Raw genomic sequence first — 49,534 nt, forward strand, 5'->3', positions numbered from 1 at the left:
ACGATTAAACGGCTTGAGTCCTTTAGAATTCAGGGCTCAAGCCGCTTAATACATTTTTTATTATTTCCACTGTCTACTTGACAGGGAGCAGTTCACTTAGCGAAGTTGTCTTTTTTGCTATCGTTTAAATGAACTATACAAAGCAGCAGATCAATTTCCCATTTGTTGGACAGCTTCTGTTATTAAAATTCCCTACTCCAATGTTCAGTTTCATTATCATACAAAAAAGTTACATCTGCATGTTCAACCTTCAATTCATGTTGTAAATAATCAATAAAAGTTTGAAACATTTCTTCGTTTATTTCCTCTTTTTTGTTAGTTAGCCGAATATTAAGCACAGGTTTAGCTCTTGTCGAATATGAAGGCGTAAATGACATACTATTCGGTTCCCCAAATGTTTTAGTTATATAACGATTAACTTTTGGTTCTACTTGTTCTATGAATTTTGCTTCTTCTTGAATTGCTATATCATCTTCCATTTGTTCCGTATGTCTATTTTCATAAACCATGAACGTCTTTTGTGTGTCTATATTTAAAATCACTGCAGCATATTCAAAATCAGGGTATTCCTTATCATTATCATAAAGGACATGGGAGATTTCGTATTTCATAGTTGGATATGTCTCTTGTATGTATTGTTCTGCTTGTGAAATTACCTTTTCCTCTTCTTTTCTATCTGGTATCATCGATGCCCTAAAACTAAATAATGAAAAGACAGTCAAAAATATTAGTAATATCACTATTCCCCCAATTGAAAAAATGAATATGCTCCAAACTTTTAGCCATTTATTCATCTTATCACCCCCTTTGTAAGTATATCGATTTTTATCTGACACTCCAGAAGAGCGTCAACCGGAGCGGAATCAACCCCACGTTATGATGGAGAGCCTTTAATTAAATGATTGGGTTGACCTACTAATAAAATACCTGTAGAGGATTTTTTTGGCAAATCTGCTAATATTATTATTTATTGTTTTTGGTAAAAAGGAAAAAATGGGGAGTGTGTTCGGGCAATAGTATTATAAAAAATGCTACAATAAAAGAAAAAAGAAGAGGCGATGCACGTGGATAACGTCATTGATTTTATTGCAAAGAAAAAAGAACGTGAAGAAAGACAGCGCGCGCAGGATTTAGAAAGGTATGTTGCGACACAATGTAATTTCCATCAACCAGAAAATATTGATGCACTTGTTGAAGGGAAAGTGATTGAGGTCAAAGACCATACGTTGTTTTTAGGTTTTCTCTCAATATTAAAAGATGAAAAAATTGATCCACTTGATATTTTTCAGGATGTATTTACATTAGAACCTTCCCGCTTTGAAATGTCCTACAATATGAGATGGTGGTCAGTTGTACAGCTTGCATTTACATTTTTAACAATTTTAAAGGAAAACGAGCCACATACATATGCAGATTTTCTTGGTTTATAAAATGAATCTAGAGTGTGTGCACGTCTACAAGGCTACATAAACGTGCACATACAGAACTAGATTCCTTCTTATTTCCCCTAAAACTTTTACGATCCCCCTTTCAATTAATAATTGTTCATAGATTTATAATTCCTTAATAATTTTTACTGAATATTTTAACGTCCTCCATACTTGCTTAATGTTTGTTTTCTATCATAAATGTTGTAAGGCAAATGAAAACAAACATAAACAAATGGAGGTTCCAACTCATGGCAATTCAAAAGTTGTGGAAGAAAGGTCTAATCGGAGCGTTAGCAATTTCAATGTTGGCGGCTTGTTCGGACGGTTCATCTAGTTCTAATGAAGTGAAAAGTGATTTAACGCTTGAAGAGGTTACGAAAAAAGCAAAAGAAGAAGGCACTGTAAATTCTGTTGGTATGCCAGATACGTGGGCTAACTGGGTGGAGACTTGGGATGAGCTTGGTACTGAATATAGCCTTAAACATAAGGATTCAGATATGTCGAGTGCTGAGGAGCTAGCAAAGTTTGAGGCAGAAAAGGATGATGCCACTGCTGATATTGGTGACGTCGGAATTGCCTTTGGGCCGATTGCCAAGGACAAAGGGTTAACATTACCTTACAAAACATCTTATTGGGATGAAATACCTGACTGGGCAAAGGATGATGAAGGACATTGGATCGTGGGTTACACTGGAACCATTTCATTTTTAACTGATAAAAACAATGTCAAAAATGCCCCGAAATCTTGGGCGGACATTAAAAACGGAGATTACACTGTCAGCATTGGTGATGCTTTAACAGCGAATCAAGCACAGTTTGCTATTTTAGCAGCTGCTATGGCATTTGGTGGCGATGAATCGAATATTCAACCAGGAATAGACTTTTTTGCAGACTTAGCAAAGCAGGGGCGTTTAAAAGGTGATCCATCTGTAGCGAATTTAGAAAAAGGAGAAATTGACGTAGCGATTTTATGGGATTTTAATTCACTCGGCTATCGACACCAAATTGATGAGAAACGTTTTGATGTTGTCATTCCATCAGAAGGCTCTGTAACATCAGGCTATGCAACGATCATTAACAAGTACGCCAAAAATCCTCATGCAGCAATGCTAGCTCGAGAATACATTTTATCAGATGCAGGGCAAGAAAATTTAGCGAAGGGTTATGCTCGTCCGATTCGTGACAAGGTTCAATTGTCTCAAGATGTTCAGAAACTATTATTACCTGCGGACATGTACAAAAATGCACAGCCAGTAAAAGACCAAAAGAAATGGGAAGAAACAACAAAGCAAATTCCACAACTATATCAGGAGCAGGTATTAATTCATGGGCAATAATAAAGTTGTTTTAATTGTCGTAGATGCACTTCGCTTTGATACAGCCTGTACCCATATGGGATTTATGCACCATTTAGTTGAACGTAAGATTGCAGCACGCTACAAGGTTTGCTCAGAGGTCCCGTCTCTATCAAGGCCTTTATATGAAACGATTTTAACGGGGACACCACCCATTGTACATGGGGTGACGAGCAATATGACAGTACGTTTATCTACGCAAAATAGTCTATTTCATGTAGCGAAAGAAAACGGTTTGTCTACAGCAGCAGCAGCCTATTATTGGGTTAGTGAACTATACAATCGTGCACCATTTGTGCATATGGAGGACAGGTTACAATTAGATACACAATTGCCGATTGAGAATGGCTTGTTCTATTTTGAAGATCACTATCCAGACAGTCATTTATTTGCTGAAGCTGCATGGCTAATGGATCAAAAGCAACCAGATTTCTTATATATTCATCCGATGAATGTAGATGATGATGGACATAAATTTACAGCTGATTCGGCACAATACCGAAATCGTGTTTTAGCAGTGGATGCATTATTATCTCTATTTATTCCAAAATGTCTTGCGCAGGGTTATGAAGTTATCGTGACAGCAGATCATGGGATGACGAGTGATGGTAATCATGGCGGAACAACAGCTGAAGATCGGCATGTACCAATGTTTGTTATTTCGAATCACGTTAAAGCAGGCATTAAGGATGAGATTGTCTCACAGCTACAAATTGCTCCTCTGTGCTGTCATTTATTGAATATCGAACCTTCTGATGAAATGGTTCCGTTGTTATTAGAGGGGATGCATTCTTTAAAAAAAGCTTAATTATCATTATTTAATCAGGCGTGTTTGAGATTATCACCAAAGGTTGATCCTGACATTTTTAAAACATATGTAATGTATTAGTTGATTGGAGTGGAGGCTGGGCGACTCCTTGGGGATCAGCGATAGAGGAACGAAGGCTAAAACCATCACATCCTGTGATAACGCCTTAGTGACCAACATCCTGTTGCCCCGACGCCCCCAGGAAGCTTTGCTCTGTGCGAAAGCGAAGCGACAGCAACAAAGCGCCCCAGCCGGAACGGAAATCAACCCCACATTATGGTGATGAGCCTTCTATCATCATTAATCTATATGGCCGCTATTAAATAAAGAAAGAAGTGATTGTTTTGATTTCGAAGCGGCAAACAGTTGCCTGGCTTTCTCCTTTTCTAGTACTTGTCTTGTTATTTTTCTTAGTACCGTTACTGTATATGCTAATCACAAGCTTTCAAAATAGTGATGGTTTTACATTTGCACAATATCAATCGGTACTAACAAATGATTACATTTTACAAGGCTTTAAAAATAGTATTACACTGTCCGTTATTTCGGCAGTCATTGCCTTAATCGTTACCTTATTTGCAGTTTATGCGATGATGAGATTTTCTGAGCCAGTGCGCGAGAAAATTTTAATACTAACAAATTTAACATCAAATTTTTCAGGTATTCCGTTAGCGTTTGCGTTTATCGTATTACTTGGCAATAGTGGGCTCTTTACATTGCTATTCGATAAATGGGGGATCGACGCATTATCGTCATTTTCTCTTTATAGCTGGGGTGGCTTGTTACTTATTTATATTTACTTCCAGCTGCCATTAGCATTAATGCTTTTATACCCAATTTATGATGGAATTCAGCAACAATGGAAGGAAGCAGCAGCACTACTTGGCGCTTCTACTTGGCAGTTTTGGATGAAGATTGGGATTCCTGTTATGCTTCCAGGGATTGTTGGAACATTTAGCGTATTGTTTGCCAATGCAATGGGAGCATATGCCTCTGCTTATGCACTAACTAGTAGTAATTACAATTTAGTGGCCATTCGTATTGGCTCTCTTATTAAGGGCGATATTTTTGCCCAACCAGAGCTGGCAAGTGCTATTGCAGTAATACTAGCAGTTACGATGGTGACAGCGATGCTATTAAGTGAATGGAGCATTTCAAAAACAAGGAGGAAGTTATAGTGAAAAAAAGAGGCTTTGCTGATTTATTTTTCCTCCTGTTAGTGGTGTATTTAGTGTTGCCGGTTGTTGCAACAATGTTCTATGCCTTTGCGACGAATTGGAATAAGACCATTTTGCCAGAAGGTTTAACATTTAAATGGCTTGCTACATTATTTCAGGATGCAGAATTTATGCAGGCGTTTGGGCGTTCTGTTTTATTGTCGAGTGGGGCTGTAATAATTGCATTGCTCGTTATCGTACCGGCCATATTTGTCATCGTGTTGTATTTTCCGAAATACGAAAAATGGATTCAGATGGCTGTTGTGATGGTGTATTCATTTCCTGGAATTATTTTAGCAGTTGGGCTCATCCGTGTTTACAGCCAATTTGGAGTGCCAATGATTTTAGTAGTTTTAGGGGCATATGTTATCAGCATCTTACCGTACATATACCAGGGGACACGCAATAGTTTGCGGAATGTAGATGCACGGCAGCTTTTAGATGCAGCACAATTACTGGGGGCATCGAAATTACAGGCATTTACCAAAATATTGTTACCTACTGTATACCCAGGCTTATTTGCAGGTGCATTATTATCGTTTTCCGTGCTTTTTGGAGAGTTTGTACTGATTAATCTCGTTGTCGGTTCTCGCTTTGAAACGGTGCAAATTTATTTAATGAAGAAGCTTAGTACAAGTGGACATATTGCTAGTGCAGTTGTCTTTATTTATCTCGTTCTTATGGGCTTATTAACGTTTGCTATTGCAAGATTAACGAAACGATCGAAAGGTGCTACAAATCTATGAGTTATATTGTGATTGAAGGACTTCATAAAAAATATGGATTAACGACAGTTTTATCAAATATAGATATGAAGATTGAAAAAGGTGAATTTATAACTCTTTTAGGTCCGAGTGGCTGTGGTAAGAGTACCATTTTGCGTATTTTAGCAGGCTTAACAGATGCATCTGCAGGAAAGATTATCATTGAAGGCAAGGATATGATGGGTGTTCAACCAAAGGATCGTCAAGTTGGTATGGTGTTTCAATCATATGCGCTATTCCCAAATATGACGGTGAAAGAAAATGTAGCCTTTGGGTTACGTATGCAAAAAGTAAATACTGCAGAAGTCGATCAACGTGTTCAAGAAATGCTTGCGACAGTGCATTTAAGTGAAAAAGCGAACGCATATCCGAAAGAATTATCTGGCGGTCAGCAGCAGCGTGTTGCCCTTGCTCGAGCTTTAATTGTACGCCCTAAAGTATTGTTGTTAGATGAGCCGCTCAGTGCGCTAGATGCCCAAATTCGTCAGAAGCTTCAAGCAGACTTACGAGCTATCCAGCAAAAGCTTGGCATAACGATGATTTTAGTTACGCATGACCAAGAGGAAGCAATGGCTGTTTCTGACAGAATATTTGTTATGAATAATGGGATGATTGCACAAAGCGGAACACCTACTGCGATTTATACAAGCCCTGAAAGTGAGTTTATCGCTAATTTTATCGGACATTATAATGTCTTTACACGTCAAGCTCTTGAGACAATGATTGGCGAGATATTGCCAAAAGAATACTTAAAATTTGCGATTCGACCGGAAGCCATTCATCTCGATCAGAGGCAAGGGGATGTTTGTATTACTGGAGAGGCGAAGCAGTCATTAATGAGCGGTAATGTTATTCGGACAACATTCGAGGGAGAATGTCCCTTTACGATGGAGCAGCTACACCAACGAGGGCAGTCGTTTGAACTGGGGAAGAAATATGTGTGCTATGTGGCGAGAGAAGATGTGATTGCATTATCATGACATATGCAAAAATAGAACGATTTGAGTTTATTTTACAGCAATTAGAGGTTGATGAGAAAATTATTGTTGCCAATATTGCGGAAGAATTACAAGTGGCGCCTGAAACGATTCGCAGAGATTTTGATGAGCTAGAGCAACAGCGTTTATTAACGAGAGTACACGGAGGAGCTGTGAAGTATACACACGTTAGAAATGAACCAATATTTTTGCGAAAGCTTCAAATGCAAAAAGAGGCAAAACGCAATATAGCTCGTGTGGCAGCTAGACGTATATGTGATGGGGATACAATTGCCGTTGATACCGGTACGACAACGGTGCATATTGCAGATTTTTTATTGGCAGTCGATGATATAACGGTCGTAACCAATTCTATCGCTGCAGCTGTACAATTTAATTTGGCTATTGAAGAGCGACGAATGACGGGTAAGGTTATTTTACTCGGAGGAACGACAAATCCAAGGCAATCCTCAGTAGCAGGAGCTATGACTTTGGAATTGTTAGGTAATATGAATTTTGATAAAGCATTTATATCATGTGGTGGTATTAGCGAAGGTATTGTTTACGATTACGATTTGGATGAATCGTTAATTTCTAAAAAAATGCTTGATCATAGTAAGATGAACTTTTTACTAGCGGATGCAACAAAAATAAATGGGAAGTCCTTTTATCAAATTTGCCACATAGAGGAGAGCTCCGAAATTTTTTGTGATATAGCTTGCCCAGTGGAGTGGCAAATATATGAGGAAAAGTGGACGGTATGTAATGGAGGGAATAGCGAATGATTGATTATCATGTACATTTAGAGGAAGGCCCATATTCATTTCGTTGGTTAGAGCGTACTTCTCAGGCGATTAGTTTTTTTAATGAAGATGAAGCGGCAGCAAAAGGTTCTAGAGCATATGTTGAGTTGCAAATGCAGCAGTTGTCACAGCGATTACAAAATGGCTGTTATAGTGAGGAATGGTTAGATTTATATTTACAGCAGGCAAAGCAGCTCGGTTTGAGGGAGGTTGGAATTGTCGACCATCTATATCGTTTCAAAGAGACGCAAGCATATTTTGAGCGTAATATGCAGTTAGATGACAATGAAGTTGGAAAAGTACAGCGGTACTGGCTTGACCGTGTGATGACAGAAAGCATGGATGATTTTGTGTCAGCTATTAATCGAGCAAAGGAAAAATGGAGTCGGCATGGTATTTCCTTAAAGCTAGGCATAGAGGCAGATTATTTTGTCGGCGGTGAGGAAGAATTAGCATCATTACTGGAAGGGTACCCGTGGGATTACGTCATCGGATCAGTCCATTTTGTGGATGGTTGGGGCTTTGATAATCCTCAAACACAATACATATTTGAGGACATGGATGCTGCTACATTACAGCAGAACTATGAGCGTTTTTTTGCTACAGTCGAAAAAATGATCCACTCAAACATGTTTGATTTTGTAGCACACTTGGATAATTTTAAAGTGTTTGACTATCAAGTGAAGGATACGGCTTTTCTTGACTCTTGGTATGAAAGAATTGCAAAGGCACTTGTGACCACGCAAACTGCCACTGAAATAAATGCCGGCTTATATTATCGCTATCCAGTAAAGGAAATGTGCCCAGGCCCCCGATTCTTGCAAATTTTAATTGAACATGGTGTAGCCTTTACAATTTCTTCAGATGCACATTTCCCAGACGATTTAGGCAAATACACATTTGCTAATACAGACTTACTAAAAAGCAATGGCGTACGATCCATTATTGGGTTTAATCAACGCAAAAAGCAATATATAGAACTATAATAAATGTCGCCGTTGATGAATATCATCGGTGATTTTTTATTTTTGAAAGAGTGGTAGATAGGCTTCAGCGAAGTGAAGGATAGAGCAGCCAAAGACGTGGGTAGAATCGTAAAAGTGGCGGATAGCGCAGCCAAGGACGTGGATAGAAGCGTCGAAGTGAAGGATAGAGCAGCCAAGGACGTGGATAGGAACGTCGAAGTGACGGATAGAGAAGCGAAAGTCGTGGATAGAACCGTCGAAGTGACGGATAGAGAAGCGAAAGTCGTGGATAGGAACGTCGAAGTGACGGATAGAGAAGCGAAAGTCGTGGATAGAACCGTCGAAGTGAAGGTTAGAACAGCGAAAGTCGTGGATAGAACTGTCAAAGTGACGGATAGAATCCGCAAAGCGACGGAAAGAAAAGTCAAAGTGACGGAAAGAGCCAGCCGAGCGACGGAAAAGAATCCAAAGTGACGGATAGAACAGCCAAATAAGTGGATAGAACCGTCGAAATGATGGATAGAGAAGCCAAATAAGTGGATAGAACCGTCGAAATGATGGATAGAGAAGCCAAATAAGTGGATAGAACCGTCGAAGTGACGGATAGAGCAGCTAAAGTCGTGGATAGAATCGTCAAAGGTGACGGATAGAGCAGCTAAAGTCGTGGATAGAACCGTCAAAGTGATGGATAGAATCGCTGAAGCGACGGATAGACCAGTCAAAGCGACGGAAAGAATCAGCGGAGTGACGGATAGAATCGTCATAGCGACGGAAAGAATGCAAAGCGACGGATAGAACAGTCAAAGCGACGGAAAGAGCCAGCCGAGCGACGGAAAAGAATCCAAAGTGACGGATAGAACAGCCAAATACGTGGATAGAACCGTCGAAATGATGGATAGAGAAGCCAAATAAGTGGATAGAACCGTCAAAGTGATGGATAGAATCGCTGAAGCGACGGATAGACCAGTCAAAGCGACGGAAAGAATGCAAAGCGACGGAAAGAATCAGCGGAGTGACGGATAGAATCGTCATAGCGACGGAAAGAATGCAAAGCGACGGATAGAACAGTCAAAGCGACGGAAAGAGCCAGCCGAGCGACGGAAAAGAATCCAAAGTGACGGATAGAACAGCCAAATACGTGGATAGAACCGTCGAAGTGATGGATAGAGAAGCCAAATATGTGGATAGACCCGTCGAAATGATGGATAGAGAAGCCAAATACGTGGATAGAACCGTCGAAATGATGGATAGAACAGCCAAATACGTGGATAGAACCGTCGAAGTGACGGATAGAGAAGCCAAATACGTGGATAGCCCCGTCGAAGTGATGGATAGAGAAGCCAAATACGTGGATAGCCCCGTCGAAATGATGGATAGAGAAGCCAAATACGTGGATAGCCCCGATAAAGTGACGGATAAAACCAACATACTGAAAGAAAGCCCCCGCAAAAACTGGCGGTCCCCCCTCAACCTTACAAAAATATTCAACTTACGAAGCTTAATTAAGTCTAAACCGCGACATTTAGTACGCAAGTCTTGTAGGATGTTGCAATTATTCAGTATAATAGTAAAATGGGATTTCAAATGTATGGAATTCGTTTGAAAGGAGTTACCTGATTGCGATGAATGAAGAACAACGCTTAGCTAATCAACAAGTCAATCAACCAAAAAAAGAAGACAAGCCTGAAAAGGATTATAGTAAATATTTTGAAACGGTCTTTACGGCACCTTCATTAAAAGATGCTAAAAAACGTGGGAAAGAAGATGTTAAGTACCACAAGGACTTTAATATTGCAGAAGAGTTTGCAGGTATGGGTACAGGGCGTACTTTTTATATTCGTACGTATGGCTGTCAAATGAATGAGCACGATACAGAAGTTATGGCTGGGATTTTTATGCAGCTAGGTTATACGTCTACAGATATAATTGATGAAGCTGACGTCGTACTACTGAATACGTGTGCTATCCGTGAAAATGCGGAAAATAAAGTATTTGGAGAACTTGGCTTCCTGTTAAAATATAAACGTAAAAATCCAGAAATGCTGATCGGGGTTTGTGGCTGTATGTCACAGGAAGAATCCGTTGTCAATAAAATTTTAAGAAGTTATCCGCATGTCGATATGGTGTTTGGTACACATAATATTCACCGTTTACCGAACATTTTAAAAGAAGCATATATGTCTAAGGAAATGGTCATTGAGGTTTGGTCTAAAGAAGGCGATGTAATTGAGAATCTGCCGAAAAAACGTCTTGGCTCCATCAAAGCTTGGGTAAATATTATGTACGGCTGTGATAAATTCTGTACGTATTGTATTGTACCTTATACGCGTGGTAAGGAGCGTAGTCGCCGTCCAGAGGAAATCATTGCTGAAGTTCGTGAACTAGCGGCTGCGGGTTATAAAGAAATTATGCTTTTAGGACAAAATGTCAACGCTTACGGCAAGGATTTTGAGGATATTGAATATCGACTTGGTGATTTGATGGATGAATTACGAAAAATTGATATCCCACGTATTCGTTTTACTACGAGTCATCCACGTGACTTCGATGATCAGTTAATCGAAGTTCTTGCAAAACGTGGTAACTTAGTGGAGCATATTCACTTACCAGTACAATCTGGTTCAAATGATGTGCTAAAAATTATGGCGCGTAAGTATACACGTGAGCATTTCCTTGGATTAGTAGCGAAAATTAAAGCGGCTATTCCGGAAGTAACACTAACGACAGATATTATCGTAGGTTATCCTAACGAAACCGAAGAACAATTTGAGGAGACCTTATCCTTGTACCGTGAAGTAGGCTTTGAAATGGCCTTTACTTATATTTATTCTCCTCGTGAAGGTACACCTGCTGCCAAAATGGTGGATAATGTACCTGAAGAAGTGAAAAAAGAACGACTTCTACGATTAAATGAGGTTGTAGGGGAATACTCTCGCAAAGCATTAGAGGGCTTGAAGGGTGAAATAGTAGAAGTATTAGTCGAAGGTACAAGTAAAAGACGTGATGATGTGTTAGCTGGCTATACGCGTAAAAATCGTCTTGTAAACTTTAAAGCGCCTGCAGATCTAATTGGTCAATTAGTGAAGGTTAAAATAGTTGAAGCTACTTCATATTCACTGACTGGTGAATTCGTAGAAGTAGTAAAAAATGAAAAGGTGGAAGCGTAAATGACACAAGTATTATATACAAAAGAAGATTTAATCAAGAAGTCACACGAAATTGCGCATATGATTGCCAATACGCCAGAAGTTGAATTTTTCAAAAAGGCAGAAGCACAAATTAATGAAAACCAACAGGTACGTGAGCGTATTGCAAGTCTAAAAAGCCTACAAAAGCAAGCTGTTAACTTCCAACACTTAGGTAAAGAAAAAGCGCTTAAATTAATTGAAGACAAAATCGAAAAAATCGAAGAAGAAATCAACGCAATCCCAGTGGTTCAACAATTTAAAGAATCTCAAGGGGATGTAAATGATTTATTGCAATTAGTATCAAACACAATTGCAAACAATGTTACAAATGAGATTATTCGCTCAACGGGTGGGGATTTACTTCGTGGAGAAACTGGCTCATACGTAGCAAATACAACACCGGGCAGCTGCTCATAAAAATAATAGAAGAAATAGCTCGAATGAATACTTTCATTCGAGCTTTACTATTGTTGAAAAAAATGGTCAAGGAAATCTTTGTGAATGTTGTGGCGCTTTAGATGAGGGTGGTTACGATCCAGGCTATTCGCTTTCAATGTGGGAAGCTTTTCACCTCGACAAAAGCACTTGAGTAACCTTCCACTCAAATCAACGAAAGCGTGGAACTTTTATAAATTGTATGCATTTCAAAAGCACACGCTATGGCTACTCACAATAATCGAACGACAGTGACGCGATTGTAAATCTGTTTTTGTTTTCGCTACGTTAGCACTACGATTTCGCACAAAAAATGTTTCTGAAATTTCGTTTTTTCACTATAAATAAGAATGACTTGCCAGAAGATACATGCTATGTGAAGTGGTTGATTGGAGTGGAGGCTGGGCGACTCCTCGGGGATTAGCAATAGAGGAACGAAGGCTAAAAGCATCACATCCTGTGATAACGCCTTCGTGACCAACGTCGTGTTGGCCCGAGACCCTGGAGCGAGCAGCGCGAGTGAAGCGGGAGGGGAACGAAGGCTAAAAGCATCACGTCCTGTGATAACGCCTTCGTGACCAACATCCTGTTGCCCCGACGCCCCCAGGAAAGCGCCCAGCCGGAACGGAAATCAACCCCTCGATTTGCTGAAAAGCACATACTTTAGAACATCTTAATTTCATTGACATTATAGTTTTTTAACAAAATGAAAAGCTATAATGACAGCATTCGGGCTATTTTTATGTGTTATTCGTCAATACTCGTGGAAGTCATCGTGATTTAGGCAACCTATGAAAAATGAATTTAATCAGCAATTCGATTCTATAAAAATATATGTTCACCCAATAGGCGCTACCTGCATATGATGGAGTGAAAAGAGTCGAAGGAGGAATTGCGCTGAAACGTTTACGACAAATCGTGACGAGAGCAGTAGTTGCCAAAGGGAAGAAGAGAACAGAAGAACGTGTAACATTATGTCCATCAAATAAACCGACAAGTATTCTAGGTTGCTGGGTTATCAATCATACTTGCTCCGCGAAAAAAGTCGGTAAATTTGTAGAAGTATCAGGGAAATTTGATGTCAATGTTTGGTATGCCTATAGTAGTCATTCGAAAACAGCAGTGTTTTCTGAAACGGTGCACTATAAAGACAAAGTGAAGCTTTCTTTTAGAGATGGCGAAGTGAGTGTTGGTGATGATGTTCGTGTTCGTGTCATTCAAGAGCCGAACTGCATAGAGGCAATCATCTCTCCATGCGGTACGAAATTTGAAATCTTAGTCGAACGCGAAGTCGTTGTAGAGGTAATGGGAGAAACGACAATCTGTATTAGTGTACATCCACTAGATTTCGAAGAGGAATGGAACTTTGAAGAGAGCTCATCCTCGTCTTCATCTAGCTCTAGTTCTAGTTCTAGTTCCAGCTCATCGTCAAGTTCAAGTGAAGAAGGTAGGTATGTTTTAGAGTCTTCATCGTTTCCTGATGAAAGACAAAGATAATAGTAAAGACGATATTTCTTTTATACATGCGAAGCGCTAGCATCTTAAAAAAAGGTGATTGAAGCGTTTCGCATGTATCTTTTGTTATAATAAAAATATCTATAAGGTTAGAGCGAGGGAATTTTTAAAATGACAACATATACACCAATGATGCAACAGTATTTGCAGGTAAAGGAAGATTACAAGGATGCCTTTTTATTTTTTAGATTAGGCGACTTTTACGAGATGTTTTTTGAGGACGCTATTAATGCCTCACAACTTTTAGAAATTACGTTAACGAGCCGGGATGCTGGTGCCAAAGAGCGAATTCCAATGTGTGGTGTTCCACATCATTCGGCAAAAAATTATATTGAAACACTTGTGCAAAAGGGCTATAAGGTTGCAGTTTGTGAGCAAACAGAAGATCCGAAGCAAGCAAAGGGTGTAGTGAAGCGTGAAGTCGTACAGCTTATTACACCGGGTACGATCATGGAAGGTAAGTCGCTTGATGGTAAAACTAATCATTTTATTGGTGCTGCGGAGCAATTTGATGATACGACATTTGGCTACGCTTATTTAGACTTATCTACAGGTGAAGCGGTAGCCTCCTCGATTGAGGGCGACGGTAAAGCACTTTTAATGCAAATGCAGGCATACGGTATTCGTGAATTAATTGTAACGGAAAATTTGCAACTGCTATTAGCAGAGCATGCAGTCAATGTCGGTATCATCCTTTCTATTGAAACAGATGAAATGACGTTGGATAAAGCTGCACATTATGTAGAAGCGGTGCCGAGTGATTTACAAATTGCTTGCCTTCGTTTGCTTCATTATATCGATAAAACACAAATGCGTTCATTATCACATATTCAAGCATTTACGTACAATGAAATGAAAAATTATTTACGAATTGACTCTAGCTCTAAGCGTAATTTAGAGCTTATTCAATCTATTCGCGGAGGCGATCAAAAGGGCACACTTTTGTGGTTGTTGGATGACACCGTGACTGCAATGGGGGGACGAAAATTAAAGCAATGGTTACACCAACCTCTTGCTTCACGTTCTGCCATTGAAGCGAGACTAGCAAACGTCACTGATTTGTTGGAAGAGTATTTTGTAAGAACGGAGCTCCAAGCCTCTTTAAAACAAGTATACGATTTAGAGCGTTTAGCTGGGCGTGTAGCTTTTGGTAATGTAGGTGGACGTGATTTAGCGCAGCTACGTGATTCATTACGTCAAGTACCAGTAATTCAGCAACAATTAAGTGGTGCTACTAAAGAAACATTGCAGAAGCTAGGCGCAGCACTTGATACGTGTGCGGATGTAGAGGCGCTTTTAGCTCGTGCTATTACTGACAATCCACCAATTACGATTAAAGAGGGTGACGTCATTCGCGATGGCTATAATGAGCGATTAGACGAGCTACGCTATGCCTCACGAAATGGGAAAGATTGGATTGCACAGCTGGAGCAAGAGGAGCGGGCGAAAACAGGCATTAAAAACTTAAAAATCGGTTACAATCGAATTTTCGGCTATTATATTGAAATTACGAAATCTAATATCCATTTAGCTGATTTAACACGCTATGAACGTAAGCAAACTTTGGCAAATGCTGAACGTTATATTACGCAAGAGCTTAAGGAAAAAGAAGCATTAATTTTAAATGCTGAGGAAGAAAGTTTAACGTTAGAATATAACTTATTTGTGGAAATACGTGATGAATTAAAGGTGTTTATTCCACGTGTACAAGCATTAGCAGCAAGTATTAGTGAGTTAGATGTGCTAGTAAGTTTTGCGAGTGTGTCAGAGAAATATCGTTTTACGAAGCCTGAGTTTCATGAAGGACGTTCGCTCGAAATTATTGAAGGGCGCCATCCAGTTGTTGAAAAGATGCTCAATAAGCAAATGTATGTACCAAACGATTGTGTTCTTGAGGAAAATAACAATATGATGCTAATTACAGGTCCGAATATGTCCGGTAAAAGTACGTATATGCGTCAAGTTGCACTAATTGTTGTGATGGCACAGATGGGCTGTTATGTGCCTGCTGAAAAAGCTAGATTACCAATTACAGATCAGATTTTTACACGCATCGGTGCAGCGGATGATTTAGCTGCGGGACAATCAACCTTTATGGTGGAAATGTTAGAATCTCAGCACGCCATTACGCATGCTACAAAAAATAGTTTAATGCTGTTTGATGAAATTGGTCGTGGGACATCGACTTATGATGGCATGAGTCTTGCTCAATCCATGATGGAATACATCCATGATAAAATTGGAGCAAACACACTGTTTTCAACTCACTATCATGAGTTAACGGCACTTGAAAAGGAGCTTCCTCGACTGCAAAATGTACATGTATCTGCTACTGAAAAAAATGGCACAGTTGTCTTTTTGCATAAGGTGAAAAAGGGGGCTGCCGATAAATCTTACGGGATTCATGTAGCACAACTTGCACAATTGCCAGAGGAAATTTTAACAAGAGCACAAGTACTGCTTGAAAACTTCGAGGCTGGAAATGAAGTGACCGTGTCACAGGAGATTGGTGAAAAGCCAATGCAATTGTCCTTGTCACAGGAGATTGATGAAAAGCCAGTGCAAATGTCTCTGTCACAGGAGATTGATGAAAAGCCAATGCAAATGTCCCTGTTTACGGAGGAAGAACCAATCTCTCCAGCAGAATCTGAGGTGCTTAAAAACCTAGAAAAAGTAAATATTCTAGGCACTTCACCAATGCAAGCGATGAATATTTTATATGAATTACAGCAGCAACTAGTAAACGCAAAAAAGTAAAGGAGTGATGCGCTATGGGTAAAATACAAATTATGGACGAGTGGCTGTCCAATAAAATCGCGGCAGGGGAAGTAGTTGAAAGACCAGCCTCTGTCGTTAAAGAGCTTGTTGAAAATGCCATTGATGCAGGAAGTACGTCCATTGATGTTTTTTTACTAGAAGCGGGCCTCACTTCAATTCAAGTCATTGATAATGGTAGCGGTATGGATGAAGAGGATGCATTAATATCATTCTCTCGCCATGCGACAAGTAAAATTCATCAGGAGCATGATTTATTTCGAATTCGTACACTTGGCTTCCGTGGTGAGGCATTAGCTTCCATTGCATCAGTGTCAAAAATGACACTTATTACATCAAATGGTGAATCAGGTACGTATTTAGAGCTTGAAGGTGGGCATATTGCCACACATAAACCTGGCCCTTTGCGCAAGGGAACAGATTTTACAATAGCACAGCTATTTTTCAATACACCTGCTCGTTTAAAATATATGAAAACAATACAGACGGAGCTTGGGCATACAATAGATCTAATGAACCGCCTTGCCCTTGGAAATCCACAAATTGCGTTTAGATTACTGCATAACGGCCAGCAATTGTTACAAACAAATGGACGAGGTGACGTTCAGCAAGTATTAGCGGCCATTTACGGTGTGCATAATGCCAAGAAAATGGTGGCATTCAGTGGAGAGTCACAGGATTATAAAATTTCTGGCTTTGTATCACTACCAGAGGTGACCCGCGCCTCGAAAAATTATATGTCGTTGTTTGTGAATGGTCGCTGGGTGAAGCATTATTTAATACAAAAAGCGATTGTAGATGCTTATCATACGTATTTGCCCATTGAACGTTTTCCGATTGTAGCGCTCTTTATAGAGGGGGATCCTTATTTAACAGATGTCAATGTTCATCCTGCCAAGCATCAAATTCGTTTAAGTAAAGAGCCTGAGCTTCTTAAGCTAATTGAGGAAACGATACGTGAGACAATCCGCCATGTTATTCGAGTACCGCAAATGGAAAAGAAAGAGAAAGTAGCAAAGTCTGAGACGGAGCAGTTAAATATTTGGAAACCAGCACCGAAGCTTAATGTGGAGAAAATGAATGCTATTGTAGAGAAACTTTATGATGTACAAACTGTTCAGGAATCCAACACATTAGATCCGATAGTGCCACAATCTGAATCCGTTCCTACTGCCATTGAAGATAGTTGGCAACCGACACCAGTGATGGAAGTGAATCGTCCTGAAGAAGAAGTGACGCTAGAAGAGCCAATGGAAGTTTTGAAGGATGAGCCTACGAAAGAACCATTCCCTGCACTTGAAGTGGTAGGGCAAATCCATGGCACGTATATTGTTGCACAAATGGAGGATGGCTTTTATTTAATTGATCAGCACGCAGCTCAGGAGCGTATTAAATATGAATTTTTCCGAGAAAAGGTCGGTCAGGTGAACCCAAATGAGCGTCAGGCTTTATTGCTTCCATTGACTTTCCATTATGCTGCTGATGAGGCTCTTGTATTAAGAGAAAATCGACAGGAGTTAGAAGCTGTTGGCGTATTTTTAGAGGAATTTGGACAGGCATCATTTGTCGTGAGAGAGCATCCAAGCTGGTTCCCTAAAGGGGAAGAACAGGAAGTTATTGAGGACTTAATTGAACAAGTGCTGACAACTAAAAAGGCGGACGTCAAAAAATTACGTGAGGCTGCGGCGATTATGATGAGCTGTAAAAAGTCGATAAAGGCCAATTATTATTTAACAAAAGAGCAAATGGAAGTGTTATTGCGAGATTTACGCAATGCCGACAATCCATTTACATGCCCGCACGGACGTCCAGTGCTTATTCATTTTACATCTTATGAAGTGGAAAAAATGTTTAAAAGGGTAATGTAGGTGTAACGCCTGGAACAAAGGTTCAAGTGTAACATGAACAGTCCATGTGAATAAAAGGAATTTTGTAGGTAAAGCATATACAAATGACTCATCATCAAAAGTTGTGGATGACATTTTGCTAAAATGTATGTCATGCATTTTAAGTTGATTGGAGTGGAGACTGGGCGACTCCTTGGGGATTAGCGATAGAGGAACGAAGGCTAAGAGCATCACATCCTGTGATAACGCCTTCGTGACCAACATCGTGTTGGCCCGAGACCCTGCAGCGAAGCCAAGCAGCTCATCGGACGCCCCCAGGAAAGCGCCCAGTCGGAACGGAAATCAACTACGCGTTATGGTGATGAGCTATACGAATGACATTGGAATTTCTAAGCTTAAAGTTATAACTAGTTATACAAGCAGACATATACAGCAAAGGTTACATGTATTTTCAATTTATAGCAAATGGGGGAGAAGGGTATGTTTTCATTTGATCATCGTCCTAAAATTATGCATTTTTTAGAGCAATATAGCTTTGACGTTTTAGTCATTGGTGGTGGCATTACCGGTGCTGGCATTGCACTTGATGCAGCATCGAGGGGGTTATCAGTCGCTTTGATTGAGAAGCAGGATTTTTCTGCTGGTACATCAAGCCGTTCAACAAAGCTTATTCATGGTGGACTTCGTTATTTAAAGCAACTTGATGTAGGTGTAGTAGCGGAGGTTGGGCGTGAGCGTGAAATTGTTTATGACAATGCTGTTCACGTTACTACGCCTGAAAAAATGCTACTACCATTATATAAAAAGGGCTCACTTGGACCATTGTCAACATCATTGGCATTGAAGGTCTATGATCGATTAGCAGGTGTTAAAAAGCATGAACGAAGAACTATGTTAAACGCTCAGGAAACAGCAGCGCTAGAGCCTTTACTTAATCAAGATGAGCTTATTGGTGGTGGCTATTACGTTGAATATCGTACGGATGATGCCCGTCTAACAATTGAAGTGTTGAAAAAAGCTGTGGAATATGGGGCGCTTTGTTTAAATTATGCGGAAATGACAGGATTTTTATATGAGAAGAAAAAGCTTGTTGGGGCACAAGTGACGGATCATGTTACAGGGAAAACAATCGAAGTGCATGCTGCCCAAATCGTCAATGCGACTGGACCTTGGGTGGATGAGGTCCGCCAAAAGGATAAAGTAGTAGACAAAAAGCAATTACGTCTCACAAAAGGGGTCCATATTGTCCTTGATCAAAAGGATTTTCCATTACAGCAAGCCGTGTACTTTGATATTATGGATGGGCGTATGGCCTTTGCAATTCCACGTGATGGTAAAACGTATGTAGGGACAACAGATACAGTTTACGAGGGAGACCCTGTACATCCGGTCGCTACCCAAGAGGACGTTGATTATTTAATTGTAGCTGCAAAAACAGTCTTTCCTACTGCAAATATTTCAAGAGATACGATTGAATCGTCGTGGGCAGGTGTGCGTCCACTTATTTTTGAAAAAGGCAAAGATCCATCCGAAATTTCCCGCAAAGATGAAATATGGACGGCTCCAAGTGGGCTAATAACGATTGCGGGTGGTAAACTAACGGGCTACCGTCAAATGGCAGAAACAATCGTTGATAAAATTGTGAAGATCCATAAATATAAGCACGCAAGTCCATGTGTGACACGTGAGTTATCCCTTTCTGGTGCAAAGGGCATTAATGCCATCAATTTCCCTGATTATAGTTCTTATAAAGCTAAAGAGGGCGTTCAATATGGCCTTAATTATGATGAAGCAAAACAGCTTGTACAAAAATATGGGACAAATGTTGACGCATTATATAACCAGGTGAAATATTTACATGAGCACGGTAGTACGATGCCTTTGGTTTTACATGCCATGCTACTTTATGGCATAGAAGCGGAAATGGTGTACACGCCAAGTGATTTCTTTATTCGTCGAACAGGCTTGTTATACTTCGATATTGATGCAGTAAAACGTTATAAACAGCAGGTTATTCAAGTTATGCAACAACATTTCCACTATACAGATTCACAAAGAAATACGTATGTAGCTCAACTAGAGCAAGCTATTTTGGATGCAACAAATTTTGCAGAGGAAGGAGTGTAAGAAATGGAGCGTTATATTGAGATGTCAGATGGCCATTTTTTGTTTACTCGAACATTAAAGCCAGCGAAGCCATGTATTGGTCATATTCATATATTGCACGGTATGGCGGAGCATAGTGGACGTTATGTTAAATTTGCAAATAGCCTAAACGAAGCGGGTTATGCGGTGACAATGCATGATCACCGAGGGCATGGAGAAACGGCAGCCTATAATGGTACATTAGGTTTTTTTGCTGAACAAAATGGGTTTGATCGTGTCGTAGAGGATGCGCATGAAGTAGTAACATTATTGCATGAGCAATTTGCAGATGTACCATTCATTATATTTGGTCATAGTATGGGATCGTTCATTACTAGAAGATATATACAATTGTACAGCGATCAAGTGGATCATGTGATTCTTTGTGGAACAGGGAATGTTACAGCATTGCATACGATGGGGAATTTAGTAGCAAAAGTATTAGCCAAACAGCTTGGGAAAGAGACGGAGAGCAAGTTGCTAAATAAGCTGAGCTTTGGTAGCTTTAATAAACAGTTCCCGAATTCGAAGACTGCTTATGATTGGATTTGTTCAGTAGAGGACGAAGTGGGAAAATATATAAATGATCCGTATTGCGGCTTTATCCCAACAAATCAATTTTTTGTCGATTTAACAACAGGTTTTATGTCGTTAAATCGTAAAAGTGAGATAGCTAAAGTAAAGAAAGATTTACCGATATTATTGATAAGTGGTAGCAAGGATCCAGTCGGAGAACAAGGCCAAGGTGTATACACTGTTGCAGAACAATTTGCAGAAGCGGGCATACAGGACGTGACGGTTTACCTATTTGAGGATAAGCGCCACGAAATCCTAAACGAGGATAATCGAGAAGCAGTCTATCAAGTTTTATTACGGTGGTTAGAAAAATATGATACAAGATAAAATACAACAGGCAGAGGTCGTAGCAATCGTAGGGCCTACTGCATCTGGGAAAACAGCACTAAGCATTGAGTTAGCAAAAAAATATAATGGCGAAATCATCAACGGTGACTCCATGCAAATCTATCGAGACTTAGATATTGGTACAGCAAAAATTACAGAGGAAGAGATGGAAGGTGTACCCCATCATTTACTAAGCTTCAAAGAACCAACAGAGTCCTTTTCAGTCGCAGACTATCAAAAATTAGTGCGAGCTAAAATTGCGGAAATTCAAACGCGTGGCAAGCTACCGATTATTGTAGGGGGCTCAGGTTTATATGTGCAGGCAGTACTCTTTGATTTTCAATTTACTGAGGAGCAGGTAGATGAGGAGGCACGAAAAGCTTATTATGAAGAGCTAGAGAAATTAGGTCCAGAGGCGATGCATGCTAAGCTTACAAAACTTGATCCACAAACAGCGGAGACAATTCATCCAAATAATACTCGCCGTGTCATACGTGCGTTAGAGATGATTGAGCTTAGTGGCGTTTCAAAGGCATCCGAAGCACAAAATCGTGGAGAGGTTCCACTGTATAATCATGTGATTTTAGGGCTCGGGCAAAATATGTCACGTGAAGTGCTCTATGATCGTATTAACCGTCGTGTTGATATAATGATGGAAAAAGGACTTTTAGAAGAAGTAAAGGGCTTATGGCAGCAACATATTCGTGGTGTGCAGTCAATCCAAGCAATCGGCTATAAAGAATTATACGATTACCTAGATGGAAAGTGCTCTTTAGAAGAAGCTATTGACAGTTTAAAGCAAAATTCTCGTCGCTATGCGAAAAGGCAGCTAACATACTTCCGAAACAAAATGGATGTATATTTTGTTAATACTGACGAAAAACTTTAATTAATTTCTAAAAATTACTAATTGATAAATTGGTAGAACATGCTACTATAGGAATGAAGAGGTAGTAAGAGAGTATAGGGAGGCATATTTGATGAAATCAATTAACTTGCAAGATACATTCTTAAACCATTTACGTAAAAATAATGTTTTTGTAACTGTGTTTTTGTTAAACGGATTTCAGCTAAAAGGTACTGTGAAATCCTATGATAACTTTACAGTATTGTTACTTGATGCTGATAGCAAGCAACACCTTATTTACAAACACGCTATTTCTACATTTGTTCCAGTAAAGCAAGTGGATTTTTTAGAAACAGATGAATAGAGTAAAACAGTTAGTGTTCTTGACACTAGCTGTTTTTTTGCCTTCAGGCTATAATGTAAGAGGAAATTGACATATTGGAGGATTACACATATGAAATCTATGGATACAACAGAAATAGTAGAACTATTAGATGCTAACGAAGACCTGTACATTATTGATGTTCGTGAAGAGGATGAAGTAGCACATGGGATGATTCCTGGTGCTCAGCACATTGCTCTTGGGACAATCCCAGAGCGCTTAGGTGATTTGGATGCTTCTAAGCCATACATTATTGTTTGTAAGGCAGGCGGTCGTTCAGCAAATGCTTGTGCATACCTTGAAGCTCAAGGCTTTGACGTAACAAACCTTGAAGGCGGCATGCTTGCTTATGATGGAGAGTTAGAATTTAAATAATGGTCGATTTAAACCCTCGTTTATGCGAGGGTTTTTTTATACAATCAAGTCGATGCAAGAGTGAAGTGAGTTGTTATTATTTTGGCAGAATATGTTATAATCAGAACAACAAGGAGGGATAAGTATGTATCGAACGATTGCACCCCCAACAATGTCTTTACAGTAGAATCTACTGTTTAGGCATTCATTAAAAGCTTGCTAATTCTCAATAGATTCTACTGTATATCGGAAACTATATACATGTAGAAAGTAGGAATTAGAAATGAGCGGAAAACTATCTTTTATTGTATCAATGATTATTTTTGGAGCTGTCGGTGTTTTTGCAAAATACATTAACTTGCCTTCAAGTGAAATTGCCTTTTGGATGAGTCTCATTGGCTCTTGTTTTTTACTGTTGATTTTCCTTTATAAAAATGAAAGGTTTGCGAAAAAGCCTATTTTGCAAAATAAATGGCCGTTGCTACTTTCGAGTTTTGCCTTATGCGGGAATTGGATTTTTCTTTTCCAAGCGTTCAAGGAAACAACCATCGCTAATGCAGCGCTAAGTTACTATTTTGCTCCAGTACTAGTGATTTGTTTATCACCTATTGTTTTGAAAGAGAAAATATATGCAAGGAAAATCTTTTATGTTTGTGTTGCTCTAGTAGGACTGTATTTTATCGTTCAAAGTCAAACTACCGAAACGAGCGAACATTATATCGGTATTGTCTATGGGCTTATTGCAGCCTGTTTCTATACAGTAGTAACATTTACGAATAAGTATATTCATGGATTAAAAGAGCCAGATAATACGATTATTCAGCTTGCTTTAGCAGCTTTATTCCTTGCACTTTATCTGTTGGGGACCAATGGGTTTCAAGTCATGCAAATCGATATAAAATCAATTAGTTTACTTATTGCATTGGGCATTGTCCATGCTGGAAGCGGCTTCTATCTGTTCTTTTTCGGAATGCGTCATCTAAAAGGGCAAAGTATAGCTATTTTAAGCTATATTGATCCACTAACATCATTAGTAATTTCGACGATGATTTTAGGAGAAAAAATGACGACCCTACAAATAATAGGTGCTATTCTTTTGCTCGGTGCAACATGTCTGAGTGAAATAGATAAAACAAAGCAGCGTATATCACAGTAGTAAACGAACAAGAAGTGCCCAAAAGCCAAAAAGGTTTTTGGGCGCTTTTTCTAAATCATAATAAAAAATTAATAATATCAGTGTTATCGCACATTGTGATGTAGGTACAGCCATTGAAACCGTAATATTAGTTAGTTATAAGAATATTATTGTTGTAAGGCATATGAAATTAATTTTTTAAATGCCTTTTTCTTTTATCTTATTTATTTTTACCAGGCTATTGATTAGGAAAACTTTATTTGATCAAAAGCCCGTTATTATTGTAGAACTATTAGCAGTGTGAAATCATTATAATTTGTGAAGAACTTTTCATTACTATTGCTCATTCTAATTAAATCCTGAAATAGGGCTCAGTGCTAACTATACTCCAGATTTACTTATGATAGTTATGCTAACTGTTCACAAAACTATCAATCACATATTATTAATAAATAATTCCGTCTATATATTACTGAGAAATCTTTTAGCGCTATTTTGTACTTAATTTTGTTAAGCCATCTTGTACAAGCATGAAAACCTCATATTTTTTTGTTTCCCTCAGACAAAGGTTTTTCCGCCTAGCTTCCATTCCATAAGGTCCCCATTTTCTATTTTAGGATAATCATTACTGTAAATCTCAGGGGTGTGTAAAAAATACCCATATGAATCAGTTTTAGTTATGATTTTAATATTCATTTTTTTTTACAAAGACTTGTCAAGTGTTAAATTCCGACTTTTTACCATACGGAATCACACACTTGAAAGGGCGGTATAAATAATACTAATCTTTAATTAGCACAAGTGAGACTGACTGGTACATGTAAATTAGTTTTCTGCTTTTTCAAATCCTCCTTTCACCGACGACCCGACAAAAACGAATAATAGGTAATATTTTGCTTTTGAAGAATGATTATTTTCTTTTGAACAACTAACAAGAAGGTTAGAATTTTTTAATTCTACATAATTTTAAAAGAGAGGAATGTAATAGTTTATGAGCAAAATAGAATCATTATGTCAGCCTTTAAGCGGTTTAATTACTCCGCCGATAAAATTACCCCAAAGTCCTGGAGATCCTGAATACAATATTTATACTTCGTTTTTAGGGGATTTAAATTATATGAGGTTATTTAAGAATAGAAATCATGGAAATCCCATGAAAATCGATGGTTCCGGTGGTGACACCTTAATAGATAATGCACGAATTAAAGCGATGGCAGAAGCTGTAGAACGATATAGTTCTTCTGTATATTCTGATGATCAATTTATCTATGCATCTGCCAATGAATTAGGGGATGAAGCTCTTGATTTAGATAGCATCCCTTTACTATCTGATGATGAATATAACCATCCGTATTGTCCTTTAAAAAGACCAGATAAGGATAAGAAGATTCGTTGGGTAAAGGGCATATCACTTACTACCCAAAAAGAAATGTATATTCCGGCTGTTATGGTATATCTTTACATACCATATTTAAATGACGATGAAAGATTTTGGTTACCTATTTCAACTGGTTGTGCTATTCATGAAAATTACGAAAAGTCAATAATTAATTCCATTAACGAAGTAATAGAGCGAGATGCAATTTCACTAACATGGTTAAATAAATTAGAATTACCAAAGTTGGAAATTAATCCCGAAGTATTACCTGAATGGTGTTTTGATTATTATAAACGTACGGAACAACATCCATTTATACAAACATATTACTTTGATGCGACGACCGATTTAGGAATATCAAGTATTTATAGTTTACAAGTTTCTAAGTATAACGAAAAATTGACCTCTATGGTAATGTGTACAACGGAGCTGGATCCACTCATTGCATTCTCTAAAATCACTCGTGAGGGGGCTTCAGCGAGAATTGCATTGCAAAACCGTACATTGAAAGGTAATGATTTCAATCAATTTTATGAAGTCATGGATGGAGCACTCTATATGGGACAAGCATCTAATGCTTCCTCCTTTAACTTTTTAAAACAATCCGAAAGCACATCAAAATTAAGTGAGATGAAGAATTTGTCGACTGGATCTGATCAAGCAGATCTTAAAAAGTTAATTTCTATATTAAAGAAAAAAGGACATGAAATATTTGCAGTAGACCTTACTACAGATGAAGCAAAGAGAGCAGGTTTAAAAGCAACAAGAGTGATTATTCCTAGCTTACAACCTTTATCATTTGCATACAGAGCTCAATTTAAAGGGACAAGCAGATTATTTCAAGCGCCAGTTAATATGGGATATAAGATAAGAACCGAAGATCAATTAAATAAAAACCCGCAGCCTTTTGCGTAAGTTGAAAGGAGAATTACTTTGCAAATATTTATTCAAGGAAATTTAGGGCGACAGGTAAAGCTATTACAGGAAGATGATAAATGTATATCATTTACAGACATTCAAGACAACAAGGATTTGGATCATTTATATGACCAAAATAAACAAATATATATGCTGATAACAGATAATCCTTTAGTTGATTATGGAAAAATAATAGAAAAAATGGTCATAGCAGAAAATAAAATTTTTATACCAATTATGATCGATTTTCCGTACTTAACTATTGGACCAGTATCTACCGAAGGAAGTGAAGGATGTTTCCATTGTTACATTGATAGACTCCTTCAGCATGATCCTGCTAGAGACGTACTTCGAGATGCACACCGATATTATTATACAGAGGAAAATAGAGACTTTGTGGATATACACCCTGCTGATGCACTTTTAATATCTAATTTTATTAGTTCGTTAAAAGAGACGAAAGATGAGGTAGTGAAAATTTGGAAAGGTAAAGTGAGTAGGTTGAATTTATATGATCGTTCTCTAATATCCTCCCAAGTAATTGGGGTGAGTAATTGTGAGATTTGCAGTGAACATCAAAATTCTAAGGAAAAATCTTATCTAAATATGAAGAAAAACTTGGAAGAAGGTGTTTTTAAATTATGAAGACCATTGAGCACATGACTGGAAAACAGATGGCATTAGCTGTATTAAAAGATCCACAATTTAAAATGCCTACATATCCAAGAGTTTCAGAAGGATTTCGTTTCATATACTTGAATAATAATCGATTATTAATTAACGGAGGACCCGAAAAACAACTATTCAGAGGGAACTCTATCCATAATATCCTTCCCTATGTGATAAACATATGTGATGGTACAATTTCGTTGCAAGAAATTCTGAATTCCGGAAAATATCCATCTCATGATATTTTCCAAGTACTATCTTTATTATATGCTAGAGGACTATTACAAGAAGGAACACCAAATGAAATAGTAAAAAATCATCCTCTATATGGTTTCTTTGATCGAATGGTGGATGGAACAAGGGTTAATAAAAATGTAAATGAAGCGATAAATAAATTTACAAATACAACATTATTGATTGATTACCTTTCACTTGAAACCAGAACCCTTGCCGAAAAATTCGGAGAATACCTAACGCCCTATGGAATGGGTATTGAAGTAAATAATCTCTCGAAAAAATTAGATGATAAAGATAGGGAAACATTGATTATCGGCATCTGTACAAATGAGGAAGAAATTCCACATTGGAAAGAAAAAGTTCGCACGTATCTTCAAGACCAAATACCTTTTCTATTTTTATGGTTTAGAGGAGATAACCTTATTGTAGGTCCATACGTAGATAAATCGGAAACTATTTGTTTTGAGTGTTTTACAGATCAAATAGATCGATTGCAACTTACTTCGTTAAAGAAAGAGACGAGTTTAAACCAGTATCTAATAGGTTTATCACTAGTGGTTCCTGTGATTACAAATATTGTTTCAAAAATAGAGACTCCACTGTTAACTTCAAATAATGTAGAACTATATGATTTAAATACATTAAACAAGAAAACATTTCTTTTTACCTTATCCATTAATTGTGGAGCTTGTAGTCCTCAATTTAATAATTGTGATGACAATGAAAAAGTAAATCTAGTATCACAATATGAATCTATGGTTGAGTTCCCTTCCAGAAAGCACTTGAACCTAAAAGCACATCAAAATCACTATAGTGCAAAAAATTTAAATCTCACACAAGAGTTTAAAAATTATTTTAGTTCTCCTAAATTGAATTTAATGGAATTTGTAAACGAAGAAATCGACAGTTCAATAAGTAAATTAGTTACGTGTATGAAATATACCACAGGTATAAAAGAAACCACGTCCTATCAAGTAAAGAGATGGTGCCCTACAGGTGGAAATCTAGGATCAGTTAATTTGTACTACGCAAATAGTAAGATAAAAAATTTAAATAAATCCATATATTATTATCAACCTATGGAAAATGAGTTGCAACAATTAAACGAAAAATTGAATCATCAAGATATAATAAACATATTTAGCCAAGATGATGAAGATGTAATAGGCTATTTTATTTTAACAGGAAATATACAAAAGGTGGCAACTAAATATAGGCAATTATCATTCCGTTTGGCTAATTTAGATGCAGGAGTAGCAATGGCACAGTGTCAATTAGTAGCACATAAATTAAACTGGAAAGTATCCAGACTGGAAAGTTACGATGAAGAATCTATTAATAACTTATTAGGATTATATGATATTGGTGAAATCGTTACGATAGTATTAAAAATTAGGGAGGGAAATAAGAATGAATCATTTAGTAAATGAGGCCGACATATTAGAAGAAATTATTCTTAATTCGAAGCAACAAAAGGTTCCTACTAATTTTCCTCAATCAGAAGAAATCGATTGGAATCTCAAACTAATTTCAGATGATACTGTACTTAATAAAAGAGAGTCTAAAATTACATTCAATCAAGAAAACAATATAAGATATGATGATTTATTAGAAATTCTCTCATTTAATGATAAATTCAGTAAACAATTTATGACCTCTTCCCAATTAAAGATTGATCAACTAGTAATACCTGAAAGGGTAGAAGGAATTACTGAAAATCGGTGTTTCTATTCATTTGACTCAATAAACAAGACCCTTAATAAGGAATTTGATCTTCCAACTACTTTACAAAAGAAAGAATTAGTCATTCAAGAAGAGTTTGCCCAAGCTGGAGTCATTATTATTTTTGTTGCATCTATAGATGAGGCATATAAAAAATCAGGGGCTTTAGGATATAAAAAACTAGTACAAAGTATAGGTTCAATTGGACATTATACTTGGTTGCAGGCTATTGCTTATGGGTATGAGGGTTCTGTTTTCGCTGGATTTCTTCAAAAAAGTTTAAGACGTTTTACCGATTTAGATGGCTACCATAAGGCTCAATTGTTTGCAGTAGCATTGGGTTAGTATCGAGATATATTATTTTTGGTGAATTGTTAGAGCCTTTCTGTTATAAAATAGATTCTCTCTAACTTTCATATATATGAGGTGCAGCTTTTATGCGCCAACTCAGCACTTTATACAGTTATGCATTAGAATTTGGGGGTGAAAAAAATGGAAGAGAAAAAATTGGAAGAGAATAAACTATTCGGGGAATTAGAGTTGTACGCCGAAGAGCTACCAGAAATAACAACAACTTTTGGGACGTCAACTATGTCTACAGAATCCTCTGCTCTTAGTGCATCATGTCCAACAAGTTCAGCGAGTACTTATACTACTATGAGCAGTGTTAGCTGGTAATTAATACATTTATACAATAAAAAGGTGGGAGGTTCTCCTAAATGTCAGAATTGAAAATTGAAGACAGTTGCTTAGAGCTTATTGTAGTTGAGATTAATGAAGACGATTTAAATACTAACTTTTCTTGTTGTTGGGGATCTTTTGGATGTTTTATGAGTTATGGTACCAGCAGCGCTGGAACAGCTTCAACGGGAGCATGTGCTTGTTAGTTTCTTTTAATTAGAGGAGGAACAAAAATGGAAAAAGACCTTAATTTAGATCTTTACGTGGAAGAATTAGAAGACGAGCATATGTTGATGTTTAATTGCATTGCTTGTGGAACCACAGTTTCGTGTTTCGGAAGTTGTGTTGCAACTGGTACTTGTCTAACAAGTGCGACATCCTAATTAGATTTTTAAAATGAATTCTTAGAAGTGAAACGGTCATAAGCAATAAATTTTCTCGTTTCACTTCTTTCTTTTTTAGATAACTTGATAGACAAAGGTGATATATTATGAGCGAATTAGTTGATAAAAATTTTCATTTGAATAAAATGGTAGAAATTATAACGAATGAGGATAACGATATTTTTGTAATTCAAAAAGATTATAATAAGCATTTTAAAATAAATGAAGTGACGGCATTTTTATTAAATAAATTAAGTCAACAACCTCTAAATATAGAGCAGATGGTAAATCAATTAAATCAACAATACTCGGAAGTTGGAAAAATAGAGTCAAAGAAGGTTGAATCAATTATTGATAATCTATTTAAGAATGGGATCCTAGAATGTGAAGGTGAAAAAAATGTACCCATTAAGAAAAAAAGGGGACAAGCAATACTAAAATATGAGATAAAACCGACTTTATTATTAGATGTAAAGGTAAAGAAAAATACGGGCTTTCTATTTAATTCAAAGTTGAAATTAGTGACGTTCATTATTTGTTACGTTCTTTTTTCCTTATCTTTGTATTTCTATACGCTAGCAACAATCAATTATTCTAACTTTTCATATGCAGCCATGCTAAGAATAGTACCTATAATTTTTATTCATGTTATTGGACATGAAATGGCACATATGTACGTTTGTCGGAAAATGGGTGGAACTATTAATAAAGTAGGTGTTGGTTTACTCTATTACTTTATCCCTGTTGCATTTGTAACTTACAAGGATACGTATCTTATATCCAAAACTTCTCAAGCCAAAATCGCCATAGCTGGACCTTTATTTGATTTAATGATGTTAATGATTGTGTCTATCGTTATGCTTATTACAGATTCTTTTAACTATCTTCTATTTCCATTTAGTATGATGCTTTTTTACATGCAATTTTTGAATTTAAATATATTAATGCCGAGTGATTTATATAGATTTTTAGAAAGCTTATCTAACCAATATAACGTAAGGAGAAATAGTTTAACATATCTGCTTACTGCGATTCACCTTAAGAAACCAGATGAAAATCAAAAAGTAAAAAATCGAAGTACCAAGTTTTTTTATATTACATATTCGCTGTTATCTTTGCTTTATATAGCATCTCTTTTTGTAAGTATGCTATTGGCGTTTAAATATGTTTTTTAGGGAAGGTGTACTATGGCAACAATAAATACGAGTGAAATCTCAGATTTAGTATTAGCGCGTGTCTCAGTTAATCCTGTTTCTATGCTTGAAAAATTTATTTTTAAAGAATCAAAAGAAGTTTTAGAAAATATATACGCCCTTAAAAAGGAAATAGAAGATATGAAAACAACTGTCATTGATTGCATTTTTTCGGTTGTCCCATATATTGAGGATAAGAAACTATCAGGCAAATTAATACGACTAAAAAGAGGAGTATATAATAATAAGCCTGTGAATCTAGAATCGATAAAAAGTATTATCAATGATATTCCGGAAAAAGGTAATTATAAGAAATCTATTTTTCAACAATGGCTCGAGAAAGAAGTAAAACTTCAGTCAGAAATAGATCGATTAGGGGAATTATATCAAAAAGAAGTTCAGCAAAATGAGGAAGAATTATGGGGGATCTTTAATCAAGATAAAAGTGAATTTATGAGAGGAATGCCAATAGTTAATAGTGGTTTTTCCGATTTTCTTAATAGTCGTAAACAAAAACATTATCAATTAGATTCGAATTACTTTAAATCTGTCTACTCATATTTTTTAAGAAGTGTAGCAAAAACAAGTCCAATCAGTACTTTTACACAACTAACCTTATCTGGATTTGCACCAAAAACAAGGGATTTTCAGGTCAATGGAGTGTATGTAAGATGGCTTAGAGGGTTAGTTAGTAATTTTTTTGAGTCATTATCTATTAAGCAACATTATGTTCACTTTTTTAGATTTAAGGTAACCGATTTTATTGAAACAGAGGACAAGGGTAGAATATATTTTCGTGGGAATTACTCAGCGATTAATAGTATTTTTTCTAAAACAGAGGATGTCTTCATTTATAATGAATTTCTAAATATCCTACAATCTTTACCACTTCATTCATTTACCTATGATCAATTAGTTGCTGAAATTAACCATCCATACCCGGAGAGGATTGCTAAGTTCTTAATTGAGCAAAAACTCATTCGCCCAATCATGCCTTGTTCGTTACAGGATAATATGCCTTTTAAGGCGATTGCAAATTTCATGAAAGAAAGTAAACATTTCGATTTAAAGATCCATGGAGACTTATGTGAGAAACTCTTCTTATTGGATAACCTTAAAGCAGAATTGGAGATAACGACTTCTAAATCAAAAAGGGATTTCTTAGTTCGAAGAATCAAAGACAATGTTGAAATTATTTATCAACTCATACAAACCACTCCACCATATTGGATTAGTACTACCGAATTAGTATATGAAGATACGAGGTTTAAGACAGAGGTTCCTTTTTTGGGTGAAGATCTAAAAAATGAGATGATACAACTCCAAGAATACATTAAACCTTTCACGTATAGGCATGCCTTGAATGATCGATTAATGGATAAATTTATACAGTTTTATGGGAAAAGTGGTAATGTTACCGTCCTCGAATTTTTATGTGAAATAATCGAATCAGAAATGGAATATTCCAAGCTAATAAAATTAGCACGACATGATGATATTCAAAATGTGATGTCGGGAAAAAATATTTATGAGGATAATCAAAACCATAAGTCTGCAACGCTGTACTATCAAATTGTTAGTGAATCTCATGAGAATTTATTGAATGGTGATTATTTAATTGTCATCAATAAGGTGACTGATGGTAGTGGTTCCGTTTTTTCTCGTTTTAACCCGATGTTTGATGAAAAGCATTATAAAGAGGAAATTGTTCAATGGAATAATAAACTTAGTAAAAGTCAAGAAATAGTAGAGTTTTCTGTTGGTGGAGACTGGGCTAATGTACAAGAGAAATATAATCTTTTCCCCAATCAACTTAATTGGATTGGAGAATTACCTAACGTTCATGATGAGGAGAATACTAAAATAGGTGTCACTGATTTAAATTTATCGATTAGGGATGGCAAGTTTATATTGACAGATAAAGAGAATCATCAAATAAAGCCTGTTTATTTAGGCGCAGTTCCGGAACACTTATCGGCTGATTTATCCAAATTATTCTTTACTATAGTAAAGCCTTGGTATATACGTACCCCATATGGTTCGAATCCATTAAATAAACCACAAGTAAACGAAAACGATAATATTACCCATATACCTAGATTTCAAGAGGGGAAAATTGTATTTGAACGTGAGAAGTGGGTAGTGAAGTTAGAAGAATTACAGGGTATTTTGAGTCAATACAAAGATAATGAATTATTTTTAGAATTAAATACTTGGAGAAGAAAACATAATATACCAGAAGAAGTTTTCTTTACGCTTGAATCCAATTCAATGTTAGATAACTATAAACCGATGTGGTTCCACTTCTTAAGTATCCCTTGCATCAATTTATTAAAGCGCTCTATAACTTCAAAGTCTAACTATATAACCTTTACTGAGGCTTTGCCTTCAGTTAATTCACAATGGTACAAAGACAAAGAAGAAAAATATGTGACCGAATTCATGTCACTACTCTCTATTTAAAATTTATGGATTGGAGGGATTAAAATTAACGAAAATAATGGTTATAACTGGTTGTATTATTGTATATATCCTGGATCACTAGAGAAATTAGATGTTGGAGTTGAAGAAATAATAATCCCTGCAAAGGATTTAGCTATAAATTGTTTTGGTGTTGAAAAATGGTTTTTTATAAGGTATATGGATGCCGGTGGAGCACATCTAAGGCTAAGATTTCATGTGAAAGATATTTATTTAGTGGAATTTTGTGAAAGAATGGACGAAGTGTTATTGAAATGTTTAGAGCAAGTAGAACGAAAACAGTCATATCCTCTTAAACGAATAGTACCAAATAAGCAGAATATTCAACGTACAGTGCCGAGAATAGAAAAGGATTTATATGAACCCGAATTAAAAAAGTACTTTAATAAAAGGTACTTGAAATTATCAGAAGAACTTTTCAACTATTCTAGTGAGATTGTTTGTTCGATTTGCTACCAGGTAAATCTAGAAAATATTAATCGGTATGAATTTGGTTTAATGTTAATGAAGAGAGTTTTTGATGCAATCGAACTAGAGCAAGGTCCATTACTTGCATTTTTACAGAATTACTTAAATTACTGGAGTGGTTCTGATAAGATGACTTATCAACTAATAAATATCGCTACTCAGAAGAGAGATGCCTTGGAAGCCATCCTAGCCCAAGATTTATATGTTGACTATCACGAAGAAATTGATCAATATGTAATAAAACTTAAATGTATTTTATTTGAAATTTATGATGAATTTGGGGAAGGTGCTTTTTATCATCTGCTATTTCATTATACCCATATGATGAATAATAGATTAGGTATCTGGCCAATCGAAGAAGCGTATTTGAGTGCATTATATATTCAAAGGTTACAAAATGTAATAGCACAATGAGACTATTTGGAGGTTTGTTATGAAAATACTCCCGCATGAAGAAGTGATTTGCGATGAACAATCTATGGTTATTGAAAACTTAACCAAACAATATGCTAACAATGTAGTATTGGATTCCTTGTCATTAACAATTAATACAGGAGAAATACATGGGATATTAGGACGGAATGGAGTAGGTAAAACCACACTGATTGAATGTGCAGTAGGATTAAAATCATTCAATCAAGGATCCATCAAAATTAGAGGATTGAATATTCTAGAGGATAGGGACAAAATCATTAAACATGTTGGTATACAACCTCAGGAAGCTAATTTATTTCCTAGGTTAACCATTATGGAAACTATGGAGTTATTCTCAAGTTTTTATGGAGAGATACTTTCATACCATAACATCGTGGAAATGCTCGACTTAGATAAAATAAAAAATAAGCGGGTTAATAGTTTGTCTACAGGTCAAAAACAAAGATTATTAGTAGCTCTTTCTTTAATTGGCAATCCGTCTTTAATCATATTAGATGAGCCAACAACAGGAATTGATCCTCAAATTAAACAATTAATATGGCAAGTGTTAAATAAAATGAAGTCTCAAAACAAGTCTATTTTATTGTCGACACATAATATGGAAGAAGCAGAGAAAATTTGTGATCGGATTTCGATTCTACATGATAAAAAAATAATTTTAACAGGAACTCCTAGTGAGATAATCAATAAATATCGAAAAACAAAGAATGATACATTAGAAGATGTTTTCCTATTATTAACAGGGACTACATTAAGGGGGGGGATGGATTAAGATGATCGATAAATTATCTATGAAGTATTTAATATCAACTGGTCTAAAAGAAATTTATCGGGAGCCAAAGGTCTTTTTTTTCACGTTGTTATTCCCATTCTTCTTTTTGCTGATGTTTGGAGGGATGAGTTTTATAATTGAGCCATCCGATGATTTAGGATTGTCGTTTATCGAGTACGAATTTCCAGGGATACTTATTTTTGCGCTATTGTCCGTTGGTTTTTTAGGTACTTCAGTACCGTTAATTGAAATGCGACAAAAAGGGATACTGAAAACTTTGCGGACTACACCTCTAAAAGAATCAACTTTTATTATTTCTCAAATTATGGTGAGATTTATTTTAGGAATTATGCAAATTTTATTTTTCACATTGTTAGGTTTTATCATGAACTTCATTACTCTAAGTAATATCGTTCCTTTTATTTTAATAGGTATGTTAGGTCTAGTTATGATATTAACCTTAGGATTTTTATTTGGTGGGTTATTTAATAATGCTGAATTGGCATCGGGTGTACTAAGCTTTGGAATGGTTCCGCTTGTTATGCTTAGTGGAGCAATGCTTCCTTTATATATCCTTCCGGATGTGGTTAAATCTATTTCTTACTTTATCCCATTTACTTATCTTACTGAATTATTCCATCAAGTACTGTTTGATTTAGATGTCAAATTCTCCATTTTAGTAAATTTAAGTATAATAATTGGAGTAACATTGATAATATTCTATCTAACCAAACGAACATTTAGGTGGCGATAAGAGAAAAGGGATAATTTTTATGATCCATGATGTCCAAAATGTTTACCAATATACTCGGTCAATACAAAATTTTTAATATAAATTACGTTTTAATCTGAGATGTTTGAATAGGAAAATGAAAATGTACTCTTTCATCCCATTCGTCACTGTACGTACGAGTCGTATACTGTAAGTTATTGTTGTAATATTCATAATTAGCTCTAAGTCTTAGACGATTCCCTGGAATTGTTTAGGACTTTTTCTAATATTAAAATTTCTTGGTTCCATACTATTTTTTTGTATAGCAATTACACACAAAAAAAGCACATTCACCGATTTATATGTACTTGAATTGTAGAGAAACAAGTAATAGAAAGGTGAACTGTGCAAATGCATTTTAACATGAAATATGCCAGGATTAAAAGATATAGAGATTACGAAAAGATCATGGCATTTAGCTTTGTTGATAGGGTTTATATTCTATATATCACATTTTGGTTGCATAATACTATTTAGAATTTTTCGAAATTTTTAATTTTAATTGAAGCTACTTCACCACATTTCTTGCAAATGGTAAAAATCAGGGGGGAACCACTTTTAAAAATATTATCCGCAGGTTTGACATATGCAAAACCATTACCCATTATACCTTTGGTAAAAGAGTCACTTCCACATGATTTACATATTAATTTTTCCTCCGACATTAATATCACCTCCGAAAAGTATTTATTAATAAATACGTCTATCTACCAAAAAAAAAGTTTCGAATAGTTCTGAAAATTAAAACTCATCTGCATGTTACTCTAAATATCTCAAGCAAAAACTGTTACGTTTTGGCGAACTTCTATGACGTAGCAAACTTTCCTGAAGAAACTGAGTTATTCAAAACCGCATTTGAATAGGAAATCATTTAAAAATTGCTCATCCTATTTTTAGAAATGTCTTAGGAATATTGCTGAGTATAAAAAGAAATACGCATCTTTTATTAATCCGTATTTTAGATTTGGTGGAGACTATTGGATTGAACATAGGTATTCAGCTAAACAAAATAGATTTTGAAAGAGGGAGTAGAGTAGCATTAAATTAAACTGGAATATTTAACTGTTGGCAAGCTAATTCTTTATATAAAGAATGTGTTCCCATAAGTTCAGTATGCTTCCCGATACCTGTTACTGTGCCATTTTCCAACACTACAATTTGATCTGCATTTTGTATTGTGGAGATTCGGTGTGCAATAACAAGTGTTGTACGATCCACCATTAATTTTTGTAATGCTTTTTGAACAAGTAATTCAGAAGCACTATCAAGGTTAGAAGTAGCTTCATCCAACAATAAAATTTTAGGATTTCGAATTAAAGCTCTCGCAATGGCGATTCGCTGGCGCTGTCCACCAGAAAGCTTCAATCCACCTTCTCCAACCTGCGTATTAACTCCATCCGGAAATCGATCAATAAACTCTAAAGCATTGGCTTGTTGTATAGCATGTTGAATAGCTGTCTCTGAAACTTCGTGTTCAACACCATATAATATATTTTCTTTAATAGTCCCTGACATTAAAGGACTTTCCTGTGAGACATAACCAAGCTGACTACGCCATGACTGCAGTGAAAAATCATAAATATTTGTTTGGCCAAGTAATATTCCGCCCGAGTTGGGCTTGTAAAAACGTTCTAGTAAAGAAAATAATGTCGTTTTTCCACTGCCACTAGGACCAACAAATGCCGTCATTTTTCCAGTAGGAATTATTAACGAGAGATTTTTGATAATGGCATCTTCTTGATAGGCAAAAGAAACATCGCGAAATGATATATCTTGTTCGGCATTCCTTACTTCTATCTTTGCGAGCTCACCCTCATGCTGAACAGAAAGAATATCTTGAATTCTCTCTGTCGCCCCAAGTGCCTTTTGCAGAGAGGTAAAGAAGGACGCCATTTGAGTAAAAGGCACAACAATTTGAAACATATAAATTATAATCGCTACAAGTGCACCCGCAGTTAGTGCACCAGAGGCTACTTGTACGCCACCGTAGCCAATTAAAATTACAAGTACAAGCATCATTACAAAGGTCATGAAGGGAGAAATAAAGGCTTGAACTTTTGCTTCTTTTAATCCAAATTTAAAAAGGTTGTGGACGTTTTTTTCACCATAACTGCCTTCGGTTTGCTCAGCATGATACGCTTTTACAAGACGAATATTTGCTAACACACGTCCAAGGTTAGCGGAGAAATCTGCCATCTCATTCTGTGTAGCATTTGCAATTTTATACATTTTTTGTCCTAAAGGTAGGATGAATAAAATAGATAATGGAACAGAAATCAGCATAATAACAGTCATTTTCCAATCAATGAGTAATAGGAAAATTATTGATCCAATAATGGAAATAACTCCTGTGACAAATGTGATTAGATGTTGTGTAATCAATGCTTTCACAATATTTGTATCCTGTGTGATTCTACTCATTGTTTCCCCAGACTGATGCTCATCAAAAAAAGAAATAGGGAGTCGTAGTACATGGTTCCACAATCGATTTCGAATAGAGGAAACAATTGCTTCTCCGATATAAGTCATAAAATAAAAGGATAACCCCGAGAAAACTGTTTGTATAATTAAAATAGCTCCGAGTAAGAGCATAAAGGAAATATTAAACGCTGAATTTGTTAATTGATCTACTAATCTCATCGTGAATAATGGGATTAGTAACCCAGCAACGGTTTCGATTAATCCTAAAAAGACAGCGAAAATAATGATCCATTTTGGTGGATTAGCTATTTTAATAAGCTGTAAAAAGTCTTTACCATTTGTAGCTTTTGGATTTTTACGTTCACTATTTTTACTCATTTGAATTTGCCTCATTCTAGCTAATTGATTTGAATTTTTTATAGCAAATTAATAATTTTATAAGCCTAAAGAACAGCTATTCCTTTAGCTGAATTTTGATTTGAAGAAAAAGTTTCTTTCAATTTAGGTAATGGTAACCAAGAAAATCTATCTTCTTCTATTCCTGACAGTGCCAACAACATCCCCGCTGCTCCAGAAAAAATGTCACCTGAAAGCTTATAGCAATAATCTCCTGGCATAAAATATTTATCATTATCACTAAGTACATATAAATTTAAGGTGTTTAATGTTTTATCTAAGAATCTTCCTCCCGTTTGAAGCTCGATATCAATTGTGTTGGCAGTTATGATCATCCCACCTAAGCCACGAAATAGACCCGAACCGTAAAAACATTTGGAACTAGCCACTTCTCCTATTCCCCTTAATTCAGTTTCCCATCTCGGGTCTTTTAACAAATGTCTTAACTCTATCATGCTAAGACCTACACCCGCGCTGCCACCGGCTAGATACGGAATAAACCTTGTGTTTTCTTTATCGTTAACTTGGTACGTTCCTGAATTATCCATAATACATATACTTGTATCTTTTTCTAAAGCTTGCAGAGAAAGTTCTAACCATACTTTTTCATTTGTAGCTTTAAATAAAGCACTATAAAATAGAGAAACACCTGACCATCCATCTATTAATCCTAGTGGAATCGCATCAGCATCGTTAGATGTTACTGCTATGTCTTTTTCGAGATGGGAACATAACTGAAGACCTATTTTAATAGCACGATCAAGCATGGACTTTAAATTGGGTATATAGGATGCAGAGATAAACGCTAAGCCTATACCAGCTAATCCCGTTCTGATTGAAATATCTGCATTATCCGATTCTACTTCTATTGAATCATAGATTGCTTTGGATCTTTCAATCATCCCTAATTCATAAAGTATGCCTGCAACTCCTGCTTTTCCTGAAAAAAGCCCATTATCAAGCTGATTAATATATTCTTCCGCACTATACTTTAATGCCCAGGATTTTGCCTTTTCAGGTACATCGCCTGTGCGCATTAATGCCATGATTACTCCGAAGCCACCCGTTAGTATATTAAAGATTCCACCTAAACTTTCATACTGACGGATATCCCCCGATAATAGCTTAATATCACACTTCAAATTATTGACAATACCTGCTCTGATTGATGAGATAATTTCCGGTAAATCTAATCGACTAAAGTATTTAGACGGCGCAGAGAGAAGACTTTTTTGCGGGATAACGCTCCTTTTATTACATTCACTTTCAATTTCTTCAATCAAACGCATTGCCTGACTACCGAATTGATCAAAAATCCATTGATCATGTTTTTTTATGATATTCACCGCTATATCTTGAACGGGTCCTATCGGTAGAAACACATATCTTGCGATGCGAAGTAAGGCAAACCAATCTGTCTGTTCCCGTGAAAGATTTGGGGCTCCAACAAAACCAAGCCGCATTAAACCTGAGGGAATACTGTCGTTTATATGACTAGCCGCTTCAAAATCAATTAGTTTAATATCGTTAGAAGCTGTTACCATTACATTGGCCGGCTGTAGATCGCCCATACCAACGTCTCTAGCATGGATAGATTGCAGAGCATCTTTTAATTGCCTTAGTATAGAACAGGCATTGTTACAATACTCATTTGAGTCTTGCTGTGCAGAGAATGGATAATTCGTTGCTATCCAAGTATCTAAAGATGTTCCACTAATATACTCTTCTGCTAAAAATACATGTTCCCACTCTGGAAACGTTTTATGAAATGAAACCACAGATTCTAATCCTAGTAGTTTTTTTAAAATACTAGCCTCATGATTTAAACGCTCTACCGCATCTCTTCCTTGACCATCTAAACCTGCATATGGTCGACCCTCTTTCAATACCACTTTAGTATTTGAAGGTATGTGATTTGCCACATAAACCCCACCACCATTACTGAAGTGCAAAGCAGATTCAATAGTATAATTATCAAGCTCTGATACAGCAGTCTGTATTTTTTCATGCTCTTCCGTCATTTTTTTAACAATTAGCGGTTCTTCTATAAAATCAGGAACCGTATAATATGGCGCTCTAGAATCGGGTATTAACTCCCCTAAAGGATTTTGAATGGCTGGAATTCTTGATGCACCGTTTATTAAGTACATCTCCTTGAATGCCCCGTATCTAAAGTAAACATTTCCATCCAACCATCTTTTATCGTTCAGTATGTATGGACCTTTTGAAAAGTCATTCAAAAGTAAATGTAACTTCTCTAAAAGGAAAATAAATTGATTTTCGTTATTTGGATAAATAGTAATAAATTTACCTGATGATGCTCTGTCACCATATTTAGAATTCTTTAATATTAATTCCCACACATTAGATACATGCTTAAATGGAACTAAATTTTCAAACAAAAAATTCGAAACAACTTTCAACATTTCTTTGGCTTCTTTTGGGGTAGAACTAATATGTACCTTCCAACCTTGAACAGGCAAATAAGAGTCGGTCTTAGAATAATATGTCCAATGTTTATCCGAGTTTATAACCCAGTTAGATGGTACATTAGAAATTTCGAGAGCCATCTCTGTTGCCTTTTCAAGTGGAGGCTCATAATATCTCTCTTTAAGATTAATATACTGTACATAACGCAAATCCATTATTATTACCTCCACTCTGAAATGTTATTTAAGTTTTAGAATCCTGGAAGATGACAATTAAATACGCTCACTTGACTAGGATAACCGACGCATAAAAATTGGCTGTTTGCGGAATTACGCGCGGCACCATTTAAGTTATGACCATTTTCTACATTCATTTTTTGTAACTTTAGAACATTTGATTTTTTCTTACTATTTACCATGTTGTATACCTCCTAGACTAAATATAAATTCGTTGCAACAAATTCCTTATTTACACTCGAGTTACTTTAAGATTAGTAGTACAAATACTACCCTTTCAAGTGCGTATTTCCGCATAAAAAAAGTCGGAATTTAACACTTGACAATTAATTCTTATTTAATCTTCTAATATTCGTTAAAAATATTCATCGTGGGTTGAAATTCTCCCTGTACCAAAGTAGTGAATGCAATATTTAGAGCGTGTTTTATATCACACGTTGTCTTAATTTTCGGCGGTTCATACAGATTTAAAAGCATCATTTAACCTCGGAGAATAATGATTTTGTACATCCTTAAATAAGAAAATATACATATTATATTGGTGTTGATATTTATATACTATGTAAACCTTTACGAAACGTTAGAATCTCTCTTTTTTATTGATATTACTATTTATTACTATTTTAACCACTATTTATTAATAGGGAAAAAGTAACAGAGATCTTAGCCAAACAAATATGAATTTGTGACTCTTTTAAAGAAACAAAGGTATTTCAATTTTGACTAATTTTAGATATTAAAATAGACTTATTGTTTTAATTTATTACAAAAATATTGGAAAAATAACTGTATATGGTATTATGGATATTATAAATAACTAATATTAGGTAAGGTGACCAATGGGTAAGTTAATTGAGGATCTTAAATTAATTGTAAATAAACACCATTTGTCAAGCGAATTTAAAAATTGTTTAGAAACACTAATGGCACAACATAAAGGAGGTGATTTTACTAATTTATGTGAATTGCATTTTCAGATGGCAGAAGGAATAGAAACAAGTGCGATTAAAGACGTTTATAATATTTTAGAATTATGTATTCTCTTTACGGATATTTTCGACGATATCGAAGATGGTGATGAAACGAAGTGGGGAATCGAAAGGAACATATTACTTAATGCCTCGACTTCCCTCGTTAGTATTCTGTTTATAGAGCTGAAAAGGCTTGAAATACCATATCAAAATGAAGTTATAATGTTGTTCTATAATTATCTACTTCAAGCTGCTGACGGTCAACATCATGATTTAACGAATAACATTTTTTCAGAAGAAGCTTATTTAGGAGTTGTGAAAAAGAAATCAGGCTCTTTAATAGCACTGGCTTGTACCCTTGGGCAAACTTTAGCAAATGGGAAGTATGAAGAAAAGTTAGAAAAATGTGCTCATTATATAGCAATAGTGGCACAATTAAGAAATGATTATGAGGACTTATTAGGGAAGCAAAATGATATAAGTATGAAAAAGCGAACATTACCTATCTTATATTTACTGCAATACGAGAGTCCGATATTTGATGAATTACGAGCGCATTATATAAAGCAAGTAGACTCCATAACGGATATACACATTACTGCACAGCAAATCGAAGCTTCAGGATTGCCAATTTATATGCATTTAATGACATTAAAATACCACAGGCTTGCAATGGATTTGCTACAACAGCTATACCCAGACAAGGATATTTCAATTTTTAGACAATATATTTGATGAGGTGAAGAGAAATGTTGAAAATTATTCAATATCTACAAAAAAATGAAGAAATTTTAGCACTTTTTAAAGAAGGGAAGGTTTCACTTTTAAATATCAGTCCTTTAGAGAGCAGTTTAATATTAGAATCATTTGATAATGCAGTAAAGCCATCACTGAGAGATTCGTATCAATTATACTGGCGTGCATAATAAAGTAAAAATTTTAATTGGACTTGTACTCATTTTTTTTGTTCAATTGTATTGCTTGATCATCATATCAAAAGGTCCAATTATAGGAATTACTATCACAGAACAAGATCAAAGATGGTATATCCATAATATTGAAGAAGAAGGCTGGGGTGTACATCAGCAACTTGAGCCAAACACAATAATACTAGAAATCGATGGTAAGGAAATACCACCCCATACTTCTTCTCCATTCACTGTTACACACGCGGAGAGTCTAACTATATGGCATAAAGGCAAAGTCGAAACACTTACTGTGTCTTATGAGGGTATGACAGGTCAACTTTTAATGCATTTTGTTATTCCTCTAATATACTCATTACTTATAAGTGCATTATGTATCTATTTATTACAACGTCCTCTAACAAAAAATAAAAAATATTTAATTTTCCATTTGCAATTTACAGCGCTAGCTTATATTAGTGCTGGCGCAGCGGGACGGGGTGATTTCTTTAGTAACATTTTTAATTCGTTAGCAATTTTTATTAGCTTAGTAAATTGTTTTTTCTATTGCATTCATTTATTAAGAATAGTGAGCGATTCTGTGCAAAAAAAACTGCGCACTATCTTTTTTGTGATGGGCGGTTTATTAGTTACTATTAATGTATTACGAATTACTATTGAAGATTTCATAACGGTGCAGATCATATTCGAAATTTTAGTCTATTCAATTTTATCATGTTTATTAATGATTAATATTATTCTAGCAATTAAAAGTAATATGAAGTACTATGCAAAACCACTTTTCTTCATATTCTTTTTAGGAATAGGGCCTATAGTGATATTTTATGGTATTCCAATACTTTTCAACTATACACCGATTTTGCCAGCTGATGTGACTGCTTTATTTTTAATGATTGTACCGATTTGTCTAATTTATATGGAATTGACGGAATCTTACGTAAATTTGCAATATGCACTTGATCGAATGTTTGAACATTTAAAGTTATCAATTCCATTCAGTTTAATAGTATCTTTTATTTTAATATTATTTCAAGAAGCACGCACTATATATCTATTTAGCCTCTATTTTTTGATTATTTTTATTGCTATGATTTTTATTCTGTCATGTAAAGAATGGTTGGAAATAAAAAACGCTCGTTATATGGCAACATTAAAGGATTATAATTTTTCAGATTTTTATCACTTTATAAAAAAATCTACACAATATTCTAATTTTGAAAATCTTGTAGATTGTATAAAAAAAGAGTTGAGCCGAATGTTAAAGTTAAATCATGTTGAAATTGTGGAGGATGATATAAGGGGTCGTTTACATTATATCGATGAGGAGAATTATAGTACAATTTGTCCCAACTTAATCTATAAAAGTAAGGAAAATTACATTTTAGTACTACATGAAACACCTGATTCGAAGTTATTAGCAGTCGTAGACACTCGTTTTAATAAAATACCATTCGAATCCATAAAAATGCTTGAATTGTTTTTATATTATGTACAAAGTATTCTCGACAATTCACTTAAAATGGATAATCTTGCTGCCCAATTGGCAAAACTCGATATTTTACATTCGCAACGCTGGTATAGCAAGCTATGGATATCATCAACGGAACGAGAGCGTATTCGTTTATCAATAGAGATTCATGATACGATTTTACAGGATTTAATTCGTATGAGTCGAAATATTGAAGAAGCGATAGTGACGGTTAAAGATATGCAAGAAAAAGAGACATTTTCACATTTACGTAATGAAATACTTGATATTATGGATACTACTCGTGATATTTGCGAGAATTTATACCCACCTTTAATTGAAAGATTGGGTCTTTATAAGTCATTAAATGAATTAATAGGAAAATACAAAATCCGTTTTAACTTTATAATCAGAGATAATATTGAGGTAATTGAGGATTTATCATTACAGCAAGCTACTACTATCTATCGTATAATTCAAGAGCTACTATCGAATGCTAATAAGCATTCACAGGCGCATATCGTTCATATTAACCTTACATCAAAAGCTCAAAGACTTATTATTGAATATATTGATGATGGTATAGGTCTAGATATGAATGATCAGTTAAACGAAATCAAAAGTATTGGGCTAATGGGGATACAAGCGCGGATTAATTATTACCAAGGTACATTTGAAATCACCCCTAATCACCCATCTGGTGTAGTAATCAAAATATCTATGAAAATAGGTGAGGATCTTGAAAATAATGGTGTTGGATGATCATATTGCAATTGGTGAAGGAACTAAGGCCATATTAAAAGCCGAGCTAAATTGTCATGCAGATGTGTTTACGGATCCATATCTTGCCCTTCAACAGTTAACCAAAGCACCTTATGACGTTTATTTAGTTGATTTTAATTTGCCAGATACGGATGGTTTGGAATTTATAGAAAAAATAATCAATATTCATCCAGAAGCAATTGCAATTATTTACACTGGCTATAACATCGAAAGATATATTACCGATTTGTTAGAAAAAGGGGTTTGTGGATTTGTTAGTAAATCGGATAGTAGAAAACAATTGATTGACACTATCAATTATGCATTAGAAGAAAAAATTATCATGCCACTTTCTTTAATTAAACAACTTAATTCGAATTTTTCTAAAACAGAAAAATCAACTAGGTTGACCGAAAGAGAACAAAAAATTTTAGATTTAGTAAAAGACGGATTACCAAATAAAACAATTGCAATGGAACTTAGCTTAAGCCAACGAACGATTGAAAAAAATCTTACTAGTATTTTCTCTAAACTAAATGTTGAAACTCGTGCTGAAGCTGCGATTAAATGGATAAAGCAAATTTCATAAGTTATGACCTCTGCGACAATAAGTCAAAGGATTTTTCTCGAATATGTACATATAGATAAAACTTTCATTTGAGTTTCTGAGATCATTTTTGCAGTATTTTATTTAAAAGGGTTTGTTTATCAAACATTAAAACAATCCTTAATGCGTTTTTTTTGTTGGAAAAAGAAATAATTTGTGCGATGTATTACTTATTTGAAACGAGAACTAATACTCATGGATCTATCATGATTTTGGACACGCTATCGGGTGTTTATGGTGATTTGTTGAAAATTTCCAATGCTAATTGTTTCTATTAATCCACTTAATTATTATTGAAGCTATTAGAAAAACACTTATTTTAGGGATTCGAAATCTTAATACTAATCTAAATGAACTATTAGTATTAACTACTAATGCAGTGATTACGTTGATATTTTGTGTTAAAGTTTTTAAATATGAATTATTAAGCATAGCCGTTCACTTTAAAAACCAATGAAGCTTAAAGATTTGAAATATTGACACATTAAACACTTTGTCGTAAATTTAAAATAATTGCATAAAAGCATTAGGTGCCCATTGCGGGAGAATAGGGAATAAAGTGAAAAGCTTTAGCGGTCCCACCACTGTAAAAGGGAGTTTCATAGAGAATGCCACTAGCATCGTTCTGGGAAGGTTCTATGAAATGTTGAAATTGAGCCAGGAGACCTGCCTATCTGCTTCGTATTATATAGACGATGGAAAAGTCTGTAGTTTATTTGTTATGGAATAAACTACAGGCTTTTTATTTTTTTCTTTAAATCATTCTTCGAGTAACAAGGGCAAAAAAGAAAGGGGAAATTTTCATGCAATTATTACAACAAACGATTCAAAACATTCAAAGCGCTGACCACAAAATGATGGAGGAAGCAAGGGAACGCATAGATGCACTTTGCAAGCCACCTAGTAGCTTAGGGAGGTTGGAGGCTCTAGCTGTGCAACTATCCGGTATAACAGGTGAACTATTTCCTACGATTGAAAATAAAGCAATTATTGTCTGTGCAGCAGATCATGGTGTTTGTGATGAAGGGGTAACATCAAATCCGCAAAATGTGACGGTCTTTCAAACGTTAAATTTCCCTAGAGGAGGAACGGGTGTCTGTGCTATCGCAAAAATCACAGATGCAAAAGTTGTCACAGTAGACGTTGGCGTAAAAGAGGATATTCCGCATGATGCTGGTGTCATCATTAAAAAGATTAAATATGGTACGGACAATATGGCAAAAGGTCCTGCTATGTCAAGGGAAGAAGCCATCCAATCAATTGAAGTAGGAATTGAAGTAGCTACGGAAGAAATCAAAAATGGGATCAATGTACTTGGGACAGGTGAAATGGGCATTGGTAATACAACACCGAGTGCTGCTATATTATCGGTTCTTCGTGATTGTCATCCGAATGAAGTGACAGGCTTCGGTGCAGGTGTTGGACCAGGGGGGATATTACATAAAGTAGAGGTCATTCACAATGCTATTGCATTAAACAAACCAAATCGTCATGATGCTATAGATATTCTTGCAAAAGTCGGAGGGTTAGAAATAGGTGCAATGGCTGGGGTGATACTTGCTGCTGCTGCACATCGCAAACCTGTTGTTATTGATGGTTTTATCTCTACTATTGCTGCTCTTATTGCATACGAGCTCGAACCTAATGTAAAAGACTATATTATTCCTTCTCATGCCTCTGAAGAACCAGGCGCAAAAATCGCCGCTGAAATGCTAGGAATTGAACCGATGCTACAAATGAATATGCGATTAGGAGAGGGGTCTGGTGCAGCTTTAGCCTTTCCTATTTTGGATGCAGCAAGCTCTATGATGAAAAACATGGCTACATTAGAGGAAGCTATGTTACTGTTGAAAAAGTAATTTTTAGATACAGCTCAATGTTTACATTCGGTGCCTATTATTGCTGTCATGGATGCACTCTGCAAAGTAGTATGATAGTGGTGAAAAATGGTTATTTATAATGAGTGGATAAGACATATAGGGATAGAAGAGTAACAACAGGTATAAGATTAAAAACAAGCTCAAATAATGTTATTTGGGCTTGTTTTTATACAACGGTGTAAGGAAAGAAAGCTATGCTCGATTCAACTTCCGTAACGGTAAACGCCATTTTTTTATATATGAAAGTATTCTTAGTATGATAATCACACCAAATAATATATATATAAAGATATCGCCTGAAAATAGTTGAAGTCCGATAATAAGCCCGGCTAGTGCTGCCCAAACACCATAGATTTCATCACGGAGGACTAATGGTTGTCGTCTAGCTAATAAATCGCGGACAATTCCACCACCTGACCCTGTTAAAACAGCAGCTACAATAACTGCGCTAATAGGCATGTCGAGCTTCACAGCATAAAGAGCACCTTGAATCGCAAATGCCGATAATCCAATAGCGTCAGTGAAATTGCCCCAGCGATGCCAATGCTTAATAAGTCGATGTGGAAATAAGAAAAATAGCGTAATCGCTGCAATGGCAATTTGGAACATCATATCCTGTCCCCACAGTGTAGTTACGGGTAAACCTATTAGTAGATTTCGTATAGCTCCACCACCGAAAGCAGTTACGATACCGAGTATATAGACACCGAATAAATCGTATTCTTCCTCCATTGCAATTATTGCCCCGGAAATAGCAAAGGCAATTGTTCCAATGATACTAAAAACCTCCCAAGCCAACCCTTTCACCCCTTATATGAATAAATCATTTCTTGTTGTAGATTACATACTAGAAAGCATCGACTTACGATTTCGAATTATCAGATATCAAATATCTTATTATAGCAGAATTAAATAGAAGTAGTTTGTAATTTAACTTAGCACCTAAATGCAATTAGAAACGCAAGCAATTTTTGCAGGCAAGCTCACAGAGGTGGTAGGAATGAAGTGCTTTTTTCTTTATAGAACATATGTTTATATTGTATATTGTGAATAATCGAAAGATAAAGGGGTGGCGGGTAATGACGAAATGGAAGAAAGATTGTTTTATTATAGAACTCAAGTTACTAATAGATATATGGCAAAAGGATATCCTATTAAAACGTTTTGAAATTGCCCGTACACTCTATAACACAACTTTGTCTTATGCAATAAAACAATATACTTTAATGCAAAAATCCAAACACTATCGAAATCAATTACGTGGCTATCAAAAAGCGAAAAAATCGAATGATTCAAAAGAATTGAAGCAGACCGCAAAAGAATTAGATAACATTCGTCAATCTTTTGGATTAAGTGAATATCAATTGCATGCGTATATTAAAAAGCATCAACATAACTATAAAAAACATATAGATAGCAATACTTCCCAGAAAATCGCTTCTACTGTCTGGAAAGCGATTCAAGATGTTCTATTTAAAAGGAG

Annotated in this window: 45 protein-coding genes, 1 pseudogene and 1 riboswitch; of the genes and pseudogenes, 40 read left to right on the plus strand and 6 right to left on the minus strand. The window is 35.9% G+C overall.

The features are described 5' to 3' along the window. Window positions 1–182: 182 nt before the first annotated feature. Window positions 183–794 (minus strand): hypothetical protein, encoded by a 612-nt coding sequence (locus tag ACQKN2_RS19760; protein WP_427416462.1) that lies wholly within the window; start codon window positions 792–794, stop codon window positions 183–185. A 264-nt stretch (window positions 795–1,058) separates the two neighbouring features. On the opposite strand from ACQKN2_RS19760, the gene ACQKN2_RS19765 reads away from it, so the two are divergent. The 34 genes from ACQKN2_RS19765 (at window position 1,059) to ACQKN2_RS19930 (ending at window position 35,936) form a co-directional block, all read left to right on the plus strand. Continuing rightward, complete coding sequence (locus tag ACQKN2_RS19765) at window positions 1,059–1,430, plus strand: 2-oxoglutarate ferredoxin oxidoreductase subunit beta (RefSeq protein ID WP_427416463.1); 372 nt, start codon at window positions 1,059–1,061, stop codon at window positions 1,428–1,430. A 248-nt stretch (window positions 1,431–1,678) separates the two neighbouring features. Next, window positions 1,679–2,767: an ABC transporter substrate-binding protein gene (locus ACQKN2_RS19770; RefSeq protein WP_427416464.1), complete on the plus strand. Its 1,089-nt coding sequence runs from the start codon at window positions 1,679–1,681 to the stop codon at window positions 2,765–2,767. Next, on the plus strand, window positions 2,757–3,593 hold the full coding sequence (locus ACQKN2_RS19775) for an alkaline phosphatase family protein (protein ID WP_427416465.1): 837 nt from the start codon (window positions 2,757–2,759) through the stop codon (window positions 3,591–3,593). Before ACQKN2_RS19770 ends, ACQKN2_RS19775 begins: the two co-directional genes overlap by 11 nt. A 335-nt stretch (window positions 3,594–3,928) precedes the next feature. Continuing rightward, window positions 3,929–4,771 (plus strand): ABC transporter permease, encoded by an 843-nt coding sequence (locus ACQKN2_RS19780; RefSeq protein ID WP_427416466.1) that lies wholly within the window; start codon window positions 3,929–3,931, stop codon window positions 4,769–4,771. Then, on the plus strand, window positions 4,771–5,556 hold the full coding sequence (locus ACQKN2_RS19785; protein WP_427416467.1) for an ABC transporter permease: 786 nt from the start codon (window positions 4,771–4,773) through the stop codon (window positions 5,554–5,556). The genes ACQKN2_RS19780 and ACQKN2_RS19785 overlap by 1 nt, the downstream gene beginning before the upstream one ends. Next, on the plus strand, window positions 5,553–6,554 hold the full coding sequence (locus tag ACQKN2_RS19790; RefSeq protein WP_427416468.1) for an ABC transporter ATP-binding protein: 1,002 nt from the start codon (window positions 5,553–5,555) through the stop codon (window positions 6,552–6,554). Before ACQKN2_RS19785 ends, ACQKN2_RS19790 begins: the two co-directional genes overlap by 4 nt. Then, entirely contained in the window at window positions 6,551–7,336 is a 786-nt protein-coding gene (locus tag ACQKN2_RS19795) for a DeoR/GlpR family DNA-binding transcription regulator (protein ID WP_427416469.1), read from the plus strand. The genes ACQKN2_RS19790 and ACQKN2_RS19795 overlap by 4 nt, the downstream gene beginning before the upstream one ends. Then, window positions 7,333–8,340, plus strand: a complete 1,008-nt coding sequence (locus ACQKN2_RS19800) for a histidinol phosphate phosphatase domain-containing protein (RefSeq protein ID WP_427416470.1) — start codon at window positions 7,333–7,335, stop codon at window positions 8,338–8,340. The genes ACQKN2_RS19795 and ACQKN2_RS19800 overlap by 4 nt, the downstream gene beginning before the upstream one ends. A gap of 96 nt (window positions 8,341–8,436) precedes the next feature. Next, a complete protein-coding gene (locus ACQKN2_RS19805) occupies window positions 8,437–8,793 on the plus strand; it encodes a hypothetical protein (protein WP_427416471.1) in 357 nt (118 codons plus the stop codon). 165 nt (window positions 8,794–8,958) lie between these two features. Next, a complete protein-coding gene (locus ACQKN2_RS19810; RefSeq protein ID WP_427416472.1) occupies window positions 8,959–9,114 on the plus strand; it encodes a hypothetical protein in 156 nt (51 codons plus the stop codon). A 319-nt stretch (window positions 9,115–9,433) separates the two neighbouring features. Continuing rightward, window positions 9,434–9,922 carry a hypothetical protein gene (locus ACQKN2_RS19815; protein ID WP_427416473.1) on the plus strand — a complete coding sequence of 163 codons (489 nt, stop codon included), beginning with the start codon at window positions 9,434–9,436 and terminating at the stop codon, window positions 9,920–9,922. A 19-nt stretch (window positions 9,923–9,941) separates the two neighbouring features. Then, window positions 9,942–11,486 (plus strand): tRNA (N6-isopentenyl adenosine(37)-C2)-methylthiotransferase MiaB, encoded by a 1,545-nt coding sequence (gene miaB / locus ACQKN2_RS19820; protein ID WP_427416474.1) that lies wholly within the window; start codon window positions 9,942–9,944, stop codon window positions 11,484–11,486. Then, window positions 11,487–11,924, plus strand: a complete 438-nt coding sequence (locus tag ACQKN2_RS19825) for a RicAFT regulatory complex protein RicA family protein (RefSeq protein WP_427416475.1) — start codon at window positions 11,487–11,489, stop codon at window positions 11,922–11,924. An 888-nt stretch (window positions 11,925–12,812) separates the two neighbouring features. Further along, complete coding sequence (gene cotE, locus ACQKN2_RS19830) at window positions 12,813–13,439, plus strand: outer spore coat protein CotE (protein WP_427416476.1); 627 nt, start codon at window positions 12,813–12,815, stop codon at window positions 13,437–13,439. A gap of 129 nt (window positions 13,440–13,568) precedes the next feature. After that, window positions 13,569–16,214: a DNA mismatch repair protein MutS gene (gene mutS / locus ACQKN2_RS19835; RefSeq protein WP_427416477.1), complete on the plus strand. Its 2,646-nt coding sequence runs from the start codon at window positions 13,569–13,571 to the stop codon at window positions 16,212–16,214. A 14-nt stretch (window positions 16,215–16,228) separates the two neighbouring features. Then, entirely contained in the window at window positions 16,229–18,100 is a 1,872-nt protein-coding gene (mutL, locus tag ACQKN2_RS19840; RefSeq protein ID WP_427416478.1) for a DNA mismatch repair endonuclease MutL, read from the plus strand. A 459-nt stretch (window positions 18,101–18,559) separates the two neighbouring features. Next, window positions 18,560–20,206 carry a glycerol-3-phosphate dehydrogenase/oxidase gene (locus tag ACQKN2_RS19845; protein ID WP_427416479.1) on the plus strand — a complete coding sequence of 549 codons (1,647 nt, stop codon included), beginning with the start codon at window positions 18,560–18,562 and terminating at the stop codon, window positions 20,204–20,206. A gap of 3 nt (window positions 20,207–20,209) precedes the next feature. Beyond that, window positions 20,210–21,127, plus strand: coding sequence for an alpha/beta hydrolase (locus ACQKN2_RS19850; protein WP_427416480.1), 918 nt, complete (start codon window positions 20,210–20,212; stop codon window positions 21,125–21,127). Next, complete coding sequence (gene miaA, locus ACQKN2_RS19855; RefSeq protein WP_427416481.1) at window positions 21,114–22,016, plus strand: tRNA (adenosine(37)-N6)-dimethylallyltransferase MiaA; 903 nt, start codon at window positions 21,114–21,116, stop codon at window positions 22,014–22,016. The genes ACQKN2_RS19850 and miaA overlap by 14 nt, the downstream gene beginning before the upstream one ends. A gap of 91 nt (window positions 22,017–22,107) precedes the next feature. After that, a complete protein-coding gene (gene hfq / locus ACQKN2_RS19860) occupies window positions 22,108–22,338 on the plus strand; it encodes an RNA chaperone Hfq (protein ID WP_323651423.1) in 231 nt (76 codons plus the stop codon). Between the two features lie 90 nt (window positions 22,339–22,428). Next, window positions 22,429–22,731 (plus strand): rhodanese-like domain-containing protein, encoded by a 303-nt coding sequence (locus ACQKN2_RS19865; protein ID WP_427416482.1) that lies wholly within the window; start codon window positions 22,429–22,431, stop codon window positions 22,729–22,731. Between the two features lie 262 nt (window positions 22,732–22,993). Then, window positions 22,994–23,866: a DMT family transporter gene (locus ACQKN2_RS19870; protein WP_427416483.1), complete on the plus strand. Its 873-nt coding sequence runs from the start codon at window positions 22,994–22,996 to the stop codon at window positions 23,864–23,866. A gap of 970 nt (window positions 23,867–24,836) precedes the next feature. Continuing rightward, a complete protein-coding gene (locus tag ACQKN2_RS19875; protein WP_427416484.1) occupies window positions 24,837–26,138 on the plus strand; it encodes a YcaO-like family protein in 1,302 nt (433 codons plus the stop codon). Between the two features lie 18 nt (window positions 26,139–26,156). Continuing rightward, window positions 26,157–26,786 carry a hypothetical protein gene (locus tag ACQKN2_RS19880; RefSeq protein ID WP_427416485.1) on the plus strand — a complete coding sequence of 210 codons (630 nt, stop codon included), beginning with the start codon at window positions 26,157–26,159 and terminating at the stop codon, window positions 26,784–26,786. Then, complete coding sequence (locus ACQKN2_RS19885; RefSeq protein ID WP_427416486.1) at window positions 26,783–28,477, plus strand: SagB family peptide dehydrogenase; 1,695 nt, start codon at window positions 26,783–26,785, stop codon at window positions 28,475–28,477. Before ACQKN2_RS19880 ends, ACQKN2_RS19885 begins: the two co-directional genes overlap by 4 nt. Next, window positions 28,458–29,114, plus strand: coding sequence for a nitroreductase family protein (locus ACQKN2_RS19890; RefSeq protein WP_376069453.1), 657 nt, complete (start codon window positions 28,458–28,460; stop codon window positions 29,112–29,114). The genes ACQKN2_RS19885 and ACQKN2_RS19890 overlap by 20 nt, the downstream gene beginning before the upstream one ends. A 147-nt stretch (window positions 29,115–29,261) precedes the next feature. Beyond that, window positions 29,262–29,447, plus strand: a complete 186-nt coding sequence (locus tag ACQKN2_RS19895) for a thiocillin family RiPP (protein WP_427416487.1) — start codon at window positions 29,262–29,264, stop codon at window positions 29,445–29,447. Window positions 29,448–29,488: 41 nt separating this feature from the next. Further along, entirely contained in the window at window positions 29,489–29,656 is a 168-nt protein-coding gene (locus ACQKN2_RS19900) for a hypothetical protein (RefSeq protein ID WP_376069458.1), read from the plus strand. Window positions 29,657–29,683: 27 nt separating this feature from the next. After that, window positions 29,684–29,833, plus strand: a complete 150-nt coding sequence (locus ACQKN2_RS19905; RefSeq protein WP_427416488.1) for a thiocillin family RiPP — start codon at window positions 29,684–29,686, stop codon at window positions 29,831–29,833. Between the two features lie 107 nt (window positions 29,834–29,940). Continuing rightward, window positions 29,941–31,008: a site-2 protease family protein gene (locus tag ACQKN2_RS19910; protein ID WP_427416489.1), complete on the plus strand. Its 1,068-nt coding sequence runs from the start codon at window positions 29,941–29,943 to the stop codon at window positions 31,006–31,008. Between the two features lie 12 nt (window positions 31,009–31,020). After that, a complete protein-coding gene (locus ACQKN2_RS19915; RefSeq protein ID WP_427416490.1) occupies window positions 31,021–33,489 on the plus strand; it encodes a lantibiotic dehydratase in 2,469 nt (822 codons plus the stop codon). A 51-nt stretch (window positions 33,490–33,540) separates the two neighbouring features. Continuing rightward, on the plus strand, window positions 33,541–34,389 hold the full coding sequence (locus ACQKN2_RS19920) for a lantibiotic dehydratase C-terminal domain-containing protein (protein WP_427416491.1): 849 nt from the start codon (window positions 33,541–33,543) through the stop codon (window positions 34,387–34,389). Between the two features lie 19 nt (window positions 34,390–34,408). Beyond that, on the plus strand, window positions 34,409–35,182 hold the full coding sequence (locus tag ACQKN2_RS19925) for an ABC transporter ATP-binding protein (RefSeq protein WP_427416492.1): 774 nt from the start codon (window positions 34,409–34,411) through the stop codon (window positions 35,180–35,182). A 1-nt stretch (window position 35,183) separates the two neighbouring features. Then, window positions 35,184–35,936 carry an ABC transporter permease gene (locus ACQKN2_RS19930; protein WP_376069473.1) on the plus strand — a complete coding sequence of 251 codons (753 nt, stop codon included), beginning with the start codon at window positions 35,184–35,186 and terminating at the stop codon, window positions 35,934–35,936. A 491-nt stretch (window positions 35,937–36,427) separates the two neighbouring features. Here the strand turns inward: ACQKN2_RS19930 and ACQKN2_RS19935 are convergent, their stop codons facing one another. The 4 genes from ACQKN2_RS19935 to ACQKN2_RS19950 all read right to left on the minus strand — a co-directional run bounded on the left by ACQKN2_RS19935 (window position 36,428) and on the right by ACQKN2_RS19950 (window position 41,619). Beyond that, a complete protein-coding gene (locus ACQKN2_RS19935) occupies window positions 36,428–36,619 on the minus strand; it encodes a hypothetical protein (RefSeq protein ID WP_376069476.1) in 192 nt (63 codons plus the stop codon). 379 nt (window positions 36,620–36,998) lie between these two features. Beyond that, window positions 36,999–38,753, minus strand: coding sequence for an ABC transporter ATP-binding protein (locus ACQKN2_RS19940; protein WP_427416493.1), 1,755 nt, complete (start codon window positions 38,751–38,753; stop codon window positions 36,999–37,001). Between the two features lie 65 nt (window positions 38,754–38,818). Beyond that, the gene (gene lanKC, locus ACQKN2_RS19945; RefSeq protein ID WP_427416494.1) at window positions 38,819–41,416 is read right to left on the minus strand and encodes a class III lanthionine synthetase LanKC; all 2,598 of its coding nucleotides are present in this window, start codon (window positions 41,414–41,416) and stop codon (window positions 38,819–38,821) included. Window positions 41,417–41,451: 35 nt separating this feature from the next. Then, on the minus strand, window positions 41,452–41,619 hold the full coding sequence (locus tag ACQKN2_RS19950; protein ID WP_427416495.1) for a SapB/AmfS family lanthipeptide: 168 nt from the start codon (window positions 41,617–41,619) through the stop codon (window positions 41,452–41,454). A gap of 657 nt (window positions 41,620–42,276) precedes the next feature. Here ACQKN2_RS19950 and ACQKN2_RS19955 point away from each other — a divergent pair. From ACQKN2_RS19955 to cobT, 5 genes are all read left to right on the plus strand, one after another. Next, window positions 42,277–43,143, plus strand: coding sequence for a polyprenyl synthetase family protein (locus ACQKN2_RS19955; RefSeq protein WP_427416496.1), 867 nt, complete (start codon window positions 42,277–42,279; stop codon window positions 43,141–43,143). Between the two features lie 14 nt (window positions 43,144–43,157). Next, window positions 43,158–43,334 (plus strand): competence pheromone ComX, encoded by a 177-nt coding sequence (comX, locus tag ACQKN2_RS19960; RefSeq protein ID WP_376069491.1) that lies wholly within the window; start codon window positions 43,158–43,160, stop codon window positions 43,332–43,334. Window positions 43,335–43,389: 55 nt separating this feature from the next. Further along, window positions 43,390–45,564: an ATP-binding protein gene (locus ACQKN2_RS19965; protein ID WP_427416497.1), complete on the plus strand. Its 2,175-nt coding sequence runs from the start codon at window positions 43,390–43,392 to the stop codon at window positions 45,562–45,564. After that, window positions 45,551–46,153 (plus strand): response regulator, encoded by a 603-nt coding sequence (locus ACQKN2_RS19970; RefSeq protein WP_427416500.1) that lies wholly within the window; start codon window positions 45,551–45,553, stop codon window positions 46,151–46,153. The genes ACQKN2_RS19965 and ACQKN2_RS19970 overlap by 14 nt, the downstream gene beginning before the upstream one ends. A 529-nt stretch (window positions 46,154–46,682) precedes the next feature. Further along, a riboswitch (cobalamin riboswitch) is annotated at window positions 46,683–46,859 on the plus strand. A 115-nt stretch (window positions 46,860–46,974) separates the two neighbouring features. After that, window positions 46,975–48,030 carry a nicotinate-nucleotide--dimethylbenzimidazole phosphoribosyltransferase gene (cobT, locus tag ACQKN2_RS19975; protein ID WP_427416498.1) on the plus strand — a complete coding sequence of 352 codons (1,056 nt, stop codon included), beginning with the start codon at window positions 46,975–46,977 and terminating at the stop codon, window positions 48,028–48,030. A gap of 213 nt (window positions 48,031–48,243) precedes the next feature. Here cobT and ACQKN2_RS19980 read toward each other — a convergent pair whose 3' ends face one another. Then, window positions 48,244–48,849, minus strand: coding sequence for a trimeric intracellular cation channel family protein (locus ACQKN2_RS19980; protein WP_427416499.1), 606 nt, complete (start codon window positions 48,847–48,849; stop codon window positions 48,244–48,246). Window positions 48,850–49,130: 281 nt separating this feature from the next. Between ACQKN2_RS19980 and ACQKN2_RS19985 the strand changes: the two are divergent. Then, window positions 49,131–49,534, plus strand: a pseudogene (locus ACQKN2_RS19985) (hypothetical protein); the annotation flags it as partial.

The organism is Lysinibacillus sp. NPDC093688 (assembly GCF_050280145.1).
Taxonomy (GTDB): Bacteria; Bacillota; Bacilli; order Bacillales_A; family Planococcaceae; genus Lysinibacillus; species Lysinibacillus xylanilyticus_B.

Bases quoted from the DNA above. Each gene is read 5' to 3' on its own strand.
- comX (WP_376069491.1), top strand. From the start codon at position 43,158: ATGTTGAAAATTATTCAATATCTACAAAAAAATGAAGAAATTTTAGCA.
- ACQKN2_RS19800 (WP_427416470.1), top strand. From the start codon at position 7,333: ATGATTGATTATCATGTACATTTAGAGGAAGGCCCATATTCATTTCGT.
- miaA (WP_427416481.1), top strand. From the start codon at position 21,114: ATGATACAAGATAAAATACAACAGGCAGAGGTCGTAGCAATCGTAGGG.
- lanKC (WP_427416494.1), bottom strand. From the start codon at position 41,416: ATGGATTTGCGTTATGTACAGTATATTAATCTTAAAGAGAGATATTAT.
- ACQKN2_RS19925 (WP_427416492.1), top strand. From the start codon at position 34,409: ATGAAAATACTCCCGCATGAAGAAGTGATTTGCGATGAACAATCTATG.
- ACQKN2_RS19900 (WP_376069458.1), top strand. From the start codon at position 29,489: ATGTCAGAATTGAAAATTGAAGACAGTTGCTTAGAGCTTATTGTAGTT.
- ACQKN2_RS19790 (WP_427416468.1), top strand. From the start codon at position 5,553: ATGAGTTATATTGTGATTGAAGGACTTCATAAAAAATATGGATTAACG.
- ACQKN2_RS19950 (WP_427416495.1), bottom strand. From the start codon at position 41,619: ATGGTAAATAGTAAGAAAAAATCAAATGTTCTAAAGTTACAAAAAATG.
- ACQKN2_RS19905 (WP_427416488.1), top strand. From the start codon at position 29,684: ATGGAAAAAGACCTTAATTTAGATCTTTACGTGGAAGAATTAGAAGAC.
- ACQKN2_RS19935 (WP_376069476.1), bottom strand. From the start codon at position 36,619: ATGTCGGAGGAAAAATTAATATGTAAATCATGTGGAAGTGACTCTTTT.
- ACQKN2_RS19775 (WP_427416465.1), top strand. From the start codon at position 2,757: ATGGGCAATAATAAAGTTGTTTTAATTGTCGTAGATGCACTTCGCTTT.
- miaB (WP_427416474.1), top strand. From the start codon at position 9,942: ATGAATGAAGAACAACGCTTAGCTAATCAACAAGTCAATCAACCAAAA.
- ACQKN2_RS19795 (WP_427416469.1), top strand. From the start codon at position 6,551: ATGACATATGCAAAAATAGAACGATTTGAGTTTATTTTACAGCAATTA.
- ACQKN2_RS19970 (WP_427416500.1), top strand. From the start codon at position 45,551: ATGGTGTTGGATGATCATATTGCAATTGGTGAAGGAACTAAGGCCATA.
- mutL (WP_427416478.1), top strand. From the start codon at position 16,229: ATGGGTAAAATACAAATTATGGACGAGTGGCTGTCCAATAAAATCGCG.
- ACQKN2_RS19865 (WP_427416482.1), top strand. From the start codon at position 22,429: ATGAAATCTATGGATACAACAGAAATAGTAGAACTATTAGATGCTAAC.
- ACQKN2_RS19770 (WP_427416464.1), top strand. From the start codon at position 1,679: ATGGCAATTCAAAAGTTGTGGAAGAAAGGTCTAATCGGAGCGTTAGCA.
- ACQKN2_RS19930 (WP_376069473.1), top strand. From the start codon at position 35,184: ATGATCGATAAATTATCTATGAAGTATTTAATATCAACTGGTCTAAAA.
- cobT (WP_427416498.1), top strand. From the start codon at position 46,975: ATGCAATTATTACAACAAACGATTCAAAACATTCAAAGCGCTGACCAC.
- ACQKN2_RS19850 (WP_427416480.1), top strand. From the start codon at position 20,210: ATGGAGCGTTATATTGAGATGTCAGATGGCCATTTTTTGTTTACTCGA.
- ACQKN2_RS19845 (WP_427416479.1), top strand. From the start codon at position 18,560: ATGTTTTCATTTGATCATCGTCCTAAAATTATGCATTTTTTAGAGCAA.
- ACQKN2_RS19885 (WP_427416486.1), top strand. From the start codon at position 26,783: ATGAAGACCATTGAGCACATGACTGGAAAACAGATGGCATTAGCTGTA.
- ACQKN2_RS19875 (WP_427416484.1), top strand. From the start codon at position 24,837: ATGAGCAAAATAGAATCATTATGTCAGCCTTTAAGCGGTTTAATTACT.
- ACQKN2_RS19890 (WP_376069453.1), top strand. From the start codon at position 28,458: ATGAATCATTTAGTAAATGAGGCCGACATATTAGAAGAAATTATTCTT.
- ACQKN2_RS19765 (WP_427416463.1), top strand. From the start codon at position 1,059: ATGCACGTGGATAACGTCATTGATTTTATTGCAAAGAAAAAAGAACGT.
- ACQKN2_RS19955 (WP_427416496.1), top strand. From the start codon at position 42,277: ATGGGTAAGTTAATTGAGGATCTTAAATTAATTGTAAATAAACACCAT.
- ACQKN2_RS19910 (WP_427416489.1), top strand. From the start codon at position 29,941: ATGAGCGAATTAGTTGATAAAAATTTTCATTTGAATAAAATGGTAGAA.
- hfq (WP_323651423.1), top strand. From the start codon at position 22,108: ATGAAATCAATTAACTTGCAAGATACATTCTTAAACCATTTACGTAAA.
- ACQKN2_RS19915 (WP_427416490.1), top strand. From the start codon at position 31,021: ATGGCAACAATAAATACGAGTGAAATCTCAGATTTAGTATTAGCGCGT.
- ACQKN2_RS19870 (WP_427416483.1), top strand. From the start codon at position 22,994: ATGAGCGGAAAACTATCTTTTATTGTATCAATGATTATTTTTGGAGCT.
- ACQKN2_RS19895 (WP_427416487.1), top strand. From the start codon at position 29,262: ATGGAAGAGAAAAAATTGGAAGAGAATAAACTATTCGGGGAATTAGAG.
- ACQKN2_RS19760 (WP_427416462.1), bottom strand. From the start codon at position 794: ATGAATAAATGGCTAAAAGTTTGGAGCATATTCATTTTTTCAATTGGG.
- ACQKN2_RS19825 (WP_427416475.1), top strand. From the start codon at position 11,487: ATGACACAAGTATTATATACAAAAGAAGATTTAATCAAGAAGTCACAC.
- mutS (WP_427416477.1), top strand. From the start codon at position 13,569: ATGACAACATATACACCAATGATGCAACAGTATTTGCAGGTAAAGGAA.
- ACQKN2_RS19940 (WP_427416493.1), bottom strand. From the start codon at position 38,753: ATGAGTAAAAATAGTGAACGTAAAAATCCAAAAGCTACAAATGGTAAA.